Origin of the sequence: Mesorhizobium sp. CA7 (assembly GCF_020165015.1) — a bacterium.
Lineage (GTDB): Bacteria > Pseudomonadota > Alphaproteobacteria > Rhizobiales > Rhizobiaceae > Mesorhizobium.
Window position 1 is genome coordinate 1 of sequence record NZ_JAIUHH010000020.1, and the last position, 56,841, is coordinate 56,841.

Below are 56,841 nucleotides of genomic sequence, written 5' to 3' on the forward strand. Positions count from 1 at the left end.
CTCACTCCGCTGGAACACCCCTCATCCGTCTCGGCGCTATCGCGCCGATCCACCTTCTCCCACAAGGGGAGAAGGGAGAAGCGTTCTGCCTTACGCCGCTTCCGTCACCGGACGGCTGAGGCGGCGGACTTCCTCGTCGTTGAGCAGGCCACCGGCGCGCAGCAGGGCGGCGAAGCGGCCGTTGCGCAGCGACAGCTCGGTGAAGCCGCCCATCTCGACCACCCTGCCCTTGTCCATGAAGACGACGAGGTCGGCGTCGCGGACCGTGGTCAGGCGGTGGGCGATGATGAAGGTCGTGCGGTTGCGGCGCAGCTCGTCGATGGCCTCCTTGACGCGATCCTCGGTTTCGACGTCGAGCGCGCTGGTCGCCTCGTCGAGCACCAGGATCGGCGCATCCTTGAGCACCGCGCGGGCGATGGCGATACGCTGGCGCTCGCCGCCCGAGAGCTGGCCGCCGCGCTCGCCGACGACGGTATCGTAGCCGCCGCTCTTGGCCAGGATGAAGTCCTGGGCGGCGGCGGCATTGGCGGCGGCGTGAACCTCGTCATTGCTGGCATCGGCGCGGCCGACACGGATGTTGTCCTCGATCGAGCGGTTGAGCAGGCCGGCGTCCTGGAAGACGGTGGCGATCGAATGGCGTAGCGACTTGCGGGTCACCGTGCGGGTGTCGATGCCGTCGATCAGGATGCGGCCGCTGGCGGGCGTGAAGACGCGCTGCAAGAGATTGATGAGCGTCGTCTTGCCGGCGCCGGTCGGGCCGACGATGGCGACCGTCTGGCCGGCCTGGACCTCGAAGGAGACGTCCTCGATGCCGTGGCCCGAATTGGCGAACTCGAAGCTGACATCCTCGAAGCGGACGTGGCCGGTGACGTTGGTCAACTCGCGCAATCCGTCGGGCTCGGCGGTCTCGGCAGCCGAATCCTCGAGGCGATAGAACTCCTCGAGCTTGGCACGAGCCTCGGAAATCTGAGTGGTGAAGGCCGACATCTGGTCGAGACGGGCGATCAGCATTCCGGCAAAGCCGGTGAAGGCAACGACATCGCCGACGCGGAGCTGGCCACGGGTGACGAGATAAGCGCCGATCGAGAGCACGATCATCATCGAGATGGTCGACGACAGACGGTTCAGCGCATTGGCGATCGCCCACCAGTCGAGCACCGGGTTCTGGGCGTCGAGCAGATCCTTCACATAGCGCTTCAGCGTCGCAGTCTCGTGGCCGATGCGATTGTAGCTCTGCAGCACGGCAACGTTGCTGACGCTGTCGGTCACGTGGGCAAACACGGTGTGGTAGTGGCGTTCGACGGCAGTCTGCCCCGACTTGGTGCGGCGCATGACGAGGCGGCCGATACCGACATAGAGCACGCCCAGGCCAAGCAGCACGACGGACATGCGGATGTCCATGGACAGCGCGGTCGGAACCAGCAGCACCAGCGCGATGGCCGTCGAGAGATGCACGCGCATGAATTCGAGCCACAGGCTGAACAGGGTCTCGACCGCGCGCAGCAGCGTGTGCAGCGAATTGGATGTGCCGCGCTGATGGTGCCAGGCAAGCGGCATGGTGATGACACGCTCGAAGGACTGGCACAGCACCTCGGAGCGGCGGGCATGGGCGAAGCGGTCGGCGCCGCGCGCCACCAGCACGAAGGCGACGACGTTGAAGGCACCAAGAGCGGCCCAGACGGCGAGCGTCGAAAACACCGCGCCTTTTTCGGAGATGGCACCGATCACCCGGCCCAGGAGGATGGGCTCAAGGATCGCGATCGCCGCGAGCGCGACATTGGCGCCGCAAATCAGCGCAACGCGCTTCTTGTCGGACGCCAGATAACCCAGCGCTCTAAAGTAGATCTGCAGAAGTGACACTTCAGCTACTCCGCCAAACTCTTGTCTGTGCTCAATGCCCGAATTGTGCACCGCACCATTTTCTGACACGTATCGGTTAACGTGTCGCGAAACAATGCGTCGTCTATCGCTTCCGTTCCCATTTAGCGAACAAAAGATGACGACGGTGCGAAATCTGACGTGATCACCTAACGGTTTGAGATAAAAGGTGAAATGTCAGGCTTGCGGCAAAATAATGGCACCTGCCTCGCGCTGCCACATTTTTAATCACAAGCTGCTTGCTTAGGCTGCCCTAAAGGAAGGCGCGCGATCGGGCGCGAGAGGCCGCGCCAAGTAAAAAGGGCGTCGGCCGCGCACCCCGAAAGATGCGCGGCCGACGAACCAAACCTTTGATTTTACGCAGGTATCCTGACGACGACCTCGGTCTTGTCGCCAGCTTTCGGCTCGAAAGAGGCCGATTTTTTCTTCGAACCATCGACTTCTAGCGAGATCGACTTGGTCTTTTTGTCGCGGATAACACGAAGCTTGATCTCGCCGTCGAACATCTTGAGCGTCGCGGCGTAGCCGTCCCAGTGCCCGGGCAGCTTCGGCCTAAACGTGATCTCCTTGCCGCGCCGTTCGATACCGAGAATGCCCTCCACCGCGGCGCGGTAAAGCCAGCCGGCCGAGCCCGTGTACCAGGTCCAGCCGCCGCGGCCGCCCTTGCCTTCGCCGGCATAGATGTCGGCGGCCACGACATAGGGTTCCACGCGATAGTGCTCGGCCGCCGCCTCGTCCGAAGCGTGGTTGACCGGGTTCAGCATCGAGAAGCAGCGATAAGCCTCGTCAGTGCGGCCCATTTCAGCCAGCGCGATGACGAACCAGGTCGCGGCATGGGTATATTGGCCGCCATTCTCGCGCACCCCCGGCGGATAGCTCTTAATATAGCCGGGATCCTTCTCGCTTTTCGAGAAGGGCGGCGTGAACAGCTTGACGATCTTGAGCTCGTCATCGACCAGCATCTTGGTCGCCTGTTCCATGGCCGTCGTCGAACGGGCAGGATCGCCCTCGCCCGACAGCACGCTCCAGGACTGGGCGATGGAATCGATCCTGCACTCGTCCGAATTGTGCGAGCCGAGCGGCGTACCGTCGTCGAAGCTGCCGCGCCGATACCACTGGCCGTCCCAGGCGGTGCTTTCCAGGGCCCGTTTCAGCGCGTCCGCGTGCTTGGTCCAGGCCTGCGCCCGCTTGGTGTCGCCCTGCCCTTTGGCGACAGGCGCGAAGTCGGTGAGCGTCTTCAGCAGGAACCAGCCCAGCCACACGCTCTCGCCCTTGCCGCCCTCGCCGACACGGTTCATGCCGTCGTTCCAGTCGCCGCCAAGGATGAGCGGCAGGCCGGCGGGGCTGCTGCGCTTGATCGCGAGATCGAGCGCCCGCGCGCAATGTTCATAGAGCGGCGCGGTGTTCTTGGTGATCTCAGGCGTGAAGAAGGCGTCGTGCTCGCCCTCGCCGAGCTGCTGCCCGTCGATGAAGGGCAACTGCTCCTTGAGGATACCGGCGTCGCCCGTCACCTCGATGTAGCGGGCCGTCGCATGCGCCAGCCAGACTACGTCGTCCGAGATCATCGTGCGCACCCCGGCATCGGTGCGCGGCAGCCACCAATGCTGCACGTCGCCTTCCGGGAATTGCCGGCGCGCCGCATTAAGGATCTGGTCGCGCGCCAGCTTCGAGTCATGCGCCAGAAGCGAGAGCGTGTCCTGCAACTGGTCGCGGAAGCCGAACGCGCCGCTCGCCTGGTAGAAGGCCGAGCGCGCGCGGATGCGGCAGGCCAGGCTCTGGTAAGGCAGCCAATGGTTGACCATGGCGTTCATCGCTTCGTCGGGCGTCTCGACCTGGATGGTGTCGAGGAAGCCGCGCCAGACGCGCTCGTTATCGGCCAGGCGCTGATCGAAATCCTTGCTGCGATGGGTCTGCACCAGTGCGCTCGCCTCGGCGGGCGTGGCGGCGTCGCCAAGCAGCCAGGACAGTGTCACGTCGCCCCCGGCGGGAATGTCGATGTCGCTGGCGACGACAGCGCAGGGATCGTCGCCCGCCTCGATGCGGCCGGAAAGCGCAAGCCCGCCAAGCACGGCCTGCGGATATTCGGTCGTGCCGTGCCTGCCGATGAACTCGCTGCGGTCAGCGGTTACCGAATGGACAGGATGGCTGGCTGCCAGGAAGGCGACACGCTCGCCGAAGTCGAGGCCATATGGATTCTGCGCCAGCATGGCGCCGGTGGCGGCGTCGCGCGACGGCACGATGGTCGCCGCCGTGCGCGAGCGATGGCCGCCCAGCACCCATTCGGCATAGGCGTAAATGCGCAGCCGCGCCGGCGCCGGGTCGGCATTCTGGATGCGCAGCCGGGTGATCTTCACAGGATCGGTGGGATCGACCACCTGCGTCAGGTCCATCGACAGCGAACCGCGCTTGGAGCGGAAGGTCGAGAAGCCCTGGCCGTGCCAGGTCTCATAGGTCATCGACGGATCGCGAACCGTCGCAGCCATCGGCGAGAAGGCCTTGCCGCTCAATTGGTCGAAAATATAGAAGCCTTCGCCTGGCCGGTTCGACACCGGGTCGTTCGACCACGGCGTCAGCTGGTAGTCGCGGCTGTTGCGGCTCCAGGTGAAGCCGGCGCCTTCGGCCGAGACGTGGAAGCCGAACGAGGCGTTGGAGATCACGTTGATCCAGGGCTGCGGCGTCGAACGCCGCCCGGTCAGCCGGGTGACATAGTGGCGGCCGTCGCCGTCGAAGCCGCCAAAGCCGTTCCAGAGGCTGAGGCCGCTGCCGTCGGCGGCGATATCGGCTCCGCTTCGGCTTGCCGGCACCGGCAAGGGGAGCGGCGGAACGGGCTCGCGCGGCGTGCCGCCCTCGGCCTGCATCAAGGCGTCGCGGGCCTGGAGCGCCGCCGTCTCGGCACGTTCGAGCTGATCGAAGATCGTGCCGTTACGGGTGTGCAGCACGACGCGCGCCACCGATAGCAACGTCTTGTAGGTCGGCTCGTCCATCAGGTCGCGGCGCACCGCGAAGATATGCTGGCGGGGCCCGAGCTCGCGGCCGCGCAGGCGGCTGTTCTCGCACAGCGTCTCCACCGCGCGCTGCAGGTCCTGCACATAGGACGAGGCCTGCTCGTTGACGACGACGAAGTCGATCATCATGCCACGCGCCCGCATATATTCCTGGAAGCGGAGCGCCTGGGCGACGATCTCGAGATCGGCGACGTCGCCGATGCGCACGAGGAAGATCGGGAAATCGCCAGAGATGCTGGTCGGCCAAAGGCTCGACTGGCGGCCGAGGCCCGACGCTATGGATTCCGCCGGCAGGCGCAGGAACGGATCGGGATAGATCAAATAGCGCGCCAGCTTCTGCACATTGGCGGCGTCGGTGAGGCTGAGCCCCAGATGGCGCGTCTGCACCTGGCTGCGCGTCCAGGCAAGCATGGCCTGGCGGGCGAAGCTCTCCTGGTGGTCGAGACGGGCGATCGCCTCGTCGAGCTCGCCGCGATTGGCGCCGACGGCGGTCCAGAAGGTCAGCGATATCTTCTTGTTGGCCGGAACGCGCACCTGGCGGCGCAGCGCCGCTACCGGGTCGAGCGTGAAGCCCTGGCTGCCCGAAAGCCTGACGCCGGGGTCGAAGGCGACGGCATCTGCGATGGTGCGGCCACGGCCGATGAAGGCGCGCCGGTCGGTCTCGGCCTCGGCATCGCGCGACGGGCCGGACGGGTCGGTGACGAAATGCACCATGGTGAGGTCGGGATCGTTGTTGTCGCGCTTGCGCCTTGTGGCGAAGATCGCGCTGTTGTTCGGCGCGATCTCGGTCTCGACGAACATCTTGGAGAACGCCGGATGCGCGTTGTCCGAAGTCTCGTTGCCGAGCACCAGCTCGGCGAAGGAAGTCACTTCGATGTGCCGGTCGGTGGCGCCGTCATTGTAGAGCGTGATGCGGCGGCCTTCGCCATTGCCTTCTGAAATGACGATGCATTCGACTTCCGAACGCAGCGAACCCACCGTCTTGGTGAAGCTCGCCTTGTCGTCGCCAAACAGCGTCTGGACGCGCTCGCCCTCGGCGCGCTTCGGCTCCGCGGTGGCGGACCACCAGTCGCCGGTCGCCGCGTCGCGCAGGAAGATATAGGAGCCGAGGCGATCCTCGCTCGGATCCGGCTGCCAGCGGGTGACGGCAAGCTCGCCGAAGCGGCTGTAGCCGGAGCCGGTGGCGGTGACCATGACTGAATAGCGGCCGTTGGACATGACGTTGGTCGCCCGCAGCGCCTTGATCGGGTCGAGCACGACACGGCTATCCGGGCTCTCGGCCTCGGTCTCGTCCTTGGAGCGCTCGTCGGCTTCCGTCCTGACGGTCGCCGTCGGAATGTCGCGCGGCGCCTTCTCCTGCAGCAGAAGCTCGGCCGATTCGATCACCGGGTCGCTGTGGAAACGCTCGCGCAGCCGGCCCTCGAAAATAGCGTCGGCTACCGCCGCGATCGTCATGCCGGAATGGTGCGCCATATAGTTCTGCACCACAGCGTGGTCGGTGCCTTCGGGCACGCGTTGCGGCGTGAAATCGACCGCGTCGTAGAAGCCGTGACGGCCGAGCGCGCCGATCGAGCGCAGCCGCTGCAGGTTCTGCACCGCCTCGCGCGGATTGAACTGTGCGGCCAGGATCGTCGCATAGGGGGCGATCACGGTGTTCTGGCCAAGGCCGCGCTTCAGGCCGAGCCCGGGCACGCCGAAATTGGTGTACTGATAGGTGAGCTCGCGGTCGCGGGCGTTGTAGGCCGCTTCCGAAATGCCCCAGGGCACGTTCTTGGAACGCGCATACTGGATCTGGCGCTTGATGATGAGCTTGCTGGTCTGGTTGAGGATCGAGCCCTGCGGCTCCTTCATCACCAGCGGCGGCATCAGATACTCGAACATCGAGCCCGACCAGGACATCAGCGCGCCCTGGAAGCCGATCTCGACGATCGGCCGTCCCAGACGGAACCAGTGCTCGGTCGGCAGGTCGCCCTTGGCGATGGCGAACAGGCTGGTGAGCCGTGCTTCGGAAGCAAGCAGGTCGTAGCAGCTCTCGTCGAGCTGGCGCTCCTCGACGCGGTAACCGATCGAGAGCAGCTTGCGCTCCTGCCGCATCAGGAAGGAGAAATCCATTTCGAAGGCGTAGCGGCGACAGCGCTCGCGCAAGGCGAGCAGCTTGGCGCGCAGAGCGGCGACCGCGCTATCGTCATTGTGCGAGTCGTGCACATGCGCCTCGCAGGTCGCTTCCAGCCTGGCCGCCCAATCGGCGATGACATCGCTCTTCGGCGATGCCGCCTCGGTGTGGATGGCGGTGGCGAGCTTGCGGATCTCGCCGGCCAGCACCGCAAGATTGATGGTGCGGATCGACGCCATCTCAGGCTGCGCCTTGATGGTCGCCACCGCGCGGCGCATGCCGTCGAGACGGTCGGCAAGGCGCTGGCGCAGCGGCCGCAGTTGCCGACGGTCGTCCGGCAGCTCGTCCAGGCTCTCGTCAAGGATAGTGACGGTGTCGATGATGCCTTCGAAATCGCCTTGCAGATGCACGGAAGGCGCTTCGGCCCATTCGGCGCAGGACGCCGCCACCGCGACGAGATGTCCAGCGAGATTGCCGCTGTCGACCGCTGAGATGTAGAGCGGATAGAGCGGCTTCAGTGTCGTGGTGTCATACCAGTTATAAAGATGGCCGCGATCGCGCGGCATGTTCTCGATGGTCGTCATCGTGGCGTCGATGCGGGTGATGGCGTCCGACAGGCTGATCCAGCCGAAATCGCGCGCCGATACAACCGAGAGCAGATAGACGCCGATATTGGTCGGCGAGGTGCGCGGCGCCACAACCGGCGCCGGGCTTTCCTGGAAATTGTCCGGCGGCAGGTGATGCTGCTCGGCCGTCACGAAGGTCTCGAAATAGTGCCAGGTGCGGCGCGCGAAGGTGCGCAGCGCGTGGATGTCGGCGGTCGAGATACGCAGCCTGTCCTCAGTCTCGGCCGAGCGGCTGATCCAGCAGGCGACGGCGGGCGAAGCGATCCAGAAGATGGCGAAGAAGAACGCGACGAAGGCGCCGGTGGAATCGGCCAGCACCGGAATCGCCAGGCCAACGACGCCGATGATCACCGCGCCGTACATCATGCCGTAATAGGCGCCGAGATCGTTGCCGCCCTTGGCGGCTTGCGAGGCGGTACGCCATTCCAAAAGATTTTGCCGGCTGACGAAGAGCCGATAGATGGTGCGGATGATGGCATCGCCCATCATCCAGGCGAGATGCGCCATCAAAAGCACTTTTAACGCCACGAGCGCGGTGCCGAACACGGTATCGCGGGCCAAAGCGGAGAAATGGCCGCGCGGCGTCTGGTCGCCGCTCTTCGGCAGGATGCCGTTCACGATGTCGAAGGTCGGCGCCATGAACAGGCTGAGGATCATAAGAGCCTGCCACTGCGCCGCCTGGGTGAAGGGCAGCAGCGTCCAGCCGGCAATGCAGGCCATGACCCAGAAGATCGGGGTGACCGAGCGGCGCAGATTGTCGACCATCTTCCAGCGCGACAGCGCAGGCACGCCGGAGCGCGGATCGAAGATATAGCCGAGCAGCTGCCAGTCGCCGCGCGCCCAGCGGTGGTGGCGCGAGGCGTCGACCGAGTAGCGGGTCGGATAGTCTTCGACCAGCTCGACGTCGGTGACCAGCGCGGCGCGTGCCAGCGCGCCTTCGAGCAGATCGTGGCTGAGGATGGTGTTTTCGTCGATGCGGTTCTTCAGCGCCGCTTCGAAGGCGTCGATATGGTAGAGGCCCTTGCCGGTGAAGGAGCCGTCGCCGAAGACGTCCTGGTAGAGGTCAGAGACCGCGAAGACATAGGGGTCGAGACCGCGATTGGCCGAGAAGACACGCTGGAAGAAGGAGGCGTCGTCGCCGCTGGTGAGCGAAGCGGTGATGCGCGGCTGCAGGATGGTGTAGCCGGCGGTGACGATGCGCTTGACCGGATCGAAATGCGGGCGGTTCAGCGGATGGGCGAGCTTGCCGACCAGGTCCGAAACCGCGTCGCGCGTGGTGCGCGTGTCGGCGTCGAGCGTCATCACATAGACGACGTTTTCCGGCAGCGGCACATCGAGCGGCAGGAAGGTAGTGTCGCTGTCGCCGCGCAAAAGAAGGTTCAGCTCATGCAGCTTGCCGCGCTTGCGCTCCCAGCCCATCCAGCAGCCCTGAGCCTGGTTATAGAGCCGGCGGCGATGCAAGAGGTAGAAGCGCGGCGAACCTTCGGACGGATAGCGGGCATTGAGCCTGGCGATCTCGTCGCGGGCATATTGCAGGATCTCGATGTCGGCGACGTCGATCTCGGTCTTGGAATCCGGCCAGTCGGACAACAGCGCGAAACGGATCTCGTCCGCCGTGTTGGCGAGGTGGTGCACCTCGATGTTGCGGATGTTTTCCTCGACGTCGTCGCGCGAGCCGATCAGCGAAGGCACCACGACCAAGGTGCGCGATTCGGCCGGGATGCCGTGCTTGTTGTAATCGTAGCCGACAAGCCTGGTCGGCTTCAGGAACAGCGCTACCACGGTGTTGAAGAAGGCCAGCGCGCCTTCGCTGGCTGGAACGGCGAACAGCGCCAGCATCAGCGTGATCGATTCCACCGACAGGCCGAGATTGACGAGCGCTTTGCCCGACAGCACCAGCAGCAGCGCCGTCAACAGGAAAACCGGCACGACGATGCCCAGCCAGCCGGCGCTGGCAAAGCCTCGTTTGAAGGTCACATAGAAAGGCGGCCGGTAGCCGATCGCCCTTTCCAGCTCCTGCCGGCGCGGGCCGACCAGGAAGAAGCCGACATCGGTGTGCACGGCGGGGTCCGCTGTTTCCGGCACGCCGGACGCATCGGTGAGGCCGGGTGTGTGGCCGGCAAGCTCGATCGCCTTTTCGGCGACGCGGTACTCGGAGAGATGCGAGCGGCGCGCCAGCTGTTCGATCGCGGTGCGGTACTGGTCGCGCGAGAAGAAATCGAGGTTGGCGAAATCGGTCTTGTCGCGCAGCAGCGTGTCGATGCGGCTGACGCCCTCGAACCAGACCGTCCAGTCGACGTCATTGATGAGGCGCAGACCGCGAATGATGTTGCCGGTGGTGACATTGCCCGAGGACAGCGTCTGATGCTCGGAGATGATGATCTCCTCGGCATCGGAACCGGTCTTTTCGAGCTCGCCTTCCAGCCATTCCAGCGCGCGGCCGGCGTTCTGCGATCCGTCGCGCAGGCGGTAGAGCAGTTGGGTGGCGAAGGTGGTGTCCTGCGCATGCGCGCTGTAGTTCGATAGGATCCTGGTGCGGTCGGCATTGTCGTCGGTCGCCAGAACCCGGTCGGCGACCTCGTTGGCGGTCTGGCGCATCTGCCTGGTGCGCTCGACGCGCACGGCGATGCGGCGCAGGTTCTCGATCAGCACGAAGCGCAGCAGCGAGGGCAGCGCCCAGAGCTCGCCGATCTTCATCGGCTCGACCGACTGGAAGCCCTCGACGATAGCCTTGAACATGCTGGCCGACACGGAGCTGTCGGAATGCTCGACATAGCTCCACGCCACGACGAAGGCGCGTGGCAGCACCGTGCCGTCGCCGAGCGTGAGCGTCGGCAACTGCCGGTAGAAGCGGCGCGGCAGGTCGCGCTTGACCTGGAAGATGGTCTCCTCGACCAAGTAATTGTTGTCCAGCAGCCATTGCGCGGCCGGCGTGATGGTCTCGCCCTTGGCCTGCGCGGCATTGGTCGAGCGGTAGACTTCGAGAATCTTCTTGGCGCTGTCGCGGATGCGGGCCTGGAACTCGAACGGGGCGAGGCCGAACAATTCCTTGACCTCGCCCTTGGCGAGCGCGACGCCCAAGGCGCGCAGCCGATCCTCAGGCAGGAAGTTGGAGCGTATCGGCGCATCCGTTGCCGCCGGGAAGCCGGCGCTTGTGAGTTCGATCTTGTTGGGATTGGTCTGAATGTTCATTGAAAATTCCGTAAGCGGGGGCGCAATGCGGCGTCACCGCCACGGCAATGGCCCTAAAACCGGTTCAATTGCAATTGGTTGCATCACTGATCGGCCGAAAGTTTGTTTTGCGCACCACAACCGGGGCGTGCCCTTTCGACAGCTCGTGGGCGAACGCCCCTCGCTCTCCGCCCCCGGTTGGATCAGGGCAAGGATTCAGGCTTTTTCGTGGTACATGCAAGGGGCCGGGCGATAATTCGCCCAAGCCGCGATCATGTTTGGCAACAGCCGTTAATGGTTGGCGGCGAGGCGGTGGAGCCCGATCACGAAAAGCAGGCCCTGCCCCTTGGGCTGAAGCCGCAATTCCGGGCTGTCGCGGTCGAGGATCAGCGTGTCGAGCGGTCCGAGGCTCGGCCCATCGTGCGTGAGGAGCGTGGCGCCGGCACCGACGGCAAGAACGAGCGTGGTGTCGGCGCGCGGCGCAATCCGAATCTCGGCGGTGAAAGACCGGCGCTCGACCTCATGGGCCATGCGGCCACGGCGGGTCATGATGTTGAGATCGGTGATCGGGCCGCCGATCAGCGCCGCGCCGGTCGGCACGTCGCCCGGAAAGGCGAGCGGCGCCGAGGCCATGGTCAACCGCGCCGGCGCCTGGCCGGCAATGTCGAGAATGATCCCCTCGCCTTCCAGCACCGACAGTGTTCGATCTATGGCTGCGAAGCTTGAGAACGGCCCGCTCGTCTCGACCCGGGCCATCGAGACGCGCCAGTCGAAATCCTCGAGCCCGGCGCCGTCGGGCGACACGGCGATTTCGGTGGTCGTGCCGCCGCCATTCTTCCACGGCATGACGCGGTAATCGGCGGCACGAAGGATTTTCATTTTTGATCCCATTCCTAGAAATCTGTTTCCGTTATGTTCCGACTTGTGCTAGGCATCGAATCGAACCGAGCGTCATCCGAATCGAGGCTTTTCAACATGATCAAACAACCTGGACTTGATGGTCGCCATAGAGATGAGAATGGCCGTATTAGCGAGAAACACGGCAACACTCTTGTCGGCACACTGAGGGAAACCTACGGCGACAACTTCGCAGAAGGCCGCCGCTCTGACATGAAGTTAAGCACGCTTCTGGAGCAGAGCGGCGCCCAATCTTTGAGTGACTATCTCAAGAACAACAGATAGCCGCCGCCCTTACGTCGTCAGCCCAGGATGCCCGGCAGGTTGAGCTGGTGCTCCTTGGCGCACTTGATGGCGATGTCGTAGCCGGCATCGGCATGGCGCATCACGCCTGTCGCCGGGTCGTTCCACAACACGCGCTCCAGGCGCTTTGCCGCGTCAGCCGTGCCGTCGGCGACGATGACCATGCCGGCATGCTGCGAGAAGCCCATGCCGACGCCGCCGCCATGGTGCAGCGACACCCAGGTCGCGCCCGACGCGGTGTTGAGCAGCGCGTTGAGCAGCGGCCAGTCGGAAATCGCGTCGGAGCCGTCCTTCATCGCTTCGGTCTCGCGGTTCGGCGAGGCGACCGAGCCGGAATCGAGATGGTCGCGGCCGATGACCACCGGCGCCTTGAGCTCGCCCTTGGCGACCATTTCGTTGAAGGCGAGGCCGAGCCGGTGGCGGTCGCCGAGGCCGACCCAGCAGATGCGCGCCGGCAATCCCTGGAACGAGATGCGCTCGCGCGCCATGTCGAGCCAGTTGTGCAGATGGGTATTGCCGGGAGTGAGCTCGCGCACCTTGGCGTCGGTCTTGTAGATATCTTCCGGATCGCCCGAGAGAGCGGCCCAGCGGAACGGGCCGATACCGCGGCAGAACAGCGGCCGGATATAGGCCGGCACGAAGCCCGGGAATGCAAAGGCGTTCTCGAAACCCTCGTCCTTGGCGACCTGGCGGATGTTGTTGCCGTAGTCGAGCGTCGGCACGCCGGCGTTCCAGAATGCCACCATCGCCTCGACATGCTCGCGCATCGAGCCGCGGGCGGCCTTCTCGACGGCCTTCGGATCCGAGGTGCGCTTCTCGCGCCACTCGGCCATCGTCCAGCCCTTCGGCAGATAGCCGTTGATCGGGTCATGCGCCGAGGTCTGGTCGGTGAGAATGTCGGGGCGGATGCCGCGTTTGAACATCTCCGGCACGATCTCGGCGGCGTTGCCGAGCAGCCCGACCGATTTTGCCTCGCCGGCCTTGGTCCAGCGATCAATCATGTCCATCGCTTCGTCGAGCGTCTCGGCCTTCTCGTCGACATAGCGGGTGCGCAAGCGGAAATCGATCGAGTCCGGGTTGCACTCGATCGCAAGGCAGGAAGCGCCGGCCATGACTGCTGCCAAGGGCTGGGCGCCACCCATGCCGCCGAGGCCGCCGGTCAGGATCCACTTGCCCTTGAGGTCGCCGTTATAATGCTGGCGGCCGGCCTCAACGAAGGTCTCGTAGGTACCTTGGACGATGCCTTGCGTGCCGATATAGATCCAGGAGCCGGCTGTCATCTGGCCGTACATCATCAGGCCTTTCCTATCGAGCTCGTTGAACTTCTCCCAGGTCGCCCAGTGCGGCACGATATTGGAGTTGGCGATGAGCACGCGCGGCGCGTTGGCGTGGGTTTTGAAGACGCCGACCGGCTTGCCCGACTGCACCAGAAGCGTCTCGTCCTCGCCGAGCGTCTTCAGCGAAGCGACGATGCGGTCGAAATCGTTCCAGGTGCGCGCCGCCCTGCCGATGCCGCCATAGACGACGAGCTCGTTCGGGTTCTCGGCGACCTCGGGATCGAGGTTGTTCATCAGCATGCGCAGCGGCGCTTCCGTCGTCCAGTAACGGGCGTTGAGCTTGTCGCCGCGGGGGGCGCGCACTTCACGGATGTTGTGACGAGGATCGGTCATCAATGTCCCTTTCAAGCAAGGCGGGCAGCGCGTCAGCGCCCAGCCCAGTCAATGGCGGTTTCGAGGATTGTCTTCAGCGTGGCGCGGATCGGCGCGGCGTAGCTTGGGTCGTAAGGCACCGGCCAATTTTCCGGCGAACCTTTTTCCGCAGGCTCGCGCATGTAGCCGCGGTTGGAGAGCTCCATCTGCAGCGCATGCACGCCGTTCCCGGGCTGGCCGAAGCTTCTGGTGATCCAGCCGCCCTTGAAGCGGCCGTTGACCACCCAGGTCTCGCCGGTCGCGGCCAGGATGGCGGCCACTTTTTCCTGCAGCACGGGATCGGTGCTCTTGCCGTCATTGGTGCCAAGGTTGAAGACCGGCAGCGTGCCGTCGAACAGGCGCGGCAGCACCGAGCGGATCGAATGGCAGTCATAGAGCACGATCTTGTCATGCATGCCGCGCAGCCGGTCGATCTCGGCCTGCAGGGCGGCATGGTAAGGCTCGAAATAGGTCTCGCGGCGCTGGTCGATCTCGGATGGGCTCGGCTCCTCACCCATGCGGTAGAGCGGATCGCCGTCAAACGTGTCTGTCGGGCAAAGGGTGGTCGTCGCCTGGCCGGGATAGAGCGAAACGCCCGACGGATCGCGGTTGACGTCGATAACGGTACGCGAGATGGCGGTGTGCACGACGGTTGCGCCGAGGTCGGCGGCGAAATCATAGAGCTTGTCGATCCACCAGTCGCAGTCGCGCCGCCCGAGCCAAGTCGAGACGAGGCGCGAGTCGAGGCCTGCGAGGTCGATGCCGGTGTGCGGGATTGAAACCAGCAGCGGCGCGGTGCCCTGGGTGACCGTGAGCCAGGACGGGGTCATGCGAGGTCTCCGCAGGTTGGAGCTCTACGGCGCCCCCCTCTGCCCTGCCGGGCATCTCCCCCTCTTGGGGGGAGATCAGATGTCACGACGGCTTTCGCCAATCGCCTGCGTTGAAGGAAGAGCGGCGCCAAAGCAGCTGCTGATCTCCCCCCTGGAGGGGGAGATGGCCGGCAGGCCAGAGGGGGGCGCGAAGGAACTCGATCTAGCCTGGAGAGCGCTCTCACGACGCGATCCCCGGCAGCTTCACGGCACCGGCCGCATTCACCGCGGCGCCGTTGCGGACCATGGCGATCGCCTTTTCCATGTCGGGGTGGAAATGGCGATCATTGTCGAGATGCGGGACTTCGGCCCGGACCAATTTGCGCACCGCCTCCAGCGCCTCGCTGGATGCAAGCGGCGCGTGAAAATCGCAGCCTTGCGCGGCGGCCAGCAATTCGATGCCGATGACGGCGGTCGCATTCTCGATCATGCCGAGCAGCCGGCGCGCGCCGTGGGCGGCCATCGAGACATGATCTTCCTGGTTGGCCGACGTCGGAATGGAATCGACGCTCGCCGGGTAGGCCTTCTGCTTGTTTTCGGAAACGAGGGCCGCCGCCGTCACCTGCGGGATCATGAAACCGGAGTTCAGACCGGGCTTCGGCGTCAGGAAGGCCGGCATGCCGGACAATGCCGGATCGACCAGCATGGCAATGCGACGCTCCGACAGCGAGCCGATCTCGCAGACGGCAAGCGCAATCATGTCGGCGGCGAAGGCCACCGGCTCGGCGTGGAAATTGCCGCCCGAGAGCGCGGTGTCGTCCTCGGCGAAGATCAGCGGGTTGTCGGTGACGCCGTTGGCTTCCGTCTCGAGCGTGTCGGCGGCCTTGCGCAGCACGTCGAGCGCAGCGCCCATCACCTGCGGCTGGCAGCGCAGGCAGTACGGATCCTGCACGCGCTCGTCGCCGACACGGTGCGATTCACGAATGCCGCTGCCGGCCATGAGATTACGCAACGCGTCCGCCGTCTCGATCTGGCCACGATGCTTGCGCAACAGATGGATGCGCGGGTCGAAGGGGGCGTCCGAACCCTTGGCGGCATCGGTCGACAGCGCGCCGGCGACCAGCGCCGACTGGTAAAGAACCTCGGCCTCGAACAGGCCGGCCAGCGCGAAGGCGGTCGAGAACTGCGTGCCGTTGAGCAACGCGAGACCCTCCTTGGCGCCTAATGTCACCGCCTCCAGCCCATGCGAGACGAAGGCGACCTTGGCCGGGAACCGGCCATGCGGGGTAAAGCATTCGCCGACGCCGATCATCACGGCGGTCATATGCGAAAGCGGCGCGAGGTCGCCGGAAGCGCCGACCGAGCCTTGCGCCGGCACCACCGGAATGACGTCGTTGGCGAGCATTGCTTCCAGCAATTCTATGGTCTGAGGCCGCACGCCGGATGCGCCCTGGGCCAGGCTGGCGAGCTTCAGCGCCATCATCAGCCGCACCACGGCGACAGGCATCGGCTCGCCGACGCCGGCGGCGTGCGACAGCACGATGTTGCGCTGGAGCGTTTCGAGGTCGTTTGCCGGGATGCGGACGCTGGCCAGCTTGCCGAAGCCGGTGTTGATGCCATAGACCGGCTCGCCCTTGGCGACGATGCGGGCGACGGCCTCGGCGCTGTCCCGGATCTTCGGCCGGCAGGCGGCGTCAAGCTTCGGCACGGCGCCGCGATAGATGGCGCGCCAGTCGGCAAGCGTGGCGCTGCCGGGCTTCAGGGTAAGTTCCGTCATTGTCCTCTCCAGATACGGGCATGGAGCGGGTTGAAGCCCATGCGGTAGACGAGTTCGGCCGGGCGCTCGATGTCCCAGATGGCGAGATCGGCCGATTTGCCGGCTTCCAGCGTGCCGGTCTGTTCAAGCAAGCCCAACGCCCGCGCGGCTTCGCGAGTGACGCCGGCGAGGCATTCGTTGACGGTCATGCCAAACAGCGTCGCGGCCATGTTCATGGTGAGCAGCAGCGAGGTGAGCGGCGACGTGCCGGGATTGGAGTCGGTGGCGACAGCCATCTTCACGCCGCGGCGGCGAAAGAGATCGACCGGCGGCTTCTTGGTCTCGCGGATGAAGTAGTAAGCGCCGGGCAGGATGGTCGCCACGGTGCCTGCCTTGGCCATCGCGGCGGCTCCCTCCTCGTCCGTGTATTCGAGATGGTCGGCCGATAGTGCGCCATAGCGGGCGGCAAGCGCCGCGCCATGCAGATTGGAAAGCTGGTCGGCGTGGAGTTTTACGGGCAGGTCGAGCGCCTTTGCCTTATCGAACACGCGCGCCATTTGCTCCGGCGAGAAGGCGATGCCCTCGCAGAACCCATCGACCGCGTCGGCGAGCTTTTCGGCGGCGACTTGCGGCAGGATCGTGCCGGCGACGAGATCGATGAAGGCGTCCTTGTCGCCCTTGGCTTCCGGCGGCAGCGCGTGGGCGGCGAGACATGTCGTGCGGACCATGACGGGGCGCTCGTTGCTCAGCCGGCGGGCGGCGCGCAGCGACTTCTTCTCGTTCTCGAGGTCTAGGCCGTAGCCGGACTTGATCTCGACGGTGGTGACGCCTTCGGCGATCAGCGCGTCGAGCCGCGGCAGCGTCTGGGCGACGAGTTCGTCCTCGCTTGCGGCGCGCAGCGACTTGACCGAGGAGACGATGCCGCCGCCGGCGCGTGCCACCTCCTCATATGTGGCGCCGGCCAGCCGCATCTCGAACTCGTTGGCGCGGTTTCCCGCATAGACAAGATGCGTGTGGCAGTCGATCAGGCCGGGAGTGATCCAGCGTCCAGCGCAATCGACGGTCTCGGCGCCCTGCCCGGCAGCAGCCGGCATCTCGGCTTCGGGGCCGGCATAGACGATAAGCCCGTCGCGCGCGGCGACCGCGCCTTTCTCGACGATGCCGAGGCCGGCCGCACCCTCGGCCACGGTCGCCAGGCGCGCATTGCGCCAGACCCGATGGCCGCTCTTCCCGTTTGCTCCACCCATCATCTTTTCCATTTGAAAGGATGGCGATTATGTATATACATATTGAGACGCGACGCAAGCAATATCGTCGCTCACACATCGAGATTTGGAGACGCAGGTGACGGCGATCTTTGCGGAAGAGGCGCTTCTGCCCGAGGGCTGGCAAAGCAATGTGAGGATCGCTTTCGACGGCGGCCGCATCTCGAAGGTCGAGGCCAGCGCTTCCGCGCAAGCCGGCGACGAGCGCCACGCCATCGTCATGCCCGGCATGCCCAATTTGCACAGCCACGCCTTCCAGCGCGGCATGGCGGGTCTGGCCGAATTGCGCGGACCTTCGGCCGACAGTTTCTGGAGCTGGCGCGAAGTGATGTACCGCTTCGCGCTGTCGATGACGCCGGACCAGGTCGAGGCTGTGGCGGCGCAGCTTTATGTCGAAATGCTGGAGGCCGGCTTTTCGCGCGTCGGCGAGTTCCACTACCTCCACCATGATCGCGACGGAAAGCCTTACGCCAATATCGCCGAAATGGCGGAGCGGATCTCGGCTGCCGCCGCAGATACCGGCATTGGCCTGACACTGTTGCCGGTTTTCTATGCCCATTCCGCCTTCGGCGGCGCCGCGCCCAACGAAGGCCAGCGGCGATTCATCAATGATGTCGAGCGCTTCGGGCGCCTGCTTGAGAAAAGCCGCGAGGGCGTTCGCTCGTTGGAGCAGGTCGTCGTCGGCGTTGCGCCGCACAGCCTGCGCGCCGCGACGCCGGACGAGCTCGATGCGGTCGCCGCGATGGCACCGGACGGACCGATCCATATCCATGTCGCCGAACAGATGAAGGAAGTCGAGGACTGCGTCGCCTGGTCGGGCAAGCGTCCGGTCGAATTCCTGCTGGCCAACGCCAAAGTCGACAAGCGCTGGTGCCTGATCCACGCCACCCATATGACCGAGGCCGAGACGATTGCCATGGCCCGGACCGGCGCCGTCGCCGGACTCTGTCCGATCACCGAAGCCAATCTCGGTGACGGTACGTTCGCGGCGCCACTGTTCATCGAGCATGGCGGCCGCTTTGGCGTCGGCTCCGACTCCAATGTGCTGATCGGCCTGCCGGACGAGCTTCGGCAGCTCGAATATTCGCAGCGCCTCGCCCATCGCGCCCGCAACGTGCTAGCCCGCGCTGGCGGATCGACGGGGCGTGCCCTGTTCGATGCTTCGCTCGACGGCGGCAGCCAGGCGCTCGGCGCCGGTCCGGCGCAAATTGCCGCCGGCTGCCCTGCCGATCTCGTCTCGCTCGACCAAAATCATCCATCGCTCTCCGGCAAGACAGGCGATGCGATCCTCGACGCCTGGATTTTCGCCAATGGCAGCAAGGTCGATTGCGTCTGGGTGCATGGCAAGAAGCAGGTCAGCGGCGGCAGGCATGCCAAGCGCGATGCCATCGCCGCGCGGTTCCGCAAAGTCATGACCGCGCTGTCGCAAGGCTGAACAGGAACATCCGATGAGTCTTGTCGAACCGGAGGACATCGAAGGCGGCGAGATCCTCTCGCTGCATCAACGCATCCTGTCGGATATCCGCGAAAAGATCCTGTCGGGCGCCTGGGCGCCGGGCCATCGCATCCCCTTCGAGCACGAGCTGACGGCTCACTACAATTGCTCGCGCATGACGGTGAACAAGGCGCTGTCGCAGTTGGCCAAGGCCGGGCTGATCGAGCGCCGCCGCCGCTCCGGTAGTTTCGTGCGCCAGCCGCAGTCGCAGGCGGCGGTGCTTGAGCTGCATGACATCCGGATCGAGGTCGAGGCGCTCGGCCTGCCCTATCGCTATGAGCGGCTGGAACGCGTCCAGCGGCGCGGTGGCACCGAAGACCGCGCGCTGCTCGGGCTCTCCCAATCAGGTCCGGTGCTCGCGCTGGAGGGCCTGCATTTTGCCGGCGAACGGCCGTTCGCGCTAGAGCAGCGCCTGATCAATCTTTCAGCGGTGGCCGAGGCAGCCGAGGAGGAATTTCTCGACATCGCGCCGGGCCCGTGGCTGATCGGCCGCGTTCCGTGGAGCGAGGCCGAGCACCGCATCCGCGCCATGGCCGCCGACGAGACGATCGCCGATGCGCTGGATATCGACGTGGGCGCGCCCTGCCTAGTGGTCGAACGCCGCACCTGGAGCGCCGAGCATCCGGTGACCCATGTACGGTTCATCTATCCGGCGGAGAGCCACACGCTGGTGGCGCGGTTTACCCCGTCGCAGGGATGAGCTCTTCTCCTTCTCCCCTTGCGGGAGAAGGTGGATCGGCGCGCAGCGCCGAGACGGATGAGGGGTGTTCCAGCGGAGTGAGACGCTGGCATTCCCTGGAGCACCCCCCATCCGGCCGCTTCGCGGCCACCTTCTCCCACAAGGGGAGAAGGGAAAGTCGGCGCCTCAGATCGCCGCAGTCACAATAATCTCGACCAGATATTCCGGGGCGGCGAGCTTGGCTTCGCCGGTGGCGCGTGCCGGGGTATGGCCTTGCGGCACCCACTTGTCCCATTCCGAATTCATTTCGGCGAAGGTGCCCATGTCGGCCAGCCAGATGATCGCCTGGACGATCTTGGTCTTGTCGGTGCCGGCCTTGGCCAGCAGTTCGTCGATGGTCTTGAGGATGTCGCGGGTCTGCGAGGCGACGTTGCCGCCGGGCTCGCCGACCTGGCCGGCCAGATAGACGGTGTTGCCATGGATGACGATCTGGCTCATGCGCGGGCCGACATCGATGCGACGAATGCTCATTGGAGGTTCCTTCGTTATGGGAGTCGCTGCTCTTTAGAGTCCGGGCGGACGCGGGGCAAGGCCGGCTGACGCGAAACCAATTGAGCCAAGTGTCCGGTCTCTGCCGCCCACCTACACGGCGAGTTGACCGGTCGTGACACAATTGCGCCAGCCTGGCGTGTTGACTAATGTAATAACATCACATATCGACAGCTCACTCGATTTCGCGGACCGCCGCCCGATGACCAATGCCTGCCTGACTTTCCGCGACCTGACGCTGGGCTACAACAGCCACGCGGCCATCCACCATTTGAACGGCACCGTCCGCAAAGGTTCGCTGACCGCGGTGGTCGGCGCCAACGGCTCGGGCAAATCGACGCTGATGAAGGGTATCGTCGGCGTGCTGAAGCCGATGGAGGGCGCGGTGGTCCGCATGCCGGGCGTCCGCACCGCCTATCTTCCGCAGCAGTCGGAGCTCGACCGCTCCTTTCCGGCGCGCGTCGTCGATCTGGTCTCGCTCGGCCTGTGGCCAAAGCGCGGCATGCTCGGGCGCTACACCAAAGAGGACCGAGAATCCGTCAGCAAGGCGCTGATGGCGGTCGGGCTCGGCGGCTTCGAGAAGCGGCCGATCGACACGCTGTCCGGCGGCCAGCTGCAGCGCACGCTGTTTGCCCGCGTGCTTCTGCAGGACGCCGACCTCATCCTGCTCGACGAGCCGTTCAATGCGGTCGACTCCAAGACGGTGGGCGATCTCATCCAGTTGATAAAGCGCTGGCATGGCGAGGAGCGCACCATCATGGTCGTGATTCACGACCTCGACCTGGTGCGGCAGAATTTCCCGGAAACGCTGCTGCTTGCCCGCCAGCCCGTCGCCTGGGGCGACACCAAGGAAACGCTGCGGCCGGAAAATCTGCTCAAGGCAAGGCGCTTCCACGAGGCGTGGGAAGAAAATGCGCCGTGGTGCGAGCCGAGTGAGCATGAACACAGCCATGATCAGGCGCACGATCATGATCATGGGCATGACCACCGACACGACCATCATCACGGCTCCGGACCGAGGGCGGCATGATGGATTTCCTCTACGGCCTGTTCATCGCGCCCTTCGCCGACTTCGCCTTCATGCAGCGGGCGCTGTTCGGCTCGCTGATGCTGTCGCTCGGCGCCTGCCCGGTCGGCGTCTTCCTGATGCTCAGGCGCATGAGCCTGTCGGGCGACGCGATGGCGCATGCCATCCTGCCCGGCGCTGCCGCCGGCTTCCTGCTTTATGGCCTCGAAATCCTGCCGATGACCATCGGCGGGCTGATCGCCGGCATCATCGTGGCGCTCGGCGCGGGTGCCGTCTCTCGCTTCACCATCCAGCGCGAGGACGCCTCGATGGCGGCCTTCTATCTTATCTCACTGGCCGTCGGCGTGCTGATGGTGTCGATCCGCGGCTCCAGCGTCGACCTGATGCATGTGCTGTTCGGCACGGTGCTGGCGCTCAACGATGAGGCGCTGATCCTGATCGGCGGAATCGTGGCGGTGACGCTAGCCTGTCTCGCCATCTTCTGGCGCGCGCTTGTCGCCGAATGCCTCGATCCGCTGTTCCTGCGCTCGGTGAGCCGCATGGGCAGCCCGGTGCATTTCATTTTCTTGGGCCTTGTCGTGCTCAACCTCGTCGGCGGCTTCCAGGCGTTGGGCACGCTGCTGTCGGTCGGACTGATGATGCTGCCTGCCGCCGCGGCCCGCTTCTGGACGGCGCGCGTGGAGCCGATGTGCGCGCTGGCGGTGCTGATCGGCTTCGCCTCCTGCATCGCCGGACTGCTCCTGTCCTACCACGCGTCGCTGCCGTCCGGCCCGGCGATCATCCTTTCGTCCGGCGTCGTCTATTTCTGCTCGATCCTGTTCGGCACGCGCGGCGTGCTGCGCGCCCGCATCGTGCATCACCGGCACCGCACCGCCTGACCCTCATTCCCACCCCTTAAAAGGAGACGTTGCCAATGCTGAAATCCTTCCGAGCCGCCCTGGCGTTGAGCGTTATAACATTAAGCGCCTTCGCAACCTCGTCAGCCTTCGCGGTGCCGCTCAAGGTCGTGGCGAGCTTCACTGTGATTGCCGACTTCGCGAAAAATGTCGGCGGCGACCGGGTCAACATCACCACCATTGTCGGGCCGGACGGCGACGCGCATGTCTATGAGCCGAGCCCGGCGGACGCGGTGGCGATGGCCAAAGCCGATGTCGTGCTGGTCAACGGCCTGCATTTCGAGGGTTTCCTGCAGCGCCTGGTCGACGCCAGCGCCACCAAGGCCGCGATCGTGACGCTGACCAAGGGCGTGACGCCGATCGACTTCAAGCCGGAATTCGCCGATGCGGATGCCGCCGAAGGTGCTGGCACCGGCGGCGGCAAGACCGTCACCGATCCGCATGCCTTCCAGTCGATCGCCAACGCCAAGATCTATGTGAAGAACATCGCCGACGCGTTCTGCACGGCCGATAGCGCAGGCTGCGACAGCTATAAGGCCAATGCCGCCGCCTATACTGCCAAGCTTGATGGGCTGGAGGGCGAAGTGAAGGCGGCGATCCAGTCGATCCCCCAAGCCAAGCGCGTCGTCATCACCTCGCATGATGCTTTCGGCTATTTCGAGCACGAATACGGCCTGACCTTCCTGGCGCCGGAAGGCATCTCGACCGAATCCGAGCCCTCGGCGGCCGATGTCGCCAAGCTGGTTAGCCAAGTGAAGCAAGACAAGGCGGCGGCGATCTTCGTGGAAAACATCACCAATCCGCGGCTCATCGAGCAGATCGCCGGCGAGACCGGCATCAAGGTCGGCGGCACGCTCTATTCGGACGCGCTGTCTCAGCCCGATGGTCCCGCCGCGACCTATATCGACATGATGCACAACAACATCACGCAGATCAAAGGCGCGATCCTGGGAAGCTGAGCGGCCAACATCCAACCGGATCAGGATCGGCCCGGTTGGATTTTCCGGCCCTCACTCTCTATTTGGCAGAGAAATCCGCTGGCACGGATTGCCGCTCATGCCCCGGAGTGGCATGACTGCCGCCAAAGAGATTGCGAGGACCACATCATGGAATACCGCCAGATCAGCGATGACTATTCGGTCTCCGGCCAGATCCAGCCGCAGGATATCGCCGCCATCAAGGACGCAGGCTTCAAAAGCGTGATCTGCAACCGGCCGGACGACGAGCAGCCGGGCCAGCCTTCGGCCGGAAGCGTTCAGGCCGCGGCCGAGGCGGCCGGGCTTGCCTTCCGCTACATTCCGGTGATCAGCGGCCAGATCACCATGGACAATGTCGAGGACCAGGCCGCTGCGCTCGACGAGCTGGAAGGCCCGGTGTTCGCCTATTGCCGCTCAGGCGCACGCTGCACCAACCTCTATGGGCTGATCCAGCAGCAGCGGGGGTGACGGATTTGCCGCGAAAGTGTGCTGAGATTCAGGTCAGGCCGAGCCGAAAATGGTGGCTTCCGAGAACCGGAGCGGAGCGTACTTAAAGTACGTGAGCACCGGAAGCGCAGGAAGCCGCATTTGCAGGCCGGCCTCACCTGAATATCGGCACACTTTAAATCGGCAGCGCGCCGGTTTCCTTCAGCGTCTCCAGCACGATCGCGGTCTTCACATGCTGCACGGATTCGTGCGGCAGGAGCACGCCGTTGACGAACTCGGACAGTGACTTGAGATCGGGCGTCACCACCTTCAGGATGTAATCCATCTCGCCGGTCAGCGCGTGCGCCTCCTGCACTTCGGGCAGGCGGGCGACCAGCTCGCCGAAGCGGCGGGCGTTGTCTCGGTTGTGGGTGGCTAACGTCACCGAGATGACATTGACCAGCGAAAAGCCCAGACGGTCCCGGTCGAGGACGGCACGGTAGCCCTTGATATAGCCGTCTTCCTCGAGCCGCAGACGGCGGCGCGAGCATTGCGAGGGCGACAGGTTCACGCGCTCCGCCAGATCGTTGTTGGTGAATCGCGCATCCTCCTGCAGAAGCGCCATTATCTTGCGGTCAAATTGATCGAGACGCGTATCATCCACGAACAATCCTCCATTCATGCACAAATTGCGCACATGATGAGCATTTCAAGCGGTTGAATGCAAGCACCGTGCGGACACTGCGCGCTATCATCGTTGAAACTGGCCAAGCACGGCCGCGACAGCTTTCGGAGGACTGCCATGGGCCCCTTCCCGCACGACGCCCCGCCTGCCAAGATCAACAAGCAAAACCCAGCCGGCACCGACGGTTTCGAATTCGTCGAGTTCGCGCATTCGGAGCCCGAAAAGCTCGCCGATTTGTTCACCCGCATGGGCTATGTCGCGGTCGCAAGGCACCGCAGCAAGGACATCACCGTCTGGCGCCAGGGCGACATCAATTATGTCGTCAATGCCGAGCCCGGCTCACATGCGATGAAGTTCGTCGACAAGCACGGCCCCTGTGCCGCCTCGATGGCGTGGCGCGTGGTCGATGCCAAACATGCCTTCGACCACGCCGTCTCAAAGGGTGCCACGCCCTATGAGGGAAGCGACAAAGCGCTCGACGTGCCGGCGATCGTCGGCATTGGCGGCTCGCTGCTTTATTTCATCGAAGCCTATGGCGAAAAAGGCTCCGCTTACGATGCCGAGTTCGAGTGGTTGGGCGAGCGCGACCCGAAACCCGAAGGCGTCGGCTTCTATTATCTCGACCACCTCACCCACAATGTCTATCGCGGCAACATGGACAAATGGTGGGATTTCTATCGCGACCTGTTCGGTTTCAAGCAGATCCATTTCTTCGACATCGACGGCAAGATCACCGGCCTTGTCAGCCGCGCCATCACCTCGCCCTGCGGCAAGATCCGCATTCCGCTGAACGAGTCCAAGGACGAGACCAGCCAGATCGCCGAGTACCTCAAAAAGTATAATGGCGAGGGCATCCAGCATATCGCGGTCGGCACCGACGCCATCTACGAGGCGACCGACAAGCTCGCCGCCAACGGGCTGAAATTCATGCCCGGCCCGCCCGACACCTATTACGAGATGTCGCATGAGCGCGTGCACGGCCATGACGAGCCTGTCGAGCGCATGAAGAAGCACGGCATTCTGATCGACGGCGAAGGCGTCGTCGACGGCGGCACGACCAAGATCCTGCTGCAGATCTTTTCCAAAACCGTGATCGGCCCGATCTTCTTCGAGTTCATCCAGCGCAAGGGCGACGAAGGTTTTGGCGAAGGCAATTTCCGCGCGCTCTTCGAGTCGATCGAGCAGGACCAGATCAAGCGCGGCGTTATCAAGCTGGGCGGCAAGGCGGCGTAACGCCTGAGCTTACTTGCGGCCGGACCAATTATGACCTAAATTCTGGTCATAAGAGGTTGGCAATGAACGTTCCGATGGCAAAAGCAAAGGCCCAACTCGCCGAGTTGGTGAAGCGGGCCCAGGCCGGCGAAAAGATCAATCTGACCCGGCACGGGGAGATTGTGGCAACCTTGAGCGCCCCTGCCCGGCCTGCGGGGAGCAAGGGTCTGTTTGGAGCCCTGAAAGGCCAAATTTGGATATCGGATGATTTTGATGAACTCGGCCCCGAATGGGACGAGTACATCAAATGAGCCGCAAATATCTGGTCGATACCCATATTCTACTCTGGGTACTCAACGCGGATTCACGCCTTTCGGACCATCATCGGGACATCTTTCTTGCGAGTGAGGATGTGGTCGTCAGCGCCATCTCGGTGGCGGAGATCGCCATCAAGAAATCGCTCGGCAAAGTCACGCTCACAGGCAATATCGTGGAGATCTTGAAGTCGAACGGCATTCCGATCCTCGGCGTCAATGAATTGCACGCAGCGAGACTTGAGCATCTGCCGCTTCATCATCGTGATCCATTCGACCGTCTACTCATCGCGCAGGCTCAAATTGAAGATCTGACGATGGTCACTGCGGATCGGCACTTCGCAGCCTACGACGTTGCCTTGGTCTGATCATCCAGTCCCAACCGTTCGACCTCTTCTTTCCTCAGCTTCAGGTCATAGTCGAGCAGGAATTCATCCAGTTGCGGTGGCGGAACGGAAGTGCCGGAAAGCATGGCATGCACCTGCCCGCGGTGGTGGATGTCGTGCAGGAAGACATGCGCGAGGATGTCGCCGATCTTTTCGGGGATCATGCCGTCCTCGCGCCGGTCGGTTATGACGCGGCGATCGAGATCGGTCTCTGAAAGTGCATCGCAGAAAGCAACGAGCTTGCGGTCGAAATCGGCCTGTGCCTCGGCCAGACCGCCTGCATCGTTGAAGGGCACGAAATCATCATAAGCCGAGGCTCCGAGGCCACCGCCGGTCAGGAAGTCGAGATAGAGAAGGTCGACTGCCAGGATGTGGTTGAGCGTCTCCCTGATCGACGGAAAGAAGCCGGTGCGCACGGCCTCGAGCTCGCCGGGCTGAAGCGCCAGCACTGCACGATAGAGCCGGTCGTTCGACCAGAGATTGTTGCGCGCCATGCGGCGCAGGTGATCGAGCAGGGTCACCGTTCGGGTTCTCCCCTCACCTCTCGTATTTCTCGACCTTCTGCTCGATGGCGCCGAAGATCGAGTGGCCGGTTCTGTCCTTCATCTCGATGCGCACCGTGTCGCCGAAACGCAGGAAAGGCGTCTTCGGCTCACCTGACTCGATGGTTTCGATCATGCGCAGCTCGGCGATGCAGGAATAGCCGGCGCCGCCGGCCGAGACGGGTTTGCCCGGCCCGCCGTTCAGCTTGTTGGAGACGGTTCCGGAGCCGATGATGGTTCCGGCGGCGAGCGGCCGGGTCTTTGCGGCATGCGCGATCAGCGCCGGGAAATCGAAGGTCATGTCGACGCCGGCATTGGCGCGGCCGAACGGCTTGCCGTTGACGTCGACCAGCAGCGAGAGATTGACCTTGCCGCCGTCCCAGGCATCGCCCAGTTCGTCGGGCGTGACCGCGACTGGCGAGAAGGCCGACGAGGGTTTCGACTGGAAGAAGCCGAAGCCTTTGGCCAGTTCCGGCCCGGTGATGGCGCGCAGCGTGATGTCGTTGACCAGCATAATTAGGCGAATTGCCTCCTTCGCTTGTTCCAGACTGGCGCCCATCGGCACATCGTCGACGACGACCGCGACCTCGGCCTCCATGTCGATGCCGAAGGCCTCGTCGGCCATGCGGATCGGGTCGCGCGGCGCAATGAAGGAGTCCGAGCCGCCCTGGTAGATCAGCGGGTCGGTCCAGAAGCTTGCCGGCATCTCCGCGCCGCGTGCCTTCCGCACCAGCTCGACATGGTTCACATAGGCGGAGCCGTCCGCCCATTGATAGGCGCGCGGCAGCGGGGAATGCGCGTCGTGCTCATGGAAACGCGCCGAGGGAACCGCGTTGGTCTCAAGCGATTCGGCCATGGCCGCCAGATGCGGCGCAATGCGGCGCCAATCGTCGAGCGCAGCCTGCAGCGTCGGCACCAGGAAGGAAGCGTCGGTGAACCGCGTCAGATCGCGCGAGACCACGACCAGTTTTCCGTCGCGCGTCCCGTTCTTCAATGTGGCAAGCTTCATGCGGTTTCCTCTCCTGAAGCGGCGTTCTGACCGCCTAGCCCCACAACAAGGCCGTCGCGGGCAATCGTCAAGTCGCCGAACCAAGTTTTCCTGACGGCGTCGATCCAGTCGTCCTCGCCGATCGCCGGATCGTCGGCTGGAATGAGATGGTTGAGCACCAGCCGCTTCACCCCGGCATCGCTGGCGATGCGGCCTGCTTCGTCGGCAAAACTGTGGCTGGCTAGGAGATGTTCGCGCAGCCGGGCGCCGTTGCCGGTCCTGGCGACAAGTCGCTCCACGCCTTCCTCCAGCATGGCCTCATGGACGAGGATGTCGGCAGCTTTGGCAAACTCAGCCAGTGGCGGAAAGAAGGCAGTGTCGGCGGAAAACACCACGCTCTTGCCGCCCTGCTCGAAACGCAGCGCAAAACAGTCGGTGACCGGCGGATGGTCGACGCGCAACGAAGTCACCGTCAGACCTCGCTCGTCCAAAATCGAGCCTTCGCCGAACTCCTCGACCGTGATCAGGTCGCGGATGTCCGGCCTGCCTTCGTCGATGATGCGGATCTCGATGTCGAACTCCATCGCCTGGCAGAAGCATTGCCAGTAATGCCCCGTGCCGGGTGGGCCAAAAACGGTCACCGGCGTCGCCAGACCCGCCGTCCAGGCCGTGTGGATCAGCGGCCCAAGTTCCAGAACGTGGTCCGAATGAACGTGCGTGACGAAGATCAGATCGAGCGCTTTGAGGCTGACGCCGGCATCAGTCAGCGCACGCGTGACGCCAAGTCCGCAATCGACGACGATGGTGCGCCCGCCGATTTCAAGCAGCGACGAACTCGGCCAGGGTCCGCCTGGCCGGACTGCCGGGCCACCCTTGGAGCCGAGCAGGACGAGCCGGTCCACGTTTTCGGTATTCAAGACCAGTCGCCTTCCGGGGTGCCGTTGAAACGCTTCTTCAGGTCGGCCCAGCAGTCGATGTAGTTCTCCTGCAAGGTGCCGAGCTCGGCGGCGTAGCGCGTCAGCATCTGCGGAAAGCGCGTCTCGAACATGAAGGCCATGGTGTTGTCGAGCTTGACCGGCTTCAGGTCGGCGCGCGTCGCCTTCTCGAAGCCGGAAGCATCCGGGCCATGCGCCAGCATCTGGTTGTGCAGGCTGATGCCGCCGGGCACGAAACCTTCCTCCTTGGCGTCGTACTGGCCATGGATCAGGCCCATGAACTCGCTCATGATGTTACGATGGTACCAGGGCGGCCGGAACGTATTTTCGGCCACCAGCCAGCGCGGCGGGAAGATGACGAAGTCGACATTGGCCGTGCCCTCCTCGCCGCTCGGCGCCGTCAGCACGGTGAAGATCGATGGATCGGGGTGGTCGAACAGGATGGCGCCGACGGGCGAAAACGTCGCCAGATCATATTTGTAGGGCGCGTAGTTGCCATGCCAGGCGACGACGTCGAGCGGCGAATGGCCGAGTTCGGTAATGTGGAAGGCGCCGCACCATTTGACGATCAGCCGGCAGGGCGTCTCCTTCTCCTCGAACCAGGCGCAGGGCGTTTTGAAATCGCGCGGATTGGCCAGGCAATTGGCGCCGATCGGGCCGCGGTCGGGCATGGTGAACTTGGCGCCGTAATTCTCGCAAACATAGCCGCGCGCCTCCTTGTCGGCGAGCTCGACCTTGAAGACGAGGCCGCGCGGCAGCACCGCGATCTCGCCGGGGCGAAGCTCAATCACCCCCATCTCGGTGACGAAGCGCAGCGCGCCCACCTGCGGCACGACCAGCAATTCGCCGTCGGCGTTGAAGAAATGGTCGTCCACCGTCGACCGGTTGGCGACATAGACATGCGCTGCCATGCCCGACTGGCCAACCGCATCGCCGGCCGTGGTGAAGGTACGCATGCCGGAAATGAAGTCGGTCGGCTCGGTCGGCATCGGCGTCGGGTTCCAGCGGTATTGGCCGAGCGCCAGCTCGTGGTCGCCGATATTGGGGCCTGTCTTCCACAAGGGGTAGCTGGCGCCCTTGAATCGGCCGGTGTGCTTTACGCTCGGGCGAATTCGATAAAGCCAGGAGCGCTCGTTGGTGCCGCGCGGCGCGGTGAAGGGCGAGCCCGAAAGCTGCTCGGCATAGAGGCCGTAGGCCGGCCGCTGCGGCGAGTTGCGGCCCTGCGGCAGCGATCCGGGCAGCGTCTCGGTTTCGAAATCATTGCCGAAACCCGGCATGTAGGAAAAGCCCATCCGATCCTCCCTGATCCGACTTGCCAGCTTCAAGAATTTGGCCTGCAGGCGATGTTGACCAAACTGGTTTCATTTGTAACCATTGAAAATGTAACTATCAACGGCTGACGCTTTCGCGGTGCGACCATGGAAATCCTCGAGTTGGAAAGCTTCCTGCCCTACAGACTCTATCGGTTGGCGGATACCGTCAGCCGCGAATTTTCGCGCATCTACAAAGAGCGCCACGGTCTGACGCGACCGGAATGGCGCACGCTGTCGGGGCTTGGCGAGCGGGGCACGATGACGGCGACCGAACTCGGTGAACAGTCGGCCATGCACAAGACGAAGGTGTCGCGCGCGGTGGCGGGGTTGGAACGGCGGCGGTGGTTGACGCGGACGCCGGATGAGAATGATCGCCGCGTAGAGCGCCTGGCGCTGACCAAGACGGGTTTAGCCGCCTATCGCGAGATGGTGCCGCTGGCGAAGGCGTTTGAAAGGGAGTTGCTGGGGAAGCTGAGTGTGGAGGAGCGCGCGGCGATTGCCAGGGGGGTGGCGGCGCTGGAAGAGGCTTTGGAGAGAAAGTAGATGAGAGGCCGGCGGGACAGCGCCCCCCTCTGTCCTGCCGGACATCTCCCCCTCTTGGGGGGAGATTGGCAGCTTTGGCGACGGCGCTCGTCTTGCAACGTCCGCGATTGGCGAAGGCCGGCGTGACGGCTGATCTCCCTCCTTGAGGGGTAGATGTCCGGCAGGACAGAGAGGGGGGCGAAGGAACTCGACATCTCTCCAGAGGCTCTCACCAATCCATCACAACCTTCCCAGAACTCCCACTCCTCATCGCATCGAACCCCACCTGGAAATCGTCAATCCCGATGCGATGGGTGATCAGCCCCGAGACATCCAGCGGGCCTTGCACCAGGGCGATCATCTTGTACCAGGTCTCGAACATCTCGCGGCCGTAGATGCCTTTGAGATGCAGCATCTTGAAGATGACCTTGTTCCAGTCGATCTCGAAGCCGGTCGGCGCGATGCCGAGGATGGCGATCTTGCCGCCATTGTTCATAGTGTCGATCATGTCGCGAAAGGCAGGGGCCGCGCCTGACATCTCCAGCCCGACGTCGAAACCCTCGCTCATGCCGATCGACGGCATCACATCGCGCAGCTTTTCCTTCGAGGCGTCGACGACATGCTGGACACCGAGTTTTCGCGCCAGATCCAGTCGCACCGGGTTAATATCGGTGATGACGACCTTTCGCGCGCCGACGCATTGCGCCACCAGCGCACCCATGATGCCGATCGGCCCGGCGCCGGTGACCAGCACGTCCTCGCCGACCAGATCAAAGGACAAGGCTGTGTGCACGGCATTGCCCAGCGGATCGAAGATAGCGGCGATCTCGTCCGGCACATCGTCGGGGATCGGCACGACATTGTGCTGTGGGATCGCCAGATACTCGCCGAAGGCGCCGGGACGGTTGACGCCGACGCCGAGCGTGTTGCGGCAGAGATGCCCTCGCCCGGCGCGGCAGTTGCGGCAATGGCCGCAGACGATGTGGCCTTCGCCCGACACGCGCTGGCCGACCTTGTATTCGGTGACCGCGGAGCCGAAATCAGCGACCGTGCCGACGAATTCGTGGCCCGTCACCATCGGCACGGGCACCGTCTTCTGCGCCCACTGGTCCCAATTGTAGATATGGACGTCGGTGCCGCAGATCGCGGTCTTCTTGACCTTGATCAGCACGTCGTTGGGGCCGATCTCCGGCACCGGCACCTCTTCCATCCAGATGCCCGGCTCGGCCTTGGCCTTCACCAGCGCCTTCATCATGTTCGACATCAGACGCTCCTCAAAAATCTTGCCTGTCTTGATGGGATCGGTTTCATCAGTGCGCCGCCTCCAGAATGTTCTTCAGCCGGAGCAAGTCTCGATCGGTCGAACGCCGAACGGCCAGGGCGATAAAAGGCGCCACAAGACGGGAAAAGCCTGTCGGGGTACCGCGGTTCCGGAGCGCCATATGGGTAGCGCCTTCTCGGGTATCGCGCCATGCATAACTCGTTTCCATGGGAAACGGTCCTTCGGCGGTTCGCATCACCAGCCGCTCGCCCTGCACGAGATCTACAATTTCGTAGGTGTAAACAAGCCGCCGTCCGAGGAACTGCGCTACGAATGCAATTCTCGATCCTACCTGAACCGGTCGGGGCGTCTTCCATTCGACCGATTTGATATTGACGTACCAGCGGGGCACGTTGTCCGGATCGGCGGAAAAGGCGGCGACGACCGCGCGGGGCCTGGCGATCTCGATCCTGCTCGTGACATCGATCGTCATGGCCGACTTCTGTTTTCCTCGGCGTGGGTCAAGCGATTACACCCAGTTCTTTTCCCACGTCGCCGAAGGCCGCGACGGCCCTGTCGATGTCGGCGCTGGAATGGGCGGCAGACATCTGCGTGCGGATGCGCGCCTGGCCCTTCGGCACCACCGGAAAGGAGAAACCGATGACATAGATGCCGCGCTTCAGCATGCGCTGCGCCATCTCCTGCGCCAGTGCCGCATCGCCCAGCATCACCGGGATGATCGGATGATCGGCGCCAGCCAGCGTGAAGCCCAGTTTGCCCATGCTGGAACGGAACCGGTCCGCATTGGCATATAGTCGCTCGCGCAACGCGTCGCCATGGCGGATCAGGTCGAAGACCTTGATCGAGGCGCCGGCGATCGCCGGCATCAGCGTGTTGGAGAAGAGATAGGGGCGCGAGCGCTGGCGCAGCCAGTCGACCACCTGGCTTTTGCCCGACGTGTAGCCGCCGGAGGCACCGCCCAGCGCCTTGCCAAGCGTGCCGGTAATGATGTCCACCCTGTCCTCGACGCCGCAATGCTCGGCCGAGCCACGGCCGTTCTTGCCGACGAAGCCGACCGCATGGCTGTCGTCTACCATGACCATGGCGTCGTATTTCTCGGCGAGGTCACAGACGCCCTTGAGATTGGCGATGATGCCGTCCATCGAGAACACGCCGTCGGTGGCGATCAGCCGAAAGCGGCAGTCCTTGGCCTCCTTCAGCCGGGCCTCGAGATCGGCCATGTCGTTGTTGGCGTAGCGGAAACGTTTGGCCTTCGAGAGCCGCACGCCATCGATGATCGAGGCGTGGTTCAGCGCATCCGAGATGATGGCGTCCTCCTCGCCGAGCAGCGTTTCGAACAGGCCGCCATTGGCGTCGAAGCAGGAAGAATAGAGGATGGTATCGTCCATGCCCAGAAAGGAGGAGATGGTCGCCTCGAGCTGCTTGTGTTCCTCCTGCGTGCCGCAAATGAAGCGCACGGAGGCCATGCCGTAGCCGTAGCGGTCGAGCGCGTGCTTTGCCGCGTCGCGCAGATCCGGGCTGTCGGCGAGCCCGAGATAGTTGTTGGCGCAGAAATTCAGCACCTTTTCGCCGCCGACCTCGATCTCGGCGGATTGCATCGAGGAGATCACCCGCTCGGACTTGTAGAGTCCGGCCGATTTCAGCCCTTGAAGCTCGCTATCGATATGGGAAAGGAATGCTTTGCTCATGGTCGGCCCTGTTCGGTTCGAGGCCGGACTGTCGCGCTACGGGCACGAAAAATCCATCGCAAAAGCGACCGCTTCGGTGGCGCTGCGAAAGCCCGGTCGCAATCCCTGCGATGCGTGGCGGCAATAGGATCAAAAAAGAGATGTGGGAGAAAGGACGTGATAACCATCTTGCGAGCTTTTCCGCGCTGCCGCGATCACCTTGCCGACCCGTTAACCCTTTCAAGTTAATCGTTTTCCCGCCACGAATCCTTGGCAGGTATCCGTCGACCGGAGGGGTCACCCAGTTATGTCGCAGCAGCCAGTGCAGAGCGTTTCGCGCAAGCTGATCCTGCTCATCAAGACCGGCTACTGGCTGGCGCTGACGATCATCGCCGCCATGGTGATCGCCTCCTTCATCCTTCTGCAGCAGTTGATGGCGCAGCAACAGCACAATGATGCGCTGCTCGACATCGTCCAGACGCAGAAGGCGCTGTCGCAGCGCATCGTCTTCCTGGCCAGCGCCACGGGTGCTGCCTCGCGCGACAAGCAGCCGGCGCTGGTGACCGCGCTCAAGCAGGCGACCGGCGAGTTCGAAACCAATTACGACCGGCTGCTCACCGAGACCGGCGCCGACCCGCTGTCGCCGGCGCGCAACGATCCCAAATCGATCGAATACGTGCTGTTCAGCAAGCCGTTCCATCTCGACTATTTCTCCGTCGGTCTGGTGGCCAACGGAGAGCGACTGGCCTCGTCCTTCGGATCCCAACTCGGCATGCAAAGCGATGGCTACAAGGGCGGCACCGAGCGCGCCGGCCTCGACGCCTCCCTCGCCAATGCGACCTTGTCCGGCTATGCCGCGCTCGGCCAGCGCATCAGCGCCTTTGCAGACGAACGCTCCGGTCAATTGCTCAACCTGCACCGCACCCTTTTCTTTGCCACCCTTGGCGTCATCGTGCTGGTCGCGTTGTTCATTTTCCGGCCGATGTCCAACGCCATCCTGCGCAAGACACGCGAGCTGGTCGACGCGCGCAACTCGATGGCCTTCATCGCCGTGCATGACGGCCTGACCGGGCTGCACAACCGCACCTTCCTTACCGACCATTTTGAAACGCTGATCAAAGGCGCTCACCGCCGCCGCGAGCGCCTGGCGGTGATCCAGCTCGATCTCGACCGCTTCAAGCAGATCAACGACACGCTCGGCCATGCCGCCGGCGACTACGTGCTGGTGGTGACCGCGCAGCGCATGCGCGATTCCTGCCGCGCGTCGGATCTGTGCGCGCGGCTTGGTGGCGACGAGTTCGTCATGATCCTCAACGGCGCCGGCAGCACCGAGGACATCCATGCGCTGGCCAAGCGCATCCTCGGCGAGATCAACGAGCCGATCACGTTCCAGGGCACGACCATCATGCCCGGCGCCAGCGCCGGCATCGCCGTCTATCCGGTCGACGCCGACAACGCGCAGGACCTGCTCGTCCATGCCGATCTCGCGCTTTATTCCGCCAAGAAGCTCGGCGGCGGCAACTTCTCCTTCTTCTCCGAGGAACTGCGCCGCGAGCTCGACTACCGCAAGCAGCTCGAACAGGACATCCGCACGGCGATCGCCAACAAGAGTTTTGAGGTCTATTTCCAGCCGCAGGTATCGCTGACCAGCGGCAAGATCAGCGGCATCGAGGCGCTGGTGCGTTGGAAACACGCGACGCGCGGTATGATCTCGCCCGGCGAATTCATTCCCGTCGCCGAAAAATGCGGCTTCATGCCGGATGTCGGCCGCATCGTTATCGCCAAAGCGATCGAGGAAGCCGCCGAATGGAACCGCGCCGGCATCGATTTCGGGCGCATCGCCGTCAATGTCTCGGGCACGGAGCTGCGCGAGCTCGATTTCGACGCCTTCTTGTTCGGCACGCTGGAGCGGGCCGGGCTGCCCCCACAGAAGCTGGCGCTGGAGATCGTGGAATCCGTCATCCTCGATGACGAGAAGACCGGGATCGCCGCCAAGCTGCGCCACATCCGCGCCGCCGGCGTGCATCTCGAGCTTGACGACTTCGGCACCGGCTATGCCTCGCTCAGCCACGTCAACCCCAACGAGATCGACCGGCTCAAGATCGACCGCCGCTTCGTCCAGAACATCAACGAGAACGGCGACAACTCCAAGATCGTGCGCGCCATCACCGAGCTTGCCCGCGGGCTCGGCATCTCGATCGTCGCCGAGGGCGCCGAAACCGAGGCCGAGCTCGACTCGCTGATGGCGATCGGCTGCGACCAGGTGCAAGGCTATTCCATCGCCTTCCCGATGCCGCAGGACAAGGCGCGCGAATGGCTTTTGGCGCGTAGCCCGAAGAAGACGAAGCTGAAGGTGCTGCAGGGCAGCTTGGCCTAAGGTCAGTTGCTATTCGGGTGAGGCCGGCCCGCGAACAGCGGCCTCCTGCGCTTCCTGCGCTCACGTACGTTAAGTACGCTCCGCTCCGGTTCTCGCCGGCCGAAGCCCTCATAAGTGTCTCCGCCCTATGAGAAGGGTACGGCGACGCTACATCTTCGGCGCGACGTCGGACTACGACTGAGGCGGCTCAGCGTTCCGTCTTAGCATCGCAAGCACCTGCGTGAATTCGGCGAGCCTGTCATCGGGGATGCCTGCCCGCAGACGCTTGTCGAAGGCGACCGCCGCGAGGCGCAGCTTTTCGAACAGCGCTTCGCCGGCTTCCGTCAACGCCACCTGATGGACCCTGCGGTTTTCCGGATCGCGGCGGCGTGTCAGCAACCCTTGCGCCTCCATGCCGTTGAGATGATGGGTAAGCGTCGCACCCTGGATGCCGATCATCCCGGCAAGCTCGCGCTGGTTCGCCAGTTCCTTCGACTTGACCGACAGCAAAGTCACCCAGACCGGCAGCGTGCCGCCTGCCTCGACCATCGCGGCATCGAAAGCCTGCGCCACCACTTTCGAGGTACGAGCCAGAGTCATGCCGACGGGCGGACGGTCAAACGGTGTCATGACCTGACAGTAGAGCAAAGCGATTGGAACATGAAACCTGGCTTCATGATTGACATCTAACCGTTAGATATCTAACTTTGTCTTATTGATGGCGTCGACATGCTGCGACGCGCGGCGGGCGGCAGAGAGGAATGCGGTCATGCAATATGTCTATATCGTCACCATCGGCCTGCATGTCATGGCCGGCGTGTTCTGGGCCGGCACAACCATTGCGGTTGCCCGCGATCCGGAGATCAAGGCGGAGCGCTTCATCCGACCGCAGCTCGGCGCCTCCGGCCTGGCGTTCCTGACCGGCATACTGCTCTGGTATTTCTTCCACGAAGGTGCTTTCGGCTCGATGGAGAAGGTGCTGGCGCTGGGCATTTTGACGGCGCTGATCGCCGCCGGCGTGCAGGGCGCGCTTGTCGCCTCCGCCAGCAGACAGCTCGCCGGTGCCGATCAGGCGACGCAAACCCAGCTGCGGGCGAAAATGACGAGAGGCGAACGCATTGCCGGCGGGCTGCTGGTCATCACCGTGTTTTGCATGGCGTCTGCCAAGCTGTTTTGAAATCGCACGGCCGGCAAAACCGACCGGGCGCGGCGCGCAACGGACCAAAGCGGCAGGTGGCTCTCCTTGCAAAGGTCCGTTGCGCGTCACAACCCTCAGATCCTGATCCCGAACCGGATGCCGTCATAGATGGCGGCGTGGATGTTGCGCGAGGCGACAGCGTCGCCGATGCGAAACAGCACGAAGCCGCCTTCGGCATTGCGAGCGGGGAAGATGTCGCCGCCGCTCACCAGCCGCTCATAGTCGACCGCGCCGCCGTTCTTCGACAGGGGTTTGAGCGACAGATAAAGATCGTCGAGCGGCACGGTGCCGTGCTCGACCACCACCTGGTCGATGCGCCGCTCGCCGCGCCAGCCGTCGGCGAAGTCCGAGGCCAGCTCGGCGACGAGCTGGTTGCCCTCGCGCCGCACCGAACGCAGGCGGGTGTTGATGGTGACGGTGACGCCTTTTTCGTGGAAGGCGCGCATATAGGGCACGTGGTTCAGACCGCCCATTTCCGGCGCGAAGAAGCGCTCGGGCGAAACCAGTTCCAGCTTCGAGCCACTGTTGGCGATCAGCTCGGCGGCGCCCATGCCCTGATGGCCGCCATTGTCGTCGTAAAGCAGCACGTTCTCGGCCGGCTTGACGCTCCCGGCCATGATGTCCCAGCTCGAGGTGACAAGATTGTCGCCGGCCGTCAGCGGCGGGTTCTGCGGCATGCCACCGGTGGCGACGATCACCACATCCGGCGACAGCGCCAGCACATCGTTCTTCTCGGCCCAGGTGTCGTAGCGGATTTCAACGCCGAGACGGTCGAGCTCGGCCAATCGCCAGTCGATGATGCCGATCAGTTCCTTGCGGCGCGGGTTCTGAGTTGCCAAGCGCACCTGTCCCCCGGCCTGGCTTGAGGCTTCCAGCACCGTCACCTGATGGCCACGTTCGGCTGCGACGCGGGCGGCCTCCAGGCCGCCGGCGCCAGCGCCCACCACCACGACTTTCTTCTTCGGTCCCTCGCTCTTTGCGATGACGTGCGGAATGGTCGCCTCGCGGCCGGTCGCTGCGTTGTGGACGCAAAGCGCCTCGCCGCCCTCATAGATGCGGTCGAGGCAATAGGTGGCGCCGACGCAAGGCCGGATCTCGTGCTCGCGGCCCTCCATCACTTTGCGGACGATATGCGGATCGGCGATATGCGCGCGGGTCATGCCGACCATGTCGAGTTTGCCGGTGGCGATGGCGTGGCGAGCCGTGGCGACATCGGAAATGCGCGCCGCATGGAAGGTCGGGAATTTCGTCGCCGCCCTCACCTCGCCGGCGAAATCGAGATGCGGCGAGGATCGCATGCCGGCCACCGGGATGACCTTGGTCAGCGACGCATCGGTCTCGATCGTGCCGCGGATGATGTTGAGAAAATCGACCTTGCCGGATGAGGCCAAGCGCCTGGCGATCTCGACGCCAACTTCCTTCGAGATGCCCTTTTCGACATCCTCGTCGGCGACCATGCGGATGCCGACGATGAATTCTTTACCGACCGCGGCGCGCACGGCGTCGAGCACCATGTCGGTGAAGCGCAGCCGGTTGTCGAGCGAGCCGCCGAACTCGTCGTCGCGATGGTTGGTCAAAGGCGACCAGAAGCCGTCCATCAGATGGCCATAGGATTCGAACTCGATGCCGTCGAGCCCGGCTGCCTGGCAGCGCTGCGCGGCGGAAGCATAGTCGGCGACGATGCGCTCGATATCCCACTCCTCGATGGTCTTCGGGAACGCGCGGTGCGCCGGCTCGCGCACCGGCGAGGCCGAAAGTACCGGCAGCCAGTCGGCCTTGTTCCAGCCCGTGCGGCGGCCGAGATGAGTGATCTGGATCATCACCTTGCAGTCATGCTCATGGCAGGCATCGGCGAGTTCGGCCAACCACGGCACGATCCTGTCGTCATAGACATGCAGATTGCCGAAGGCAGCCGGACTGTCGCGCGAGACGATCGCCGAGCCCGCCGTCATGGTCAGCGCCATGCCACCCTTGGCTTTCTCGGCATGATAGAGCCGGTAGCGCTCCTTCGGCATGCCGTCCTCGGAATAGGCCGGCTCATGACTCGTCGACATCACCCGGTTCTTCAGCGTCAGGTGCTTGAGCTGATAGGGTTGGAGAAGCGGGTCGTTGCTGGTCATCTTCTTCCTGCCATTTCAATTGTGTTAAGGAGCCGCCAACAGCCGCGCCCGATTGGCTTGCGGCAGCAAGGAGCTACCATGACCGACGCCAAGAACCTCACCCAGCTCGGCAAGCACGTCGAGACGCCACAGAGCCCCGAACAGGCAGTCCTGGAGACCGTGCCGTTCCAGCGCGGCGACGGCCCGCCGGCGATCGTGCGCTTCACCTGCCCCGAATTCACCTCGCTGTGCCCGGTCACCGGCCAGCCGGATTTCGCCCACATCGTCATCGACTACGCGCCTGACCGGACGCTGGTGGAATCGAAGTCGCTGAAATTGTTCATGACCTCGTTCCGCAACCACGGCGCCTTCCATGAGGAATGCACCGTGATGATCGGCCGCCGCATCGTGGAGGCCACCAAGCCGCTCTGGCTGCGCGTGGGCGGCTATTGGTTCCCGCGCGGCGGCATTCCGATCGACGTCTTCTGGCAGACCGGCGCGCCGCCCAAGGACGCCTGGCTGCCGGATACCGGCGTTGCGCCCTATCGCGGAAGGGGTTGAGATTTGTTGCGGAAGGCTGGCGGGACAGCGCGCGAAGGAACGCCAGCCCTGATCTTCAATCACCATTATCATTCGCACTGATACTGGCTGAGCGCCCACTCGCCGGTGACCGACAGAAGGTCGGAGACCTTCCAGGCGCCGCCGACCTTCTTCAGCTTCCATTCCAGCCGGTGCTGGTGGCCCTCGACGACGAAGGCGACGACCACCTTGGCCTCGTCGCCACTGACCGCTTCGACGGTGCGCAGACTCCGGTCGATGGCGAGCTTGTCGTAGTCGGCATTGTCGAGCGCCATGTTGGGGTCGAGGCATTCGCCCTGCCCCGAAGCGCGCAGCGCGTCGCTCTTGTCGAGCACGGTTTTCGCCGGATCGATGAAGTTCTTGCGCTGAGAAGGGTCGAGTTCCAACCCGACATGTTCGTAGAACGGCTTCACCACCGCGGTCGGCGATCCGGGCAGGACAGGTGCGACGGGCGCCGGTTCGGCTGGTTTGGTTTCCGGCGCCGCGGCAGGCGGCGACTTGTCGATCTCGGGCGCATTGTCGCCTGAGGACGCGTTCGGGGGCGGCGAGCCGAAGAGCGCCTGCGCCAAGGCTCCGCCGTTCAGCCCCGCGGCCAGCATCGATAAGCTCGACAGCACGAGGACGAACCAGCGAAGCACGGTGTCACTCCGTCGAGGCGCCGCATTCCAGCGCGCTGAGTTTCCAGTCGCTGGTCTTGGAACTGATGTCGGCGATCTTCCACTTGCCGTCCACTTTCTTCAGCGACCACACCATTTCGCGTTTGGAGTCATCGCCTTCCGGGAAAAGATTGAAGCTTGCCGTCACCTCGGCGGTGTCGCCGTTGACGGCTTCGGTGAGCTTCAGCGTCTTCGACAGGGTCTTCTGGTCGAAGTCCTGGGCGTCGAGGCCCGGATCGAAGTCGATGCAGGACACCTCGTCGGGCTTCTCCTTCTGCGCCTTGTCGTTGGCCTCGAACAGCCTGGTCACCGGCTCGGTGAAGCGGTCGCGGTATTTGGCGTCCGCCTCGAACTTCACCTCCGGCACGTAGAAGAACTTCACGGTGTTGGAAGCCGGCCCGGCAAGCGCGGCGCCGGGCAAGGCTATCGACATGGCAGCGGCAAGCACTATCGGCTTCATGCAGGATCTCCGGAGGTTCGGTGCGTGGCGGCAAGCTCGCTGCCACGCATCCTGCATACCGGCTTTTTTGCGGCTCATGAAATCCAGTCGCGCTCAGGTATCCAGCCAGACGTTCTGGAAGTCCATTTCGTAGGTCTGGTGCATCGAATAGTTCTTCACCTTCTTGTTCATGTGGCAGTAGAGCTTCTGCCAGAAGGGCTGGATGATGACGCCGGAATCCTGCAGGATCGCCTCGACATCCTTCATCACCTCCTTGCGCTTGGCGACGTCGATCTGCGACAGCGCATCCTTGAGCTTGGCGTCGAACTCCGGGTTGGAATAGGCTGTCTCGTTCCAGGCCTCGCCGGTGCGGTAGCCGAGCGCCAGCACCTGCACGCCGAGCGGGCGCATGTACCAGATGGTCATGGAATAAGGATATTTCGTCCAGTCGTTCCAGAAGGTCGAGCCGGGCAGCACCGTGCGCTTCACCTTGATGCCGGCGTCGCGCAGCTGGCCGGCAATCGCATCGCCGGTGTTCTTCTGCCATTCGTCCTCGACCGTGATCAGCTCATGCTCGAAATCGGCCTGGCCTGCCTCCGCCATCAGCTTCTTGGCGCCGGCGGCATCGCGCTCCTTTTTGGGCAGCGGGTAGTATTCGGGATGGATCGGGCTGACATGGTGGTTCTCGCCGACCGTGCCGCGGCCATTATAGCCGAGCTGCATCACCTGGTTGTTGTCGACCGCCATCTGCAGCGCGTTGCGCACCCGCTTGTCGTCATAGGGCTTATGCGTGATGTTGGTGCGGGCAACGAGCGTGGTCGCCGTCGCGACCTCCGACTTCACCAGATCCATCTTGTCTAGCGGGTCGATGTAGTCGGCCGGCGTTTCGAAGTCGAGGTCGATCTCGCCGGAATCGAAGGCATTCAGCGTAGCGTTGAAGTCGGTGCCGTAGTCGATGAACTCCACGCCGTCGAGCGGCGCTTCGCCGCCCCACCACTTGCCGTTCTCGCGGCGCTTGACGACCGCCTTCTGACCAACCGAATAGGACACCAGCTCGAAAGCTCCGGTGCCGATCGGCTTCTTGATCGGATCGGCGCCGTCCTTGTCGAAGTCCCGATGCACGACCAGGGCGGGATAGTCGGTGAGGCCGGGGATGATGGCGATGTCGGCTTCGTTGAGCTTCAGCTTGACCGTGTGGTCGTCGATCTTGGTGATCGCGCCGTCCTTGGCCTTGCCGGTCTTGGTGTCGATTAGCGCGCCCACGCGGGCGGCCATGGAATTGCCTGAAGCCCCCTTCTCGCACCAGCGGTTCAGATTGGCGACCACGTCGTCGGCGTTGAAGGCATCGCCATTGTTCCAGGTCACGCCCTTGCGCAGATGCAGCGTGTATTCGGTGGCGTCATCATTGACGTCCCAGCTTTCGAGCAACACCGGCTCGAAAGTGAACTGGTGCGTGTAGCGCACCAGCGGCTCCAGCCACGTGCGGGTAACGTTCGCCATCTCCGTCCAGTCATAGGTGCGCGGGTCCTTCTGCGCCTTGACCGACATCGCGACATGCAGCGTACCGCCCTTCTTGGGCTCGTCGGCTAGAGCCTTGGTCGGCGCGGCAAGGCCGAGCATGCCATAGGCGAACGCCGTCGACGCGCCGAAGGCGCTTGCCAGGGCCAGGAATTCGCGCCGGTCGACACGACCCGCCCGCGCCTCCTTCGCCATGGCCTCGATAGCGGCCGGGACCCGGTCGCCGTTGCTTCTGAAAAGTGTCATTCTCGTTCTCCCATTGATTTCTTCAGGTCTTCGCCCGGTTGGTTTCAACTGTCGTTGATATGGATCAACTAACGCTGTCCGGCAGCTTTTCCTCACGCCGCGCGATCAAATCCGCGAGACCCTCGGCAATGCCCTCGTCGAGTTTCGGCTCCTGGTAGTCGGCGAGCATGGCGCGCGCCTTTTCGCGGCCGCGCGTGTCATGATCCTTGGCGCCTTCGGCGCTCCACTGCTCGAAGGAATTGAAGTCCATGATGTTGGGCATGAAGAAGGCGCTCTCGAAATGCTCAAGCGTGTGCTGCGTGCCGAGGAAATGCCCCTGCGGACCGACCTCGCGGATTGCCGCCATCGCTTCCTTGAAATCGTCGAAGGGAACGCCGCCGGCATATTTGTACCAGCCGACCAGTTGCTCGCAGTCGGTGGCGAATTTCGAATAGCCGCAGGTGAGCCCCGCCTCCAGCCAGCCGGCGGAATGCCAGATGTAGTTGGCGCCCGAAAGGATCGCGGCATGCATCAGCATGTTGGCTTCATAGCCGGCCTGGGCGTCGTTGAGCTTGGAGCCGACATGGAAGCCGGACGTGCGCCACGGCAGCTTGTATTTCCTGGCCAGCGCGCCCATCAGATACATCATCTGCGCCGCCTCCGGCGTGCCGCCCATCGGCGCGCCGGTCTTCATGTCGACGGTGACCATGAACTGGCCGTAGAGCTGCGGCGAGCCGGGCCGGATGAGCTGGGTCAAAGCCACGCCGGCAAGCGCCTCGGCATTGACCTGCGCCACCGCGCCGACGGCGGAGGCCGAAGTCGAGGCGCCGCATAGCGCGAAAGGCGCCAGGATCAGCGGCTGGTTGTGGCTCGCATAGACCCGCATGGCGTCGATCATGGTGGCGTCCCAGACCAGCGGCGAATTGCAGTTGGTGATCGCCACCAGCACCGGGTTGTCGCGCACGAAGTCCTCGCCGAAGACGATGCCAGCCATCGCCATCGTGTCCTCGGCGCGCTCCTTCGACGTCACGATGCCCATGAACGGCTTGTCGGAATGTTTCAGCGCCGAATGGATGATGTGCAGATGCCGCTTCGGCACGGCGATTTCCATCGGCTCGCAGATAACCGAGCTCGACGAATGCAGCGCCGGCGCCATGTAGGCCATCTTGTGGAAATTGTTGAGGTCGGCGAGCGTGCCGTAACGGCGCTTGTTGTCGAGGTCGCGGATATAGGGCGCGCCATACATCGGCACGAAGATCGAGTTCTTGCCGCCGACGCGCACGGTGCGCTCCGGATTGCGCGCGTTGAGCGTGAACTCAGGCGGAACTTTCGAGACGAGTTCCATCAAGAGCGCGCGGTCGATGCGGACGCGCGTTTGCCTGACATCGGCGCCGGCCGCTTTCCAGAGCTCTATCGCCCCGTCGTCGCGGAATTCGCAGCCCACCTCCTCGAGGATCTTGAGCGATTCCTCGTGGATCAGCTCCACCGCCTCGTCGGGCACGATCTCATAGGCCGGGATCTTGCGCACAAGGGTCGGGAAGGACGCGATCGGCGCGCTTCTCAGCGCCTTGCGGCCAAGACGGCCACCGCCGCGGCGGTGGGTCTGTTCGGTCAATTCAACGGCCGGTGCGTTCATGGAGGCTCCTTCTTCCCGCCACTCACGTTAGCGAGGCAAAATATGGCTGTGACGCTGGAAAATCCTGATCTTCTGTATAAGTTCACCTTATGCGAAGCCTGCGCCACCTCCTGCCCTCGGCCGGCAGCCTCATCGTCTTCGAAGCCGCCGGCCGGCTGTCGAGCTTCACCGCCGCCGGGCGCGAGCTCGGCATGACGCAGGCCGCCGTTTCCTATGCGGTGCGTGGACTGGAGGAGCAGCTCGGCGCCAAGCTCTTCCAGCGGCGCCACCGCCAGGTGCTTCTGACGGAAGCCGGCGAGCGCTTCCATGCCGACGTCTCGCTCGGCCTGTCGCATATCCGCAAGTCGGCAGAGGACCTGCGCCTGCAGGCAACCGGCGGCCATGTGACTTTGGCCGCCTCGACGGCTTTCGGCTCGTTCTGGATGATGCCGCGCCTGCAGCAGTTCCGCGACGAACTGCCGGGTATCGACCTGCGCATCCAGACCGCCGACCGCGACCTCGACATCATCGCCGAAGGGATTCCGCTCGGCGTGCGCGGCGGGGTGCCGCGCGACTGGCCGGACTACCACTCGCTGTCGCTCTCCGACGAGGAGATCTTCCCGGTCGCCGGGCCGAACTACCTCGCCAAATTCGGTAAGCCGAAGACGGTCGAGGAACTGGCAACGCACCGGCTGATCCATCTCGAGGAACCCTATCGCGAGGCGCCGAACTGGGACGAATGGTTCGCGTCGGCCGGAACCAGCCTGCGCAATGCGGAGCGCGGGTTGCGCATCAACGATTATGCGCTGGTGATCCAGGCAGTGATGGAGGGACAAGGCATCTCGCTCGGCTGGCGGCATTTGGTCGAGCGGCTGGTGGCATCAGGGCTGCTGGTGCCGGTGACCGATCATGTGATGCGGACCGGCATCGGCTTTCACGTCATCTGGCCGAAGAACCGCGACCTCAGCGAGAATGCCCGCAGGGTCAGGGACTGGCTGGTAGCGCAGGCGTGAGTTCGATTGGTGGCGATAGAAGATCTCAAATTGATCTGTATATATAGAGACAATTTTCAACAGTAGGATCGTATCTTGCTGAAATTGGCAGGATTGCGATGGCGAGCACAGCGAGACCTTTTTATACGATAGCTCCTCTTATTCTCTTGGCTGGCTTTCTATCCAGCTGCAACGGAAGGGAATGGGGATGGAACCAGAAAATCTCGGTTGAAGTCTGGGTGGACGGAAGGGTTGTATCCGGATCGTCCGTTCTACACGTGATAGCCAAAGAAGATAAATTCAATTCCACTCTTCCGACTGGAAGCGAGGGGGAAGCAACCATCGTCGATCTCGGCGAGCGCGGCAAACTGTTCGCCCTTCTTGGTGATGGGGCAAGAATGGCAGAATTGACGCTGCAGGACATCGCACCGGAAGGAAGTACAACTGAAGATCGGTGGACTGCGATAATGAAATTCAGAGGCAAGAAAGAGGTCCCTGCCCGATATCTTTTTCCGGGTACGAGAACCTATCAAAACCTGTACCCAACGCTTGCGGCATTCACTGATCTCAACAATCCCAGCACAGTCACAATACTGGATCCCAGCGACCTTTCGAAGTTTTTTGGATCGGGCGTGTCGCTTCGAAGAATAGAGCTGGAAATCACGGATGAGCCGGTGACCCAGGGCACGATAACGGCGGTTCTGCCTTGCCTAACATCAGAGCTCGGCTGTTTTTCGAGAAATCAAGCTCTACCCCAAAGCATTCGACAGACCATCTCTGATTCGTCGTTTCGGCGACGGTGCACCTTCCTTTCTGGGTGCGGTTGAGGCATATGGAACCCGCGCATCGAGCTGACGGGCCGTTCTCGCAATTCCACCCTCCCCTACGCCGTTCGAATCCGCCTATACTCGCCGCATGCCCATCCGCCAGCTTTCCGAAACGATGATCAACCAGATCGCCGCCGGCGAGGTCATCGAGCGTCCGGCGAGCGTAGTGAAGGAACTGGTCGAGAATGCGCTTGATGCCGGCGCATCGCGGGTGGAGATCGTCACCGCCGGCGGCGGGCTCAATCTCATCCGCGTCACCGATGACGGCTCGGGCATTCCCGAACAGGAACTCACTCTAGCGATCGCGCGCCACTGCACCTCCAAGCTTTCCGACAGCATCCACGACATCCGCTCGCTTGGCTTCCGCGGCGAGGCGCTGCCTTCGATCGGCTCGGTGGCGCGGCTGTCGATCCGCTCTCGCACGGCTGGCGGCGACAGCGCGGCCGAGATCGGCATCGACGGCGGGCGCGTCTCGGCGGTGAAGCCGGCGGCGGCAAACCGCGGCACCACGGTCGAGGTGCGCGACCTTTTCTTCGCCACACCGGCCAGGCTGAAATTCATGAAGGGCGAGCGCGCCGAAAGCTCGGCCACCAGCGACGTGGTGAAGCGTATCGCCATCGCCTTTCCCGCTGTCCGCTTCACGCTGGCCGGCGCCGACCGCTCGACGCTGGAACTGCCGGCAACCAGCGACACGCCGGAGGGCCGGCTTGCCCGCGTCGCGCAAGTGATGGGCAAGGATTTCCCGGACAATGCCATTGCCATCGATGCCGCGCGGGAGGGAGTTCACCTTGCCGGCCACGTCTCGATCCCGTCCTACACGCGTGCCAATGCGCTGCAGCAATATGCCTATGTCAATGGACGGCCGGTTCGCGACAAGCTGATCGCCGGCGCGATCCGCGGCGCCTTCGCCGACGTGCTGCCGCGAGACCGGCATGCGGTGACGGTGCTGTTCCTGTCGCTCGATCCCTCGACGGTAGACGTCAACGTCCATCCCGCCAAGGCCGACGTGCGCTTCCGGGATCCCGGCCTGGTGCGCGGGCTGATCGTCGGCGCCATCCGCGAGGCGCTGGCCGGCGCCGGCATCCGCGCGGCGACGACGGGCGCCGCCGGCATGATGGCGGCATTCCGGCCGGGCGCGGCGCCCTACTCGCATGCCGGCCCGGCCAACGGCCATCGCAGCTACGAGGCCGCTTATCACGCTTCCGCCTCCGGAGGCTTCGACCCGTTGCGCTCAGCGCAGCGGCCGCTCGACATGGGCGAGGCACGGGCGCCACGAAACGGCTTCGCCGAGAACGAGCAGGCGGCCTTCGACACCGGCCCGCTCGCCAGCACCGATGTCCGCGCCGGGATGGCCGAGCCGACCGAGGCGCTGCTCGGCATGGTGCTGGGCGCGGCGCGCGCGCAGGTGCATGAGAACTACATCGTCGCCCAAACCAGGGATTCGCTCGTCATCGTCGACCAGCATGCCGCGCATGAGCGGCTGGTCTACGAGGCGCTGAAGAATGCGCTGCATTCTCGCGCCGTGCCGTCGCAGATGCTTCTTCTGCCCGAGATCGTCGACCTGCCGGAAGAGGATGCCGAGCGGCTGGCGATGCATTCCGAGACGCTCGCCAAATTTGGCCTAGGCCTCGAGCGCTTCGGCCCAGGCGCGGTGGCGGTGCGCGAGACGCCGTCGATGCTGGGCGAAACCAATGTGCAGCAGCTGGTGCGCGACCTTGCCGACGAGATCGCCGACAACGACACCGTCGAGACGCTGAAGGAGCGGCTGGACAGAATAGCCGCGACCATGGCCTGCCACGGCTCGGTGCGGTCAGGGCGCCTGCTCAAGGCCGAGGAGATGAACGCGCTGCTGCGCCAGATGGAGGCGACACCCGGCTCCGGCACCTGCAACCATGGCCGCCCGACCTATATCGAGCTCAAGCTCACCGATATCGAGCGGCTGTTCGGGCGGCGGTGAGCGTCCCCTGGCTCGTTGCAACAGCAAGGGTCGGCGCCATACGCTGAATATCATTTCTTGAGGTGGTATTTTCCTGTCTTCGGGTTGAGAACATAGTCGTTCGCGCCTGCGAATTTGCCGCCTCCAAATTCCACCGAAATGATGTCCTTGCCTGCCTCCACCCATTTTTGCACGTTCATATAAATGGGCGTCGTCGACATACCGGCGTTGCAGTCCTCATCGTCGAAGCCGATCTCCTGAACGGCCGTCTTTTTCTTCTTGTTGATCACTAGCATTTTCGTCATGCAGATGCCGGCGTCGGACTTCGTGTAAATCCCCGCAAATCTGTCGCGGGTCGTCTCAGCCCAAAAGGGAATTTCGACGGTCCCGTCGATCTTCAAGTCGCCTGTATTGTCAAGACTCGCGACCTTCCTGAGCGTAACGGGAAATTTGTCCACGCCTTTGCTCCAGCTTCCCGCCGCGCCGCTTTCACTGATCTCGATAGAGAAAGGACATCCGGTGGTGTCGACGGGTGTTTTCGACCCCATGACGAGGACGCGTTGAAATTCCTGGTCGTCCGCGATCTCGCACAGCGTGAGCTTTGAGCCCTCCGCCTTGCCGTAGATCGCGATTGGGCTTTGCTTGGCGTCGTAGAAATAGCTTCCCTTTACACTGATGCCGCTGCCGAAGCTGGCATAGCGCTGCAGGGAGACGTGAACCGGGTTCGGTCCGATGGAGCCTTCGTAGTTTTCCACCTGGTACCAGCCCGCCAAGGCTTTCCCGCTCAGCATCAGCAGGCAGAAAACCGTGGCAATGAAGCCTCTTCCCATCCCGATCCCCTCCATCAAAGGCGGATCAGGATAGCTTGCCTCACGTCCGCATCACAGAGGGGCGCCCGGTTACCGAGCCCAACTTGTCAATTCGAGTCTGGAAACGATCGCAACCCGTTGATTTACCGCTTCAAATTCACAACGATCACGCCACCCAGCGCCAGCGCGCCGCCGAGGATGCCGAGCAGCGACGGCATTTCGCCCAGCCAGAAGAAGCCGATCAAGGCGGAGGTCGGCGAGACGAGGTAGAGGAAGTTCGAGGCGCGCGCGGCAGGCAGGCGGGACAGTGCGGTCGCCCAGGCGGCATAAGCGATCAACGAGGGAACGATGCCGAGGTAGATGACGGCGCCGAGACCGGCGCTGTCGGCGACCGCCGCCTGCGAAAGCGCTTCCGGCAGGAAGGGCGACAGGCAGAGCGCGCCGAGCACCATGTTGGAAGCGGAAATGGTCAGCGGATGGTGGCGGGCAAAGAGCGGCTTCTGGACGATGGTGTTGACGGCGGAACAAAGTGCTGAGCCCAGCACCAGCAGTGCGCCGGCGTTGAAATGCAGGCCGTGCCCGTCGGCCACCGCGATGATGCCGATGCCGGCGAAGGAAATGACGGTGCCCAACCAGGCAAGCCCCGAGAAGCGCTCGCCGAGCAGCGCCATCGCCATGATGGCGGTGAAGATCGGGCTGACATTGATGATGAAGCCGGCCGCGCCCGCCGAGACGGTCAGCTCGCCGAAATTGAGCATGGCGGTGTAGAGCGCGACGAAGATGGCGCCGCCGAAGCCGAAGCGCCACAGCTCGTCCACCCGGGGCAGTGCCGGGCGTTTCACTGCGAGGAAGATGGCGGCCGGAACCGCCGCGATGGCAAAGCGCAGCGCGCCGAGCTCCAGCGGCTGGAAGGCGGCAAGGCCGGCGCGGATCGCCGGGAAAGCCGAAGCCCAGCCGATGACCGTCAGCGTCACCGCGATTGCGGCGGTGGTGTCCATGCGCCGTGTCTCATTCAACGTGCCGGTGTAAGCGCTCATTGCCGTAACCTCGTCTTTCTGCGTCATGGATGCATGAGAACGCCATTGCCGGCCAATTGACAAACGACCAATTCGAGAGTCAGCTGTGAGCATGGATCACAGCTCTGACCAGATACTGCCGCTTGAAACCCTGCGCGCCTTCGATGCGGCGGCGCGCATGGGGAGTTTTTCCGCGGCGGCTGAAAAGCTCAACCTCACCCATGGCGCGGTGAGCCGCCAGATCGCCAAGCTGGAGGACTGGCTTGGCTTGAAAGTCTTCGAGCGCAACGCGCGTGGCGTGACGCTGACGATCGAGGGCAACCGGCTGCATTTGAGGACAGCCGAAGCCTTCGCGCTGATCTCGTTCAACTCCGACCGCTGGGTCGAGCCGCGCGGCACGGCCGTGGTGCGGCTGGCCTCGATCCCGTCGGTGAGCGGGCTATGGCTGATGCCGCGCATGGCCGCGCTGGAGAATCATCCGACCAAGCTGCGCATCGTGCTTGACGTCGACAACCGCCAGGCCGATCTCGCCGACGAAGGCATCGATCTTTCGGTGCGCTGCGGGCGCGGCCGCATTCCGGGTCGCGTCTCGGTGCAGCTGTTCGAGGAGCATATTTTCCCGATCGCCTCGCCGGAGCTGGCGAAGGAGATCGGACGAGGCGACCCTGCCCGGCTGCTGAAATTCCCGCTGATCAACGATTCCGACGCATCCGCCTGGCGCGCCTGGCTCGCGGCGCAGGACATGGACTATCGCCCGCGTCCGCAGGACCGGCGTTTCGAGGACTATAATCTGGTGCTCGATGCGGCCGCGCATGGGTTGGGCATCGCGCTGGCGCGGCCGCCGCTGACGGCGGACCAGCTCCAATCCGGCCGCATCGTTGCCGTCGACGAGCGCGCTGCGCTCAATCCGGTGTCTTACTGGATGGACCGCCCGGTCGGCCGGCCGCGCGCGGCAGCGGCGGACCTTGCCGGGCGCATCGCCGAACAGGCAGGGCTTGCTCCGGAAAAGCTCGAGGCTTTCCTTCAGGACGACGTCTAGAGCGGGCTTATCGAAGCAACAGAACCATGATGGTGGCGGTCACGGCCGAGACGATTGCCGTGACGACCGAAATCGTCCAGAGCGATACCGCAACAGAATCGGATCGCGGCGCGTGACCAGCCGGACGAACGGCGGCGCCGCGAGGCTGCGGTGCATTGGCGTTGGCCGCGACCAGCACCGCGGCGGAAGCGACGGCCGGCGAAAATGTGGACAATGGCGGAGTGACCGCGGGCCTCGGCGTGGTGTCGACGACCGCTGCCGGTGGCGGGGCGACGCCGCGCGGTGCCCGATCGGTGTCCGCCGCCGCCCTGCCCGTCGAAGGTGTTGACGGCGCGTCATCCAAGGCAGCATCGGGCTCCATGACGGCCCGGTAAGCGTCCTCGGCCTCGGAGGACGACAGGCGTGGCGATGCCTGAGCCGCAGGGCGCGGCTGTGCGCTCTGCAGTGCCTGCGCGGCGAACTGCGCCGCCTGCACCATTGATGGCGCCGGCGGCTGGATCAGCGTCCTGATCAAAGCCGCCGTCGCCGGATCGGCCTTCGGCGAAGGCACCGCATGCGGGGTGAGCGCCTCATTGATCAGCGTGTTCAAGCGGGGCGGAGTGATGTCCATGCCGGGGCTCCGGGAACCATTTGTCGCTGCAGCCATACCGGATGAGCATTGCGTCAAGCTTGACGTTGCTTGCGATTTATGGCGATTGAAACCCGATGAACTGCAGCGTCCTTTCATGATGAACCGTTTCGAAGGCCCGGGCGGCAGGGAAGCCCGGATCCGTTATCTCGACGGCGACTTCCAAGTCACCAGTCCCGGCTCCTTCGTGCGCTGTGCGGTGACGGGCGAGAACATTCCGCTCGACGAGCTCAAATATTGGAGCGTCGCCCGACAGGAGCCCTATGTGAACGCCGCGGTGTCGCTTGCCCGCGAGATCGAGATGCACCCGGAATTGCGCAAGCGGGGATAAGCCTTGCGAGCCCATGGCGCTTGGCAGCCAAGCTCGACCGCTCAGGGTACTACATTGAAAAACTTCAGGAAATCTCTCAAGACACTTCTTCGCATGCCGCTTGTCATGCGCGCGAGATGGCGCGATCGGGCGGTGTCGAGGGCGCCCCGATTCAAGCTGACGGCCTGCGCCATCTTCCGCGAGGAAGCGCCGTTCCTGGCCGAATGGATCAGGTTCCATCAGAATGTGGGATTCGAGCATTTCTATCTCTACAACAACTTCTCGACCGACGACTTCAAAGCCGTATTGAACCCGTTCATCCAGGAGGGGCTGGTTACGCTGGTCGACTGGCCGCGGCCGGTGGGGCAGCTGTCGGCTTATAGGGACTGCATCCGCAGGCGCTGGTGCGAAGCGTTGTGGATCGGATTCTTCGACATCGATGAGTTTCTTTTCGCGCCCGACGGACGTGACGTACCCTCGGTTCTGAGGGACTATCGCGACCTGCCAGGCGTTTGCGTCTGGCAAGCTTTCTATGGCTCCTCCGGCCAAGCGGAGCGACCGGAACGGCCGGTGGTCGAGGCCTATACGATGCGAGCCGGGCAGGACATCACGACGGTCAAGACAATCCTCAACCCGCGCATGGTCTACAGGGTGGGCGTCCATCAGTCGAAATTCCTGTCCGGTGAAGGGATGGACACCCGTCGACGGACCATCGCGCCCGGCATGCCTCCCCAGTTCGATGTCCTGAGGATCAATCACTATTGGTCGCGATCACTCGCCGACCTCGACCAGAAAATCCGGCGCGGCGACGCCTCGACTTCCGCGCTGCGCGACAGGGATTGGCATTTCGACTTCGAAAGCAAGCTCAATGTCGAGCGCGACGAGGCGATCCTGCAGGCGATGCGGCGCGCAGGATAGCCGTAGCCACTTCTTCCCTTCCCATCGATGGCCCCACTCCGTCGTTTCAGTGCTGACACTTTCGCCTTTCTGGGGCTATAGACAGCAAAGGGCTATGGGTACGGGGGTTAATTGTGAAGGTTCTTGTCACGGGTGGGGCCGGCTTTATCGGCTCGCATCTATGCGACCTGCTGCTGGCACAAGACCGGCAGGTACTATGTGCCGACAATTTTTCCACCGGCTCGGCGGAAAATATCGGTCATCTTCTGGGCAATCCGCATTTCGGGTTTCTGAGGCACGACGTTACCGTCCCTCTCAAAGTCGAAACGGATGAAATCTTCAACCTCGCCTGCCCGGCCTCGCCTGTTCACTATCAGCGCATTCCGATCGAGACCACCAGGACCTGCGTCTATGGAGCGATCAACATGCTCGATCTCGCACGCGCTTCCGGGGCCAGGATCCTTCAGGCATCGACATCCGAGGTCTATGGCGATCCGCAAGTCCATCCCCAGACCGAGGCCTATTGGGGCCACGTCAATCCGATCGGGCCGCGCAGTTGCTACGACGAAGGCAAGAGATGCGCCGAGGCGCTGTTCTTCGACTACCGGCGTCAGTCGAAATTACCCATCAAGGTGGTGCGCATATTCAATACATACGGGCCTCGCATGCACCCGTCGGACGGACGGGTGGTCAGCAACTTCATCGTCCAGGCCTTGCAGAATGATCCCATAACCATCTACGGCGACGGTAGCCACACCCGCAGCTTCTGCTATGTCGACGATCTCGTCGATGCGATGGTTCGGATGATGGCTACGCCCGACGATTTCGTGGGCCCCCTCAACGTCGGCAACCCGACGGAAGTCACGATCCTGGAACTGGCCGAACTTGTATTGAGCCTTGTGGGCGGCAAGTCCAAAATCGAGTTCAAGCCCCTGCCGCAGGACGATCCCCGCCAGCGCCAACCCGACATAGGTCTGGCGCGGTCGACGCTGAATTGGTCTCCTCGCGTCGCTCTCGAGGATGGGCTCGCCGAAACGGTTCGCTACTTCCGCCGCCTCATCAACGGCAATTGACGGTGGCGCGCCCCTTTAAGTCTTTGTCTTCATGCATGTCGTTATCGCAAAACCGCTGCACACTTTTACGCGACATGCATTAGCCCCGCATCTTGCGCAGGCGCCAGGCGTCGAGCGTCTCGTCGACGATGCGTTCGGGCACATGATCGAGCTCGAACACGGCCTCGATGTCGAGCACGTCCAGCTGGGCGAGGAAACCGGCAGGCGTCTCGCCATGGCGCAGCCGCGCGGCGTCCTTTGCCGTGGTGACGAGGCGCAGCCCCTCATGCCGGGCGAGCGCCAGGAGGTCGGCAAGCTCGTCCTGGGCGTAGAAATGATGATCCGGAAAAGCGCGCGACTGAGCCACTTCGCCGCCCGCGCCGCGCACCGTGTCGAAGAATTTCTCCGGATGGCCGATGCCGGCAAAGGCCAGGAAGCGGCCGCCGGCGAAGCGCGACGGATCGGCCGGCTCGACATGCGCCAGGAAGATCGGCCGGCCGGCGCGCGCCGCCTGGCGCACGACGCCGTCGGCGGCGGCCCCCTCGCCCATCTTCAGCAAGCCGCTGGTGAAGACCAGTTGGTCGACGACCTTGGCGCGGAGCGGCCCGCCCGGGATGACGCGGCCGTTGCCGATGCCGAAGCGGGCGTCGACCACGACCAGCGCATAGTCGATATGGACGCGCGCCGACTGGAACCCGTCATCCATGATCAGGAAATCGCAGCCACGTTCTTCGATGAGCAGCTTCGCACCGGCGGCGCGGTTCGCCGTCACCGCGACGGGCGCATGTTCGGCCAGGAGCAGCGGCTCGTCACCGACATGCTTGGCGGCATCGTGATGCGCGTCCACGACATGCGGCTTCGCAAACGAGCCGCCATGGCCGCGCGACAGGAAGCCTGGCGTGAGCTGCATGCGCTTGGCCTGCTTGGCCAAAGCGATGGCGACCGGCGTCTTGCCGCTGCCGCCGACGGTAAGGTTGCCGACGCACAGGACCGGCGCTGCGACCTTCTCGCGCGGCGCGTGGCGCATGCGACGGCCGGCGACCAGCCCATAGATCGCCGATGCGGGCGACAGCGCAAGCACGCGCCAGTCCGGCTTTTCCCACCAGAAGGGTGGCGCTTCGCTGGTCATCGCGCCTGCTCCATGCGTCTCGGTTTCGCGCATGGACTTCTCCAAAAATCGGATCCGATTTCTGGGGTCATGATCTAGCGCCCGTTTGCGCCTTTCAGACGCGCCTTGACGACCAGAGGCTGGATATAGGGCTCCAGCGATTTCAGCGTGCGGGCAAGCGCGCCGCGCATTTCGTCGACGGTGGCGGCACCCGCCGCCATCATTTCGTGGCGCGCCGCTTCGTTGGTCAAAAGGAAATTGACGGCTCCGGTCAGCATGTCGCGGTCGCGCACCAGCTTCGCGCCGCCGCTGTCGAGCAGGCGCTGATAGGCCTCGCGGAAATTCTGCACGTTGCGCCCGGCCAGCACGGCGGTTTCGAGCATCGCCGGCTCGAGCGGGTTCTGGCCGCCTTGCGAAGTCAGCGAGCGGCCGACAAAAGCGATCTCGGTCAGCCTCAGATAAAGGCCCATCTCGCCGATCGTATCGCCGAGCAGGATGTCGGTATCATGGGAGATGCGGTCGCCCTTGCCGCGCCTTGCCACGGACAGGCCCATGCCGGAAATCTGCGCGGCCAGCGCATCGGCGCGATCGGGGTGACGCGGCACGACGATGGTCAAGAGCCCGTGATGGCGCCTGTGCAGGCTGGCATGGACCTCCGCGGCCACGACCTCTTCGCCATCATGAGTCGAGATCGCAGCCCAGGTCGGACGGCCGCCGATCTGGCGCTGCAGGGTGGCTAAGGCCCGCTCGTCGACCGGCGGCGGATTGGTATCCACCTTGAGGTTGCCGGAAACGGTGACCGGCCGGGCGCCCAGCGCGCGGAACCGCTCGCCGTCGACATCCGACTGGGCGATGACGTGGGCAAGATTCTCGAACAGCGCCTCGGCAACGCCGGCGCGCTTCTTCCAGGACATGAAGGAGCGGTCCGACAGCCGGCCGTTGACCAGAACCTGCGGCACGTTGCGGGCGCCAAGTTCCAGGATGGTCATCGGCCAGATTTCCGATTCGGCGATGATCGCCAGTTCCGGCCGCCAGTGATCAAGGAAGCGGCTTACCGCGGGCTTCAGATCGAGCGGCACATATTGGTGGATGATGCGGCTGCCGAGGCGCTCGTCGGCGACCTTGGCCGAGGTCACGGTGCCGGTGGTCAAGACGATGTTGACGCCATAGTCGAGGATGCTCTCGACCAGCGGCACCACCGCGATCGTCTCGCCCACGCTTGCGGCATGGATCCAGATCACCGGTCCTTCCGGACGGGGACGGCCGGCGATGCCATAGCGTTCTCGGCGGCGGACACGATCCTCCTTGCCGCGCGAGGCGCGCCAGGCGACATAGGGGCCGATCAGCGGGTAGGCGGCCGCCCCCGCATAGCGATAGGCAGTCAGGGCCGCACGCGCCCAGCGCTCGCTCATTTGCCGCCGTCCACGAGGCGATAAGCCTCAGCCGTCGCGGCGTTGAGGGAGGCCGTGACCTCCTGGCGCTTGCGCTCCATCTCGGCGTCATCGGCATCGGCGGGCACGAAGACAGGCTGGCCCACGATGACCGCGGAGCGGCCGAACGGCAGGTTGATGGTGGTCTTGTCCCAGCTCTTCTCCAGCACCTTGCGGCGGCTGGTGGCGATGGCCGATGGCAGGATCGGCCGGCCGGAAAGCCTTGCCAGGAGAACGATGCCAAGCCCAGCGTCGCGCGGCGTGCCATTCGGAATATCGGCGATCATGGCGACGTTCTTGCCGGTGGCGAGCGCCTTCCTCAGCGCGATCAGGGCCTTGGCGCCGCCCTTGTCCAAATGCCTCGAATTGTCGCGGCCGCCGGAGCCGCGCACCGCCTCGATGCCGAATTTCTCGATCATCAGCGCCTGGAGCTCGGCGTCGGCGCTGCGCGAAACCATGGCGACCAGCGGCCGGCCCTCGGGGTAATAGGCAGGGGTCAAAAGGTGCTGGCCGTGCCAGAGCGCGATGATGCCCGGCTCAAGATGCGCATAAGCGCCGCCGGCTACCCGGGTCGAGCCTTCGACGAGCGGGCTGGTGACCCGAATCAACCGCAAGAACCAGGCGAACAGGCTGGCGATGAAGTTCTTGACGAAACTCGACTGCGCCAAAGGCTCGCGGATGCGCCGCCACAGCGTGCGCGTTCCGC

Annotated in this window: 49 protein-coding genes (1 of these 49 only partly in view); 21 read left to right on the forward strand and 28 right to left on the reverse strand. The window is 63.9% G+C overall.

The window, feature by feature from the left end:
• Positions 1-90: 90 nt before the first annotated feature.
• The 3 genes from LB552_RS25475 to LB552_RS25485 all read right to left on the reverse strand — a co-directional run bounded on the left by LB552_RS25475 (position 91) and on the right by LB552_RS25485 (position 11,672).
• Positions 91-1,860, reverse strand: a complete 1,770-nt coding sequence (locus LB552_RS25475) for a glucan ABC transporter ATP-binding protein/ permease (RefSeq protein ID WP_095767781.1) — start codon at positions 1,858-1,860, stop codon at positions 91-93.
• 374 nt (positions 1,861-2,234) lie between these two features.
• On the reverse strand, positions 2,235-10,814 hold the full coding sequence (locus LB552_RS25480) for a GH36-type glycosyl hydrolase domain-containing protein (RefSeq protein WP_224610900.1): 8,580 nt from the start codon (positions 10,812-10,814) through the stop codon (positions 2,235-2,237).
• Positions 10,815-11,084: 270 nt separating this feature from the next.
• A complete protein-coding gene (locus LB552_RS25485) occupies positions 11,085-11,672 on the reverse strand; it encodes a HutD family protein (protein WP_224610901.1) in 588 nt (195 codons plus the stop codon).
• Between the two features lie 96 nt (positions 11,673-11,768).
• Between LB552_RS25485 and LB552_RS25490 the strand changes: the two genes are divergently transcribed.
• A complete protein-coding gene (locus tag LB552_RS25490; RefSeq protein ID WP_263481788.1) occupies positions 11,769-11,975 on the forward strand; it encodes a hypothetical protein in 207 nt (68 codons plus the stop codon).
• A gap of 17 nt (positions 11,976-11,992) precedes the next feature.
• Here LB552_RS25490 and hutU read toward each other — a convergent pair whose 3' ends face one another.
• The 4 genes from hutU to hutI all read right to left on the reverse strand — a co-directional run bounded on the left by hutU (position 11,993) and on the right by hutI (position 17,493).
• Entirely contained in the window at positions 11,993-13,663 is a 1,671-nt protein-coding gene (gene hutU / locus LB552_RS25495) for a urocanate hydratase (protein ID WP_224610902.1), read from the reverse strand.
• Positions 13,664-13,695: 32 nt separating this feature from the next.
• Entirely contained in the window at positions 13,696-14,511 is an 816-nt protein-coding gene (gene hutG, locus LB552_RS25500; protein ID WP_224610903.1) for an N-formylglutamate deformylase, read from the reverse strand.
• A gap of 220 nt (positions 14,512-14,731) precedes the next feature.
• Positions 14,732-16,267, reverse strand: coding sequence for a histidine ammonia-lyase (gene hutH / locus LB552_RS25505; RefSeq protein WP_224610904.1), 1,536 nt, complete (start codon positions 16,265-16,267; stop codon positions 14,732-14,734).
• Entirely contained in the window at positions 16,264-17,493 is a 1,230-nt protein-coding gene (hutI, locus tag LB552_RS25510; RefSeq protein WP_224610905.1) for an imidazolonepropionase, read from the reverse strand. The genes hutH and hutI overlap by 4 nt, the downstream gene beginning before the upstream one ends.
• 97 nt (positions 17,494-17,590) lie before the next feature.
• Here hutI and LB552_RS25515 point away from each other — a divergent pair, with 97 nt between their 5' ends.
• Complete coding sequence (locus LB552_RS25515; RefSeq protein WP_224610907.1) at positions 17,591-18,946, forward strand: formimidoylglutamate deiminase; 1,356 nt, start codon at positions 17,591-17,593, stop codon at positions 18,944-18,946.
• 13 nt (positions 18,947-18,959) lie between these two features.
• Entirely contained in the window at positions 18,960-19,706 is a 747-nt protein-coding gene (gene hutC / locus LB552_RS25520; RefSeq protein WP_224610909.1) for a histidine utilization repressor, read from the forward strand.
• Positions 19,707-19,871: 165 nt separating this feature from the next.
• On the opposite strand, the gene LB552_RS25525 is transcribed toward hutC, so the two are convergent.
• Positions 19,872-20,216, reverse strand: coding sequence for a RidA family protein (locus tag LB552_RS25525; RefSeq protein ID WP_140697768.1), 345 nt, complete (start codon positions 20,214-20,216; stop codon positions 19,872-19,874).
• A gap of 220 nt (positions 20,217-20,436) precedes the next feature.
• On the opposite strand from LB552_RS25525, the gene aztA reads away from it, so the two are divergent.
• From aztA to LB552_RS25545, 4 genes are all read left to right on the forward strand, one after another.
• Entirely contained in the window at positions 20,437-21,264 is an 828-nt protein-coding gene (aztA, locus tag LB552_RS25530) for a zinc ABC transporter ATP-binding protein AztA (protein ID WP_224610911.1), read from the forward strand.
• Complete coding sequence (gene aztB, locus LB552_RS25535) at positions 21,264-22,139, forward strand: zinc ABC transporter permease AztB (protein ID WP_140841086.1); 876 nt, start codon at positions 21,264-21,266, stop codon at positions 22,137-22,139. The genes aztA and aztB overlap by 1 nt, the downstream gene beginning before the upstream one ends.
• A 35-nt stretch (positions 22,140-22,174) precedes the next feature.
• Positions 22,175-23,116: a zinc ABC transporter substrate-binding protein AztC gene (aztC, locus tag LB552_RS25540; protein WP_224610913.1), complete on the forward strand. Its 942-nt coding sequence runs from the start codon at positions 22,175-22,177 to the stop codon at positions 23,114-23,116.
• 147 nt (positions 23,117-23,263) lie between these two features.
• On the forward strand, positions 23,264-23,602 hold the full coding sequence (locus LB552_RS25545; RefSeq protein ID WP_095767791.1) for a TIGR01244 family sulfur transferase: 339 nt from the start codon (positions 23,264-23,266) through the stop codon (positions 23,600-23,602).
• A 154-nt stretch (positions 23,603-23,756) separates the two neighbouring features.
• Here the strand turns inward: LB552_RS25545 and LB552_RS25550 are convergent, their stop codons facing one another.
• Positions 23,757-24,224, reverse strand: coding sequence for an Lrp/AsnC family transcriptional regulator (locus tag LB552_RS25550; protein ID WP_140697783.1), 468 nt, complete (start codon positions 24,222-24,224; stop codon positions 23,757-23,759).
• Positions 24,225-24,362: 138 nt separating this feature from the next.
• On the opposite strand from LB552_RS25550, the gene hppD reads away from it, so the two are divergent.
• From hppD to LB552_RS25565, 3 genes are all read left to right on the forward strand, one after another.
• Positions 24,363-25,478 (forward strand): 4-hydroxyphenylpyruvate dioxygenase, encoded by a 1,116-nt coding sequence (gene hppD / locus LB552_RS25555; RefSeq protein ID WP_224610915.1) that lies wholly within the window; start codon positions 24,363-24,365, stop codon positions 25,476-25,478.
• A 62-nt stretch (positions 25,479-25,540) separates the two neighbouring features.
• Entirely contained in the window at positions 25,541-25,768 is a 228-nt protein-coding gene (locus LB552_RS25560; RefSeq protein WP_095767794.1) for a type II toxin-antitoxin system Phd/YefM family antitoxin, read from the forward strand.
• Positions 25,765-26,139, forward strand: a complete 375-nt coding sequence (locus LB552_RS25565; RefSeq protein ID WP_095767795.1) for a type II toxin-antitoxin system VapC family toxin — start codon at positions 25,765-25,767, stop codon at positions 26,137-26,139. Before LB552_RS25560 ends, LB552_RS25565 begins: the two co-directional genes overlap by 4 nt.
• Here the strand turns inward: LB552_RS25565 and LB552_RS25570 are convergent.
• From LB552_RS25570 to hmgA, 4 genes are read right to left on the reverse strand one after another with little or no spacing between them, the layout of a single operon-like run.
• On the reverse strand, positions 26,118-26,678 hold the full coding sequence (locus LB552_RS25570) for a DinB family protein (RefSeq protein WP_224610917.1): 561 nt from the start codon (positions 26,676-26,678) through the stop codon (positions 26,118-26,120). The genes LB552_RS25565 and LB552_RS25570 overlap by 22 nt on opposite strands.
• A gap of 16 nt (positions 26,679-26,694) precedes the next feature.
• A complete protein-coding gene (locus LB552_RS25575) occupies positions 26,695-27,708 on the reverse strand; it encodes a fumarylacetoacetate hydrolase family protein (RefSeq protein ID WP_224610918.1) in 1,014 nt (337 codons plus the stop codon).
• Positions 27,705-28,604, reverse strand: a complete 900-nt coding sequence (locus tag LB552_RS25580; RefSeq protein WP_224610919.1) for an MBL fold metallo-hydrolase — start codon at positions 28,602-28,604, stop codon at positions 27,705-27,707. The genes LB552_RS25575 and LB552_RS25580 overlap by 4 nt, the downstream gene beginning before the upstream one ends.
• Entirely contained in the window at positions 28,601-29,914 is a 1,314-nt protein-coding gene (gene hmgA / locus LB552_RS25585; RefSeq protein WP_224610920.1) for a homogentisate 1,2-dioxygenase, read from the reverse strand. Before hmgA ends, LB552_RS25580 begins: the two co-directional genes overlap by 4 nt.
• 126 nt (positions 29,915-30,040) lie before the next feature.
• On the opposite strand from hmgA, the gene LB552_RS25590 reads away from it, so the two are divergent.
• Complete coding sequence (locus tag LB552_RS25590; RefSeq protein WP_224610921.1) at positions 30,041-30,478, forward strand: MarR family winged helix-turn-helix transcriptional regulator; 438 nt, start codon at positions 30,041-30,043, stop codon at positions 30,476-30,478.
• A 208-nt stretch (positions 30,479-30,686) separates the two neighbouring features.
• Here LB552_RS25590 and tdh read toward each other — a convergent pair whose 3' ends face one another.
• The 3 genes from tdh to LB552_RS25605 are packed head-to-tail and all read right to left on the reverse strand — an operon-like array spanning position 30,687 to position 33,427.
• Entirely contained in the window at positions 30,687-31,721 is a 1,035-nt protein-coding gene (tdh, locus tag LB552_RS25595; protein WP_140840991.1) for an L-threonine 3-dehydrogenase, read from the reverse strand.
• A gap of 46 nt (positions 31,722-31,767) precedes the next feature.
• Positions 31,768-32,211, reverse strand: a complete 444-nt coding sequence (locus tag LB552_RS25600; RefSeq protein ID WP_224610922.1) for an SRPBCC family protein — start codon at positions 32,209-32,211, stop codon at positions 31,768-31,770.
• Positions 32,212-32,239: 28 nt separating this feature from the next.
• A complete protein-coding gene (locus LB552_RS25605) occupies positions 32,240-33,427 on the reverse strand; it encodes a glycine C-acetyltransferase (RefSeq protein ID WP_224610923.1) in 1,188 nt (395 codons plus the stop codon).
• A 286-nt stretch (positions 33,428-33,713) separates the two neighbouring features.
• Here LB552_RS25605 and LB552_RS25610 point away from each other — a divergent pair, with 286 nt between their 5' ends.
• Positions 33,714-35,783 carry a putative bifunctional diguanylate cyclase/phosphodiesterase gene (locus LB552_RS25610; protein ID WP_224529099.1) on the forward strand — a complete coding sequence of 690 codons (2,070 nt, stop codon included), beginning with the start codon at positions 33,714-33,716 and terminating at the stop codon, positions 35,781-35,783.
• Between the two features lie 171 nt (positions 35,784-35,954).
• Here the strand turns inward: LB552_RS25610 and LB552_RS25615 are convergent, their stop codons facing one another.
• Positions 35,955-36,362: a MarR family winged helix-turn-helix transcriptional regulator gene (locus LB552_RS25615; RefSeq protein WP_224610924.1), complete on the reverse strand. Its 408-nt coding sequence runs from the start codon at positions 36,360-36,362 to the stop codon at positions 35,955-35,957.
• Between the two features lie 169 nt (positions 36,363-36,531).
• Here LB552_RS25615 and LB552_RS25620 point away from each other — a divergent pair, with 169 nt between their 5' ends.
• Complete coding sequence (locus LB552_RS25620; RefSeq protein WP_140704150.1) at positions 36,532-36,939, forward strand: hypothetical protein; 408 nt, start codon at positions 36,532-36,534, stop codon at positions 36,937-36,939.
• A 95-nt stretch (positions 36,940-37,034) separates the two neighbouring features.
• On the opposite strand, the gene LB552_RS25625 is transcribed toward LB552_RS25620, so the two are convergent.
• Entirely contained in the window at positions 37,035-39,080 is a 2,046-nt protein-coding gene (locus LB552_RS25625; protein ID WP_224610925.1) for an FAD-dependent oxidoreductase, read from the reverse strand.
• A gap of 78 nt (positions 39,081-39,158) precedes the next feature.
• Between LB552_RS25625 and queF the strand changes: the two genes are divergently transcribed.
• Positions 39,159-39,620 (forward strand): preQ(1) synthase, encoded by a 462-nt coding sequence (gene queF, locus LB552_RS25630; RefSeq protein WP_126083116.1) that lies wholly within the window; start codon positions 39,159-39,161, stop codon positions 39,618-39,620.
• Positions 39,621-39,688: 68 nt separating this feature from the next.
• Here the strand turns inward: queF and LB552_RS25635 are convergent, their stop codons facing one another.
• From LB552_RS25635 to LB552_RS25650, 4 genes are all read right to left on the reverse strand, one after another.
• A complete protein-coding gene (locus LB552_RS25635; RefSeq protein ID WP_224610927.1) occupies positions 39,689-40,276 on the reverse strand; it encodes a hypothetical protein in 588 nt (195 codons plus the stop codon).
• A 4-nt stretch (positions 40,277-40,280) separates the two neighbouring features.
• The gene (locus LB552_RS25640) at positions 40,281-40,754 is read right to left on the reverse strand and encodes a DUF3828 domain-containing protein (RefSeq protein WP_224610929.1); all 474 of its coding nucleotides are present in this window, start codon (positions 40,752-40,754) and stop codon (positions 40,281-40,283) included.
• Between the two features lie 93 nt (positions 40,755-40,847).
• Positions 40,848-42,497: an ABC transporter substrate-binding protein gene (locus LB552_RS25645; protein ID WP_224610931.1), complete on the reverse strand. Its 1,650-nt coding sequence runs from the start codon at positions 42,495-42,497 to the stop codon at positions 40,848-40,850.
• Between the two features lie 64 nt (positions 42,498-42,561).
• Positions 42,562-44,112, reverse strand: a complete 1,551-nt coding sequence (locus tag LB552_RS25650; protein ID WP_140542725.1) for a trimethylamine methyltransferase family protein — start codon at positions 44,110-44,112, stop codon at positions 42,562-42,564.
• Between the two features lie 89 nt (positions 44,113-44,201).
• Between LB552_RS25650 and LB552_RS25655 the strand changes: the two genes are divergently transcribed.
• The 3 genes from LB552_RS25655 (at position 44,202) to mutL (ending at position 47,867) form a co-directional block, all read left to right on the forward strand.
• Entirely contained in the window at positions 44,202-45,104 is a 903-nt protein-coding gene (locus LB552_RS25655; protein WP_095767813.1) for a LysR substrate-binding domain-containing protein, read from the forward strand.
• 98 nt (positions 45,105-45,202) lie between these two features.
• Positions 45,203-45,910 carry a hypothetical protein gene (locus tag LB552_RS25660; RefSeq protein WP_224610933.1) on the forward strand — a complete coding sequence of 236 codons (708 nt, stop codon included), beginning with the start codon at positions 45,203-45,205 and terminating at the stop codon, positions 45,908-45,910.
• Between the two features lie 88 nt (positions 45,911-45,998).
• Positions 45,999-47,867, forward strand: coding sequence for a DNA mismatch repair endonuclease MutL (gene mutL / locus LB552_RS25665; protein WP_224610936.1), 1,869 nt, complete (start codon positions 45,999-46,001; stop codon positions 47,865-47,867).
• A 50-nt stretch (positions 47,868-47,917) separates the two neighbouring features.
• Here mutL and LB552_RS25670 read toward each other — a convergent pair whose 3' ends face one another.
• Together LB552_RS25670 and LB552_RS25675 are read right to left on the reverse strand one after the other, a co-directional pair.
• The gene (locus tag LB552_RS25670) at positions 47,918-48,676 is read right to left on the reverse strand and encodes a hypothetical protein (RefSeq protein ID WP_224610938.1); all 759 of its coding nucleotides are present in this window, start codon (positions 48,674-48,676) and stop codon (positions 47,918-47,920) included.
• Positions 48,677-48,798: 122 nt separating this feature from the next.
• Complete coding sequence (locus LB552_RS25675; protein WP_224610940.1) at positions 48,799-49,692, reverse strand: DMT family transporter; 894 nt, start codon at positions 49,690-49,692, stop codon at positions 48,799-48,801.
• Between the two features lie 91 nt (positions 49,693-49,783).
• Between LB552_RS25675 and LB552_RS25680 the strand changes: the two genes are divergently transcribed.
• Entirely contained in the window at positions 49,784-50,710 is a 927-nt protein-coding gene (locus LB552_RS25680) for a LysR substrate-binding domain-containing protein (protein WP_224610942.1), read from the forward strand.
• A gap of 7 nt (positions 50,711-50,717) precedes the next feature.
• Here the strand turns inward: LB552_RS25680 and LB552_RS25685 are convergent, their stop codons facing one another.
• Positions 50,718-51,320: a hypothetical protein gene (locus LB552_RS25685; protein WP_224610944.1), complete on the reverse strand. Its 603-nt coding sequence runs from the start codon at positions 51,318-51,320 to the stop codon at positions 50,718-50,720.
• Between the two features lie 115 nt (positions 51,321-51,435).
• On the opposite strand from LB552_RS25685, the gene LB552_RS25690 reads away from it, so the two are divergent.
• The 3 genes from LB552_RS25690 to LB552_RS25700 all read left to right on the forward strand — a co-directional run bounded on the left by LB552_RS25690 (position 51,436) and on the right by LB552_RS25700 (position 53,618).
• Positions 51,436-51,669 (forward strand): DUF2093 domain-containing protein, encoded by a 234-nt coding sequence (locus LB552_RS25690; protein WP_040986608.1) that lies wholly within the window; start codon positions 51,436-51,438, stop codon positions 51,667-51,669.
• 93 nt (positions 51,670-51,762) lie between these two features.
• Positions 51,763-52,566 carry a glycosyltransferase family 92 protein gene (locus tag LB552_RS25695; protein WP_224610945.1) on the forward strand — a complete coding sequence of 268 codons (804 nt, stop codon included), beginning with the start codon at positions 51,763-51,765 and terminating at the stop codon, positions 52,564-52,566.
• A gap of 113 nt (positions 52,567-52,679) precedes the next feature.
• Positions 52,680-53,618: a UDP-glucuronic acid decarboxylase family protein gene (locus LB552_RS25700; RefSeq protein WP_224610947.1), complete on the forward strand. Its 939-nt coding sequence runs from the start codon at positions 52,680-52,682 to the stop codon at positions 53,616-53,618.
• Positions 53,619-53,697: 79 nt separating this feature from the next.
• Here the strand turns inward: LB552_RS25700 and lpxK are convergent, their stop codons facing one another.
• The 3 genes from lpxK to LB552_RS25715 all read right to left on the reverse strand — a co-directional run.
• The gene (gene lpxK, locus LB552_RS25705; RefSeq protein WP_224529344.1) at positions 53,698-54,726 is read right to left on the reverse strand and encodes a tetraacyldisaccharide 4'-kinase; all 1,029 of its coding nucleotides are present in this window, start codon (positions 54,724-54,726) and stop codon (positions 53,698-53,700) included.
• 74 nt (positions 54,727-54,800) lie between these two features.
• A complete protein-coding gene (gene waaA, locus LB552_RS25710; protein WP_224610949.1) occupies positions 54,801-56,117 on the reverse strand; it encodes a lipid IV(A) 3-deoxy-D-manno-octulosonic acid transferase in 1,317 nt (438 codons plus the stop codon).
• Positions 56,114-56,841, reverse strand: partial view of a lysophospholipid acyltransferase family protein gene (locus LB552_RS25715; RefSeq protein ID WP_095767821.1) — the 3' portion only. Its footprint extends 52 nt past the window's final position; 728 of the gene's 780 nt are visible here — the last part of the coding sequence; the start codon falls outside the window, past its right edge — the gene reads right to left on this strand; its stop codon occupies positions 56,114-56,116. The genes waaA and LB552_RS25715 overlap by 4 nt, the downstream gene beginning before the upstream one ends.

Coding starts and splice junctions, on each gene's coding strand:
- LB552_RS25680 (WP_224610942.1), top strand. CDS start 49,784: ATGGATCACAGCTCTGACCAGATACTGCCGCTTGAAACCCTGCGCGCC.
- LB552_RS25690 (WP_040986608.1), top strand. CDS start 51,436: ATGATGAACCGTTTCGAAGGCCCGGGCGGCAGGGAAGCCCGGATCCGT.
- LB552_RS25685 (WP_224610944.1), bottom strand. CDS start 51,320: ATGGACATCACTCCGCCCCGCTTGAACACGCTGATCAATGAGGCGCTC.
- LB552_RS25605 (WP_224610923.1), bottom strand. CDS start 33,427: ATGAGCAAAGCATTCCTTTCCCATATCGATAGCGAGCTTCAAGGGCTG.
- queF (WP_126083116.1), top strand. CDS start 39,159: ATGACCGACGCCAAGAACCTCACCCAGCTCGGCAAGCACGTCGAGACG.
- lpxK (WP_224529344.1), bottom strand. CDS start 54,726: ATGACCAGCGAAGCGCCACCCTTCTGGTGGGAAAAGCCGGACTGGCGC.
- LB552_RS25640 (WP_224610929.1), bottom strand. CDS start 40,754: ATGAAGCCGATAGTGCTTGCCGCTGCCATGTCGATAGCCTTGCCCGGC.
- LB552_RS25625 (WP_224610925.1), bottom strand. CDS start 39,080: ATGACCAGCAACGACCCGCTTCTCCAACCCTATCAGCTCAAGCACCTG.
- LB552_RS25565 (WP_095767795.1), top strand. CDS start 25,765: ATGAGCCGCAAATATCTGGTCGATACCCATATTCTACTCTGGGTACTC.
- LB552_RS25480 (WP_224610900.1), bottom strand. CDS start 10,814: ATGAACATTCAGACCAATCCCAACAAGATCGAACTCACAAGCGCCGGC.
- LB552_RS25670 (WP_224610938.1), bottom strand. CDS start 48,676: ATGGGAAGAGGCTTCATTGCCACGGTTTTCTGCCTGCTGATGCTGAGC.
- mutL (WP_224610936.1), top strand. CDS start 45,999: ATGCCCATCCGCCAGCTTTCCGAAACGATGATCAACCAGATCGCCGCC.
- hutU (WP_224610902.1), bottom strand. CDS start 13,663: ATGACCGATCCTCGTCACAACATCCGTGAAGTGCGCGCCCCCCGCGGC.
- LB552_RS25675 (WP_224610940.1), bottom strand. CDS start 49,692: ATGAGCGCTTACACCGGCACGTTGAATGAGACACGGCGCATGGACACC.
- LB552_RS25525 (WP_140697768.1), bottom strand. CDS start 20,216: ATGAGCATTCGTCGCATCGATGTCGGCCCGCGCATGAGCCAGATCGTC.
- LB552_RS25600 (WP_224610922.1), bottom strand. CDS start 32,211: ATGACGATCGATGTCACGAGCAGGATCGAGATCGCCAGGCCCCGCGCG.
- tdh (WP_140840991.1), bottom strand. CDS start 31,721: ATGTCGAACATGATGAAGGCGCTGGTGAAGGCCAAGGCCGAGCCGGGC.
- LB552_RS25545 (WP_095767791.1), top strand. CDS start 23,264: ATGGAATACCGCCAGATCAGCGATGACTATTCGGTCTCCGGCCAGATC.
- LB552_RS25655 (WP_095767813.1), top strand. CDS start 44,202: ATGCGAAGCCTGCGCCACCTCCTGCCCTCGGCCGGCAGCCTCATCGTC.
- aztC (WP_224610913.1), top strand. CDS start 22,175: ATGCTGAAATCCTTCCGAGCCGCCCTGGCGTTGAGCGTTATAACATTA.
- LB552_RS25610 (WP_224529099.1), top strand. CDS start 33,714: ATGTCGCAGCAGCCAGTGCAGAGCGTTTCGCGCAAGCTGATCCTGCTC.
- hutH (WP_224610904.1), bottom strand. CDS start 16,267: ATGACGGAACTTACCCTGAAGCCCGGCAGCGCCACGCTTGCCGACTGG.
- hmgA (WP_224610920.1), bottom strand. CDS start 29,914: ATGGGCTTTTCCTACATGCCGGGTTTCGGCAATGATTTCGAAACCGAG.
- waaA (WP_224610949.1), bottom strand. CDS start 56,117: ATGAGCGAGCGCTGGGCGCGTGCGGCCCTGACTGCCTATCGCTATGCG.
- LB552_RS25575 (WP_224610918.1), bottom strand. CDS start 27,708: ATGAAGCTTGCCACATTGAAGAACGGGACGCGCGACGGAAAACTGGTC.
- aztB (WP_140841086.1), top strand. CDS start 21,264: ATGGATTTCCTCTACGGCCTGTTCATCGCGCCCTTCGCCGACTTCGCC.
- LB552_RS25490 (WP_263481788.1), top strand. CDS start 11,769: ATGATCAAACAACCTGGACTTGATGGTCGCCATAGAGATGAGAATGGC.
- hutC (WP_224610909.1), top strand. CDS start 18,960: ATGAGTCTTGTCGAACCGGAGGACATCGAAGGCGGCGAGATCCTCTCG.
- LB552_RS25620 (WP_140704150.1), top strand. CDS start 36,532: ATGCAATATGTCTATATCGTCACCATCGGCCTGCATGTCATGGCCGGC.
- LB552_RS25615 (WP_224610924.1), bottom strand. CDS start 36,362: ATGACTCTGGCTCGTACCTCGAAAGTGGTGGCGCAGGCTTTCGATGCC.
- aztA (WP_224610911.1), top strand. CDS start 20,437: ATGACCAATGCCTGCCTGACTTTCCGCGACCTGACGCTGGGCTACAAC.
- hutI (WP_224610905.1), bottom strand. CDS start 17,493: ATGGGTGGAGCAAACGGGAAGAGCGGCCATCGGGTCTGGCGCAATGCG.
- hppD (WP_224610915.1), top strand. CDS start 24,363: ATGGGCCCCTTCCCGCACGACGCCCCGCCTGCCAAGATCAACAAGCAA.
- LB552_RS25660 (WP_224610933.1), top strand. CDS start 45,203: ATGGCGAGCACAGCGAGACCTTTTTATACGATAGCTCCTCTTATTCTC.
- LB552_RS25560 (WP_095767794.1), top strand. CDS start 25,541: ATGAACGTTCCGATGGCAAAAGCAAAGGCCCAACTCGCCGAGTTGGTG.
- LB552_RS25695 (WP_224610945.1), top strand. CDS start 51,763: ATGCCGCTTGTCATGCGCGCGAGATGGCGCGATCGGGCGGTGTCGAGG.
- LB552_RS25645 (WP_224610931.1), bottom strand. CDS start 42,497: ATGACACTTTTCAGAAGCAACGGCGACCGGGTCCCGGCCGCTATCGAG.
- LB552_RS25485 (WP_224610901.1), bottom strand. CDS start 11,672: ATGAAAATCCTTCGTGCCGCCGATTACCGCGTCATGCCGTGGAAGAAT.
- hutG (WP_224610903.1), bottom strand. CDS start 14,511: ATGACCCCGTCCTGGCTCACGGTCACCCAGGGCACCGCGCCGCTGCTG.
- LB552_RS25590 (WP_224610921.1), top strand. CDS start 30,041: ATGGAAATCCTCGAGTTGGAAAGCTTCCTGCCCTACAGACTCTATCGG.
- LB552_RS25650 (WP_140542725.1), bottom strand. CDS start 44,112: ATGAACGCACCGGCCGTTGAATTGACCGAACAGACCCACCGCCGCGGC.